This is a genomic window from Nostoc sp. (assembly GCF_036917095.1).
Lineage (GTDB): Bacteria > Cyanobacteriota > Cyanobacteriia > Cyanobacteriales > Nostocaceae > Nostoc.
The window spans coordinates 1-57,671 of the sequence record NZ_JBALFH010000001.1 but is presented as its reverse complement, the minus strand read 5'-3'; the positions used below and the strand labels follow the sequence as shown (position 1 = coordinate 57,671).

Annotated in this window: 47 protein-coding genes, 1 tRNA gene and 1 pseudogene (1 of these 49 running past the window's edge); 23 read left to right on the top strand and 26 right to left on the bottom strand. The window is 41.8% G+C overall.

Features of this window, described 5'->3' with window-relative positions; all coding sequences use genetic code 11:
• The 5 genes from V7L01_RS00250 to V7L01_RS00230 form a co-directional block, all read right to left on the bottom strand.
• Positions 1–71, bottom strand: the 5' portion of a protein-coding gene (locus V7L01_RS00250) for a DUF58 domain-containing protein (protein ID WP_335030856.1). Its footprint begins 1,255 nt before the window's first position; 71 of the gene's 1,326 nt are visible here — the first part of the coding sequence; its start codon is at positions 69–71; the stop codon falls past the left edge of the window.
• 32 nt (positions 72–103) lie between these two features.
• Positions 104–961, bottom strand: coding sequence for a nitrate ABC transporter ATP-binding protein (locus tag V7L01_RS00245; protein WP_335030854.1), 858 nt, complete (start codon positions 959–961; stop codon positions 104–106).
• A 294-nt stretch (positions 962–1,255) separates the two neighbouring features.
• The gene (locus V7L01_RS00240; RefSeq protein ID WP_335030853.1) at positions 1,256–3,256 is read right to left on the bottom strand and encodes an ABC transporter ATP-binding/substrate-binding protein; all 2,001 of its coding nucleotides are present in this window, start codon (positions 3,254–3,256) and stop codon (positions 1,256–1,258) included.
• Positions 3,257–3,492: 236 nt separating this feature from the next.
• Positions 3,493–4,332: a nitrate ABC transporter permease gene (gene ntrB, locus V7L01_RS00235; RefSeq protein ID WP_335030851.1), complete on the bottom strand. Its 840-nt coding sequence runs from the start codon at positions 4,330–4,332 to the stop codon at positions 3,493–3,495.
• A 100-nt stretch (positions 4,333–4,432) separates the two neighbouring features.
• Positions 4,433–5,815, bottom strand: a complete 1,383-nt coding sequence (locus V7L01_RS00230; RefSeq protein ID WP_335030849.1) for a CmpA/NrtA family ABC transporter substrate-binding protein — start codon at positions 5,813–5,815, stop codon at positions 4,433–4,435.
• A gap of 592 nt (positions 5,816–6,407) precedes the next feature.
• On the opposite strand from V7L01_RS00230, the gene V7L01_RS00225 reads away from it, so the two are divergent.
• Positions 6,408–6,656, top strand: coding sequence for a hypothetical protein (locus V7L01_RS00225; protein WP_335030846.1), 249 nt, complete (start codon positions 6,408–6,410; stop codon positions 6,654–6,656).
• Here V7L01_RS00225 and argJ read toward each other — a convergent pair.
• Both argJ and gatB read right to left on the bottom strand, forming a co-directional pair.
• The gene (argJ, locus tag V7L01_RS00220; RefSeq protein ID WP_335030843.1) at positions 6,623–7,885 is read right to left on the bottom strand and encodes a bifunctional ornithine acetyltransferase/N-acetylglutamate synthase; all 1,263 of its coding nucleotides are present in this window, start codon (positions 7,883–7,885) and stop codon (positions 6,623–6,625) included. The genes V7L01_RS00225 and argJ overlap by 34 nt on opposite strands.
• 719 nt (positions 7,886–8,604) lie before the next feature.
• On the bottom strand, positions 8,605–10,080 hold the full coding sequence (gene gatB, locus V7L01_RS00215; protein WP_335030841.1) for an Asp-tRNA(Asn)/Glu-tRNA(Gln) amidotransferase subunit GatB: 1,476 nt from the start codon (positions 10,078–10,080) through the stop codon (positions 8,605–8,607).
• A gap of 129 nt (positions 10,081–10,209) precedes the next feature.
• Between gatB and V7L01_RS00210 the strand changes: the two genes are divergently transcribed.
• Entirely contained in the window at positions 10,210–10,737 is a 528-nt protein-coding gene (locus V7L01_RS00210; RefSeq protein WP_335030839.1) for a DNA topology modulation protein, read from the top strand.
• Positions 10,738–11,154: 417 nt separating this feature from the next.
• The gene (locus V7L01_RS00205; RefSeq protein WP_335030837.1) at positions 11,155–11,505 is read left to right on the top strand and encodes a hypothetical protein; all 351 of its coding nucleotides are present in this window, start codon (positions 11,155–11,157) and stop codon (positions 11,503–11,505) included.
• A gap of 225 nt (positions 11,506–11,730) precedes the next feature.
• Here the strand turns inward: V7L01_RS00205 and V7L01_RS00200 are convergent, their stop codons facing one another.
• Positions 11,731–12,741 carry a cyanophycin synthetase gene (locus V7L01_RS00200; RefSeq protein ID WP_335030865.1) on the bottom strand — a complete coding sequence of 337 codons (1,011 nt, stop codon included), beginning with the start codon at positions 12,739–12,741 and terminating at the stop codon, positions 11,731–11,733.
• A gap of 587 nt (positions 12,742–13,328) precedes the next feature.
• Between V7L01_RS00200 and V7L01_RS00195 the strand changes: the two genes are divergently transcribed.
• The 3 genes from V7L01_RS00195 (at position 13,329) to V7L01_RS00185 (ending at position 19,810) form a co-directional block, all read left to right on the top strand.
• Positions 13,329–13,565 carry a hypothetical protein gene (locus V7L01_RS00195; protein ID WP_335030835.1) on the top strand — a complete coding sequence of 79 codons (237 nt, stop codon included), beginning with the start codon at positions 13,329–13,331 and terminating at the stop codon, positions 13,563–13,565.
• A 1,098-nt stretch (positions 13,566–14,663) separates the two neighbouring features.
• A complete protein-coding gene (locus V7L01_RS00190) occupies positions 14,664–18,845 on the top strand; it encodes a PAS domain-containing hybrid sensor histidine kinase/response regulator (RefSeq protein ID WP_335030833.1) in 4,182 nt (1,393 codons plus the stop codon).
• Positions 18,842–19,810, top strand: a complete 969-nt coding sequence (locus V7L01_RS00185; protein ID WP_335030830.1) for a PleD family two-component system response regulator — start codon at positions 18,842–18,844, stop codon at positions 19,808–19,810. Before V7L01_RS00190 ends, V7L01_RS00185 begins: the two co-directional genes overlap by 4 nt.
• Positions 19,811–19,955: 145 nt before the next feature.
• Here V7L01_RS00185 and V7L01_RS00180 read toward each other — a convergent pair whose 3' ends face one another.
• On the bottom strand, positions 19,956–21,092 hold the full coding sequence (locus V7L01_RS00180; protein ID WP_335030828.1) for a cob(I)yrinic acid a,c-diamide adenosyltransferase: 1,137 nt from the start codon (positions 21,090–21,092) through the stop codon (positions 19,956–19,958).
• A 237-nt stretch (positions 21,093–21,329) separates the two neighbouring features.
• On the opposite strand from V7L01_RS00180, the gene fraC reads away from it, so the two are divergent.
• Genes fraC through V7L01_RS00165 form a run of 3 tightly spaced genes read left to right on the top strand, consistent with a single transcriptional unit; the run spans position 21,330 to position 23,061 of the window.
• Positions 21,330–21,884, top strand: coding sequence for a filament integrity protein FraC (fraC, locus tag V7L01_RS00175; protein WP_335030826.1), 555 nt, complete (start codon positions 21,330–21,332; stop codon positions 21,882–21,884).
• Positions 21,885–21,944: 60 nt separating this feature from the next.
• Positions 21,945–22,952: a septal junction protein FraD gene (gene fraD / locus V7L01_RS00170; RefSeq protein WP_335030824.1), complete on the top strand. Its 1,008-nt coding sequence runs from the start codon at positions 21,945–21,947 to the stop codon at positions 22,950–22,952.
• Positions 22,927–23,061 carry a hypothetical protein gene (locus V7L01_RS00165; RefSeq protein ID WP_335030822.1) on the top strand — a complete coding sequence of 45 codons (135 nt, stop codon included), beginning with the start codon at positions 22,927–22,929 and terminating at the stop codon, positions 23,059–23,061. Before fraD ends, V7L01_RS00165 begins: the two co-directional genes overlap by 26 nt.
• A 35-nt stretch (positions 23,062–23,096) precedes the next feature.
• Here V7L01_RS00165 and V7L01_RS00160 read toward each other — a convergent pair whose 3' ends face one another.
• Complete coding sequence (locus V7L01_RS00160) at positions 23,097–23,219, bottom strand: hypothetical protein (RefSeq protein WP_335030821.1); 123 nt, start codon at positions 23,217–23,219, stop codon at positions 23,097–23,099.
• Here V7L01_RS00160 and V7L01_RS00155 point away from each other — a divergent pair.
• A complete protein-coding gene (locus tag V7L01_RS00155) occupies positions 23,212–23,991 on the top strand; it encodes an ABC transporter permease (RefSeq protein WP_335030819.1) in 780 nt (259 codons plus the stop codon). The two genes, V7L01_RS00160 and V7L01_RS00155, sit on opposite strands and share 8 nt — an antisense overlap.
• Before the next feature lie 285 nt (positions 23,992–24,276).
• Positions 24,277–24,933 carry a pentapeptide repeat-containing protein gene (locus tag V7L01_RS00150; RefSeq protein WP_335030817.1) on the top strand — a complete coding sequence of 219 codons (657 nt, stop codon included), beginning with the start codon at positions 24,277–24,279 and terminating at the stop codon, positions 24,931–24,933.
• A gap of 170 nt (positions 24,934–25,103) precedes the next feature.
• Here V7L01_RS00150 and V7L01_RS00145 read toward each other — a convergent pair whose 3' ends face one another.
• From V7L01_RS00145 to V7L01_RS00115, 7 genes are all read right to left on the bottom strand, one after another.
• On the bottom strand, positions 25,104–25,373 hold the full coding sequence (locus V7L01_RS00145) for a hypothetical protein (protein ID WP_335030815.1): 270 nt from the start codon (positions 25,371–25,373) through the stop codon (positions 25,104–25,106).
• A gap of 472 nt (positions 25,374–25,845) precedes the next feature.
• Positions 25,846–26,442: a dephospho-CoA kinase gene (gene coaE, locus V7L01_RS00140; protein WP_335030813.1), complete on the bottom strand. Its 597-nt coding sequence runs from the start codon at positions 26,440–26,442 to the stop codon at positions 25,846–25,848.
• Positions 26,443–26,600: 158 nt separating this feature from the next.
• A complete protein-coding gene (gene cobA, locus V7L01_RS00135) occupies positions 26,601–28,265 on the bottom strand; it encodes a uroporphyrinogen-III C-methyltransferase (protein WP_335030863.1) in 1,665 nt (554 codons plus the stop codon).
• 331 nt (positions 28,266–28,596) lie between these two features.
• Positions 28,597–29,826 (bottom strand): tetratricopeptide repeat protein, encoded by a 1,230-nt coding sequence (locus V7L01_RS00130; protein WP_335030811.1) that lies wholly within the window; start codon positions 29,824–29,826, stop codon positions 28,597–28,599.
• A 337-nt stretch (positions 29,827–30,163) separates the two neighbouring features.
• A complete protein-coding gene (locus tag V7L01_RS00125; RefSeq protein WP_335030809.1) occupies positions 30,164–32,317 on the bottom strand; it encodes an ATP-binding protein in 2,154 nt (717 codons plus the stop codon).
• Between the two features lie 266 nt (positions 32,318–32,583).
• A complete protein-coding gene (locus tag V7L01_RS00120) occupies positions 32,584–33,057 on the bottom strand; it encodes a tetratricopeptide repeat protein (RefSeq protein ID WP_335030807.1) in 474 nt (157 codons plus the stop codon).
• Positions 33,058–33,060: 3 nt separating this feature from the next.
• Positions 33,061–34,017, bottom strand: coding sequence for a homogentisate phytyltransferase (locus tag V7L01_RS00115; protein WP_335030805.1), 957 nt, complete (start codon positions 34,015–34,017; stop codon positions 33,061–33,063).
• 238 nt (positions 34,018–34,255) lie between these two features.
• Between V7L01_RS00115 and V7L01_RS00110 the strand changes: the two genes are divergently transcribed.
• Both V7L01_RS00110 and V7L01_RS00100 read left to right on the top strand, forming a co-directional pair.
• Positions 34,256–34,873 (top strand): hypothetical protein, encoded by a 618-nt coding sequence (locus V7L01_RS00110; protein WP_335030803.1) that lies wholly within the window; start codon positions 34,256–34,258, stop codon positions 34,871–34,873.
• A 351-nt stretch (positions 34,874–35,224) separates the two neighbouring features.
• Positions 35,225–35,914, top strand: a complete 690-nt coding sequence (locus V7L01_RS00100; RefSeq protein WP_335030801.1) for a SinI family restriction endonuclease — start codon at positions 35,225–35,227, stop codon at positions 35,912–35,914.
• Positions 35,915–35,917: 3 nt separating this feature from the next.
• On the opposite strand, the gene V7L01_RS00095 is transcribed toward V7L01_RS00100, so the two are convergent.
• From V7L01_RS00095 to V7L01_RS00080, 4 genes are all read right to left on the bottom strand, one after another.
• On the bottom strand, positions 35,918–37,357 hold the full coding sequence (locus V7L01_RS00095) for a DNA cytosine methyltransferase (protein WP_335030799.1): 1,440 nt from the start codon (positions 37,355–37,357) through the stop codon (positions 35,918–35,920).
• Positions 37,358–37,631: 274 nt separating this feature from the next.
• Entirely contained in the window at positions 37,632–38,411 is a 780-nt protein-coding gene (cobA, locus tag V7L01_RS00090; RefSeq protein ID WP_335030797.1) for a uroporphyrinogen-III C-methyltransferase, read from the bottom strand.
• The gene (locus tag V7L01_RS00085) at positions 38,412–39,158 is read right to left on the bottom strand and encodes a sirohydrochlorin chelatase (protein ID WP_335030795.1); all 747 of its coding nucleotides are present in this window, start codon (positions 39,156–39,158) and stop codon (positions 38,412–38,414) included.
• 189 nt (positions 39,159–39,347) lie between these two features.
• A complete protein-coding gene (locus tag V7L01_RS00080) occupies positions 39,348–39,731 on the bottom strand; it encodes a DUF4359 domain-containing protein (protein ID WP_335030793.1) in 384 nt (127 codons plus the stop codon).
• A 124-nt stretch (positions 39,732–39,855) separates the two neighbouring features.
• On the opposite strand from V7L01_RS00080, the gene V7L01_RS00075 reads away from it, so the two are divergent.
• From V7L01_RS00075 to V7L01_RS00055, 5 genes and pseudogenes are all read left to right on the top strand, one after another.
• Positions 39,856–39,928: transfer RNA gene (locus tag V7L01_RS00075), tRNA-His, on the top strand.
• 289 nt (positions 39,929–40,217) lie between these two features.
• Entirely contained in the window at positions 40,218–43,586 is a 3,369-nt protein-coding gene (locus tag V7L01_RS00070) for a PAS domain-containing hybrid sensor histidine kinase/response regulator (protein ID WP_335030791.1), read from the top strand.
• Between the two features lie 325 nt (positions 43,587–43,911).
• Entirely contained in the window at positions 43,912–46,332 is a 2,421-nt protein-coding gene (locus V7L01_RS00065; protein WP_335030862.1) for a sucrose synthase, read from the top strand.
• Positions 46,333–46,782: 450 nt separating this feature from the next.
• Positions 46,783–47,877 carry an AAA family ATPase gene (locus tag V7L01_RS00060; RefSeq protein WP_335030789.1) on the top strand — a complete coding sequence of 365 codons (1,095 nt, stop codon included), beginning with the start codon at positions 46,783–46,785 and terminating at the stop codon, positions 47,875–47,877.
• Positions 47,874–48,530 (top strand): annotated as a pseudogene (locus V7L01_RS00055) (DUF4276 family protein). The gene V7L01_RS00060 and the pseudogene V7L01_RS00055 overlap by 4 nt, the downstream one beginning before the upstream one ends.
• A gap of 199 nt (positions 48,531–48,729) precedes the next feature.
• On the opposite strand, the gene V7L01_RS00050 reads toward V7L01_RS00055, so the two are convergent.
• Both V7L01_RS00050 and V7L01_RS00045 read right to left on the bottom strand, forming a co-directional pair.
• A complete protein-coding gene (locus tag V7L01_RS00050) occupies positions 48,730–49,284 on the bottom strand; it encodes a peptidoglycan-binding domain-containing protein (protein ID WP_335030787.1) in 555 nt (184 codons plus the stop codon).
• A gap of 878 nt (positions 49,285–50,162) precedes the next feature.
• Positions 50,163–50,879 (bottom strand): ROK family protein, encoded by a 717-nt coding sequence (locus tag V7L01_RS00045; RefSeq protein ID WP_335030785.1) that lies wholly within the window; start codon positions 50,877–50,879, stop codon positions 50,163–50,165.
• Positions 50,880–51,153: 274 nt separating this feature from the next.
• Here V7L01_RS00045 and V7L01_RS00040 point away from each other — a divergent pair, with 274 nt between their 5' ends.
• Together V7L01_RS00040 and V7L01_RS00035 are read left to right on the top strand one after the other, a co-directional pair.
• On the top strand, positions 51,154–51,957 hold the full coding sequence (locus tag V7L01_RS00040; RefSeq protein WP_335030783.1) for a creatininase family protein: 804 nt from the start codon (positions 51,154–51,156) through the stop codon (positions 51,955–51,957).
• Between the two features lie 160 nt (positions 51,958–52,117).
• The gene (locus V7L01_RS00035; protein WP_335030781.1) at positions 52,118–52,621 is read left to right on the top strand and encodes a 2TM domain-containing protein; all 504 of its coding nucleotides are present in this window, start codon (positions 52,118–52,120) and stop codon (positions 52,619–52,621) included.
• 141 nt (positions 52,622–52,762) lie between these two features.
• On the opposite strand, the gene V7L01_RS00030 is transcribed toward V7L01_RS00035, so the two are convergent.
• From V7L01_RS00030 to V7L01_RS00020, 3 genes are all read right to left on the bottom strand, one after another.
• Positions 52,763–53,818 carry a 3-deoxy-7-phosphoheptulonate synthase gene (locus V7L01_RS00030; protein ID WP_335030779.1) on the bottom strand — a complete coding sequence of 352 codons (1,056 nt, stop codon included), beginning with the start codon at positions 53,816–53,818 and terminating at the stop codon, positions 52,763–52,765.
• A 198-nt stretch (positions 53,819–54,016) separates the two neighbouring features.
• A complete protein-coding gene (locus tag V7L01_RS00025) occupies positions 54,017–55,675 on the bottom strand; it encodes an alpha-amylase family glycosyl hydrolase (protein ID WP_335030778.1) in 1,659 nt (552 codons plus the stop codon).
• Positions 55,676–56,039: 364 nt separating this feature from the next.
• Complete coding sequence (locus tag V7L01_RS00020) at positions 56,040–56,417, bottom strand: DUF1823 family protein (protein ID WP_335030776.1); 378 nt, start codon at positions 56,415–56,417, stop codon at positions 56,040–56,042.
• 224 nt (positions 56,418–56,641) lie between these two features.
• On the opposite strand from V7L01_RS00020, the gene V7L01_RS00015 reads away from it, so the two are divergent.
• The 3 genes from V7L01_RS00015 (at position 56,642) to V7L01_RS00005 (ending at position 57,522) form a co-directional block, all read left to right on the top strand.
• Positions 56,642–56,920, top strand: coding sequence for a polyribonucleotide nucleotidyltransferase (locus tag V7L01_RS00015; protein ID WP_335030774.1), 279 nt, complete (start codon positions 56,642–56,644; stop codon positions 56,918–56,920).
• Positions 56,921–56,998: 78 nt separating this feature from the next.
• Positions 56,999–57,301 carry an acylphosphatase gene (locus V7L01_RS00010; protein WP_335030772.1) on the top strand — a complete coding sequence of 101 codons (303 nt, stop codon included), beginning with the start codon at positions 56,999–57,001 and terminating at the stop codon, positions 57,299–57,301.
• A gap of 32 nt (positions 57,302–57,333) precedes the next feature.
• Positions 57,334–57,522, top strand: a complete 189-nt coding sequence (locus tag V7L01_RS00005; RefSeq protein WP_335030770.1) for a hypothetical protein — start codon at positions 57,334–57,336, stop codon at positions 57,520–57,522.
• Positions 57,523–57,671: the final 149 nt, after the last annotated feature.

The window sequence follows — 57,671 nt, the reverse complement described above, 5'->3', positions numbered from 1 at the left end:
AAAAGGCATAGGATCGGGGCGATCGCTATACCTAAAAACAGCAATAAATAAACTCGTTTGGAAGGAACCATTTTTGAGAGTGAGAAATTAGGAGAAGATTAGCTTAACCTACATCATCATGGGCAAAACGGTTAAAGAGGAAGTCTAGGGCATAATTACGTAGTTGATAGTATTGTGGATCTTCCATGATGCGGCTGCGATCGCGCGGACGAGAAAAGGGAATTTCCATAACTTCGCCAATTTTCGCATGGGGGCCGTTGGTCATCATTACCAATTTATCTGCTAAAAATAGTGCCTCGTCGATATCATGGGTAATCATCAGCACTGTACAACGGTTATCGCCCCAAATTTTCAGCAATTCTTCTTGTAATTCTTCTTTGGTGATGGCATCCAGCGCCCCAAAAGGTTCATCTAAAATTAAAACTTTCGGGCGAATCGCCAAGGCACGGGCGATAGAAACCCGTTGTCTCATCCCGCCTGACATTTGCATTGGTTTCTTTTCCATCGCATCAGCTAGTCCCACCATTGCTAGATGATCTCGGACAATCGCTCTTTTTTCAGCTTGTGGTTTGTTGGGATAAACGGCGTTAACAGCTAAGTAGATGTTTTCAAAAGCAGTCCGCCAAGGTAGCAAGGCATAGTTTTGGAAGACAACCATCCTGTCTGGGCCTGGCTTGGTGATTGGTTCTCCTTCGAGTAACACTTGGCCGGAGGTGGGAAAGTTAAAACCGGATACCATATTTAACAGCGTTGATTTGCCACAGCCAGAGTGGCCGATGAGGCAAATAAATTCCCCCTGTTCTACGTTGAGGTTAACGCCGTCGAGTACAGTGAAGGGGCCTTGCTTTGTCGGGTAGACTTTGGTAACGTCTTTAATTTCTAGGAAAGGTCTGCGACTGGTGGTTGCAGTGGCGAATGATTTTTCTAGTAGGTTTGTAGCTGTTGAGTTGCGGTTTTGCATGGTATTTGGTTATTAAAAAGTGCAAATCGATATTCTGACCTCTCTCCAAACCTCTCCCCTTCTAGGGGAGAGGCTTTGAATTTTCCCCCTTCCCTACAAGGGAAGGGGGTAGGGGGTTAGGTCTTTTATTGGTTTTTCCACATGACGTGAAAAGTTAGATCCTTAATGGAGTTCAAACACTCGTTGACGGAGATAAAAGGTGGATTCATCCAGTTCAAAGCCTCGTTAACAGAGTTCAAAGACTTGCGGGTGATGTGTTATTTCTCCCACTTCCTCTTTCTGTCACCATTTTTTTTATGACGCGAGTCTTCTTCTCGGTGCATCAAGAACAACTTCCGCGACTGAAAAATCACGTTTAATTTTCAAGCTGTTGAGATAAGCGATCGGATCGTCGGCGTTAAAGGGAGTACCATCGAACAGTTTGATCGGTTGGCGAATATAGCTAATATCCAAACCTAATTCACGTGCGGCGGTGCTAAAAACTCGCACTCGACACACCCGTTCCACAACTTCTACCCAATTTCTGGGGAAGGGAGTGTCACCCCAACGCGCCAATTGACTCATAATCCAAATTTGTTCGGTGCGGCTGGGGCGGTTAATGGCAGACTCAGAATAAAACTGGTGATGGGCATAGTCTTGCAACGGATGGTCTAAGTCACAGGTGAGATTATCTGGATCTTCGAGTTGAATGTATTCTAAATCAGTGCTGACGTACTCTCGCCCTGCTAAAATTTGGCGAATTTCTTGGGTATTTTCGGGATTTGCACAATACTGGCAAGCTTCTAACAAAGCTTTAGTTAAAGCAATGTGCGTATTTGGATAATTTTCTGCCCAATCTTCCCGCACACCAAGAACTTTACCGGGGTGTCCCAGCCAAACTTCTAAGTCAGTAGCGATGGTAAAACCGACATTTTCCACAGCCGCGCGGTAGTTCCAAGGTTCGCCGACGCAGTACCCATCAATGCTTCCGGCTTTTAAGTCGGCTACCATCTGCGCTGGGGGAATGGTCTTCATGTCCACATCGCTATCGGGGTCAATTCCACCAGCAGCTAGCCAGTAACGCAGCAGCAAGTTGTGCATAGAAGCAGGATGCACTACCCCCATTGTGTGCCTTTGTTCGTGGGTAAGAATCAGGTGATTTCTAAAGTCTGATAAGGTTTGCACGCCTTGGTCGTAAAAGCGTTTTGCCAAGGTGATGGCATTACCGTTGCGAGTCATGGTAAGGGCGGTGACAACGGGCAGAGCTTGGTTATTATGTCCTCCCAAAGTTAACCACATTGGCATTCCTGAAGGCATTTGAGCCGCATCTAAGTAACCACCACTTATGCCATCTTCTATACCCCGCCAGCTACTCTCCCGCACGAGGTTAACTTCATCTAAACCATGTTTGAGAAAGAAGCCTTTTTCTTTAGCAACTGCTAAGGGGGCGCAAGCTGTCAGAGGTAAAAAGCCAATTTCTAAGTTAACTTTTTCCAATCCATGACGGGCAATGTCGGCAGTTTTCCGCGCCCGAATTTTCTTGATGCGTTTCTGCTGATTGAGGAAGTAAATCATCTCACTCCGCAAGCTGTAGTAGCTGGGATGTTCTACCACTTCCATCCGCTTGCGGGGTCTGGGAATATCCACTTCTAAAATGTCACCAATTTTAGATTCGGGGCCGTTGGTTAGCATCACAATTCTGTCAGATAATAGCACCGCTTCATCCACATCATGTGTCACCATCACGGCGGTAACTTGATTTTCTTCGCAGATTTGCATCAGTTGTTCTTGCAAATTGCCGCGTGTGAGTGCATCTAATGCACCAAAGGGTTCATCTAGCAGCAGTAATTTGGGACGAATCGCTAAGGCGCGGGCGATCGCAACTCGCTGCTTTTGTCCACCTGATAACATTCCCGGTTGTTTATCAGCGTGGGGACGCAAACCCACCATATTTATATGTTTTTCGATAATGGCGTTGCGTTCGGCTGCGGGTGAACCTTTCATTACTGAGTCCACAGCGAGGGCAATATTTTCTCTTACCGTCCGCCAAGGTAATAGCGAATAATTTTGGAACACCACCATCCTGTCCGGGCCGGGTTTGGTGATTCTTTGTCCTTCGAGAGTGACAAGACCTTCAGTTGGCAAATCCAAACCCGCAATCATATTTAATAAGGTGGATTTGCCGCAACCAGAGTGACCAATTAAAGAAACAAATTCTCCTTTTTTAATTTGGAGATCGATTCCTTTTAAGGCGATATATTTGCCACCACCAGTTAATTCAAAAACTTTTTCAATTTGATCGACAGCTACGAACATCTTATTTGTCCTTTGTTATTTCTTGTTTGTTATTTGTCCTTGGTAAGTGGTCATTAGGTTGTGTTTTCAAACCTCTCTTTAAGCACCCTAGTCTTTGAAGATCCCCCCAACTCCCCTTAAAAAGGGGGGCTTTTAGAATTTCTTTCCCCCCCTTTTTAAGGGGGGTTAGGGGGGATCTCCGAGTTTGAAAACAGTCCCTAGTCCTTAGCTTTCTACAAATGACCAATGACCAATGACTATTTTTGTTCTGCTGGTAAAATCTTGTTTTGAAGCCAACCCATCATTTTATCTAGCACCAAACCAACAATGCCGATGTAAATTAGAGCTAAAATAACTTCGCTGACGTTGTTATTTTGATAGGCATCCCAGATAAAGAAGCCGATTCCGACAATACCGGACATGACGATTTCGGCGGCGATAATCGCTAACCAAGCTAAACCGATCGCAATTCTCAAGCCGGTAAAGATGTAGGGTAATGCCGCCGGAATCAAAATATTAGTGAAATATTCTTTGCGGCTAAGTTGCAGAACTTTGGCGACGTTGTTGTAATCTTGGGGAATTTGGGTAACGCCGACAGCAGTGTTAATTAAGATGGGCCAAATGGCGGTGATGAAAATTACGAATAAGGCTGCGGGTTCGTTTTGTCGTAAAGCTGCTAAAGAAATCGGAACCCAAGCTAGAGGCGGTACAGTCCGCAGTAGTTGGAAAATGGGGTCTAGAGCTTTGGACATGGTTTTATTAACCCCAATCAAAATGCCTAAACCAATACCAACGATCGCAGCTAGGGTATAACTAATGGCGACTCGTTGTAGACTCGCGAGAATCTGCCAAAATAGACCTTTATCAATGCCACCTCGGTCATAAAATGGCCAGAAAATCAAAACCCAAGTGTCTTGGATAACTTGTATTGGCCCTGGTAATGTGGCGCCGGGAATCCAAGCGAAGAGTTGCCAGAGAACGAGGAAGATTGAGATAGCGATCGTTGGTGGTATCAGGTCAGGAAATTGCTTTTTCAGGCTGGATATAAAGCTATTATTCAATCTAGGGCTTGCAGGGCGTTTTTGGGCTATTGTCATGATTTGTGTTCCTCAGATTTTATTTGTTATTTGTCGTTTGTAAATAATCGATATCTCTAGACGCGATTCATCGCGTCTCTACAAGAGGTTAATCGCGTTTCTAAATACTGACCTTTTTGATTTTGAGACTCTTCAAATATTCTTCTGGTTTTTCGGGGTCAAATTTGATGCCATCAAAAAACTGTTCTACACCACGGGATGTATTTGTAGGAATATCAGCAGCATTAATTCCAGCTTCTTTAGCAGCTTCTTTCCAAATATCTTCGCGGTTAACTCTGTTAATAAGTTCCTTAGCTTTGGCAGCATTATTGGCAATGTAATCTTTTGGTAAAAATCCCCAACGAACGTTTTCAGTGATGAACCATAAATCATGACTCTTATAGGGATAAGAAACATTACCTTTTTCATCTTTCCAGTAGTAAGCAGCCATTGATTTATCATCAATTTTGCGACCATCACCCATGTCATACTTACCTTGGTATGGATCGGCTAGAATTTCCGGTGAAGGAAGATTGAAATAATTCCGTCCAGCGAGAATTTTAGCGGCTTCTTTGCGATTATCAAAATTATCTAACCACTGTTGGGCTTCCATAATTCCTTTTAAAATTGCTTTGGTAGCCTTGGGATTTTTATCAACCCAGTCGCCTCTCATCGCCAGGTATTCTTCAGGATGATTTTTCCAAATTTCTGCGGTTAATGCTGCTACGTAGCCAATTTTGTCTTGCACCAGGCGATAAGGCCAGGGGTCGCCTGTACTAAAGGCATCCATTGTTCCTGTTTTCATGTTGGCTACAGTTTGCGCTGCTGGTACTGTGAGCAATTTCACATCTGCATCTGGATCTAAGCCGCCTGCTGCTAACCAGTAGCGAATCCACAAATCTTGGTTGACATGGGGAAAGGTAAATGCAGCTGTGAAGGGTGTTGAGGATTTTAATTCTTTAAACAAAGACTTAGCGCTGGCGAGTTGTAAGCTAATACCTTTGCCTTGGTGCTTGTTTGCGATCGCAATTCCATTTCCATGCGTAATTAATTGACATAATACATACATGGGAATTTTTTGATTGCCTTTGGTAATTAAACCTTCTGAAATTAAATGTGGCATTGGCATCTGCCATTGACCGCCATCTATACCACCACCGGCAGAACCAATTTCTACGTTATCTCTGGCTGCACCCCAAGAAGCTTGTTTGGAAAGGTCAACATTACTCATCCCATACTTTGCAAAAAATCCCTTTTCCTTAGCAATAATTAAAGGAGCCGCTTCTACAATGGGAATATATCCTAACTTGACTGTAGTAGTTTCTGGTGTTTGTTCGGGGCTAATATTAGCAACCGTTTGAGCAGTTGGCTGTGCTTGAGTGCTTCCACCAGTCAGGTTTTCAGGAGGATTACCCAAACAGCCTTTGAGCAATACAGCACTCGCAGATACTCCGGCTGTGAAGATGAATTTGCGACGGGAAATTTGATTAAAAAATTCTGTCATAATATCTCCTGAAAACGTAAATTCTATTTTTATAGCTATGACAATTTAGGCAAAAAACGTTATGTTTATTGCACTATTAATTATTAATCAAGCTAGATTTGACAAAGCGATCGCAGCCATTTCATCAATGAAATAGCTACCGATATAAAAACTCGGCTAATTTATTAGCTCTGCTTTTCTTGTGTGATGCAGAGGTATCATTCACCTTGTTGAAATCAGTTTACAGCCTTTGAAGCTGATTTTTTAACTCGGAGTCTGGATTTATTAAACAAATATTAAATTGGATGCATAAAGAAAAACTTATCTATCTTCCTTAACTATAGGAAGATTTTCTAATATATAAACTTTTATTTATGAAGACTATTATGTTTACTTGATGATTTACTGTTTTCACTTCTTTTGTAACTTATTTTTAGTAGGAATTTGACATATATAAGTTTTTATTTATGATAACTATTATGTTCAGAACATAATCTTTTAGACGTTCCATATCGACATCCACCCGCCGCCCAGAGAACGGAATAATTCGATAATGGTACATTAGTGGGAAAGTAGCAATTGCCCCCGACAATACCCAGTTGGTTGTCTTGATATGGGTCACGAGTTCCCGGAAGACTCCAAAACCAGTGGAACCAAAGCCGTAATTACAGTAAGTCGGAAGGTTATAAAGGTTTCTGGTGGAGAACAGGTTGTCAAATTCGATGTTTGTAACCGGAACACGTTTCACAAAGACCTTGGATCTTGCAAAACATCCTTGGCTAAAGACGCGATGAATCGCGTCTCTACAAGGCAAATAATTGGGGTAGTTCATGTAGTGTATTCGGCGTTAATCCTCACGTAGTCATAACTCAAATCACAACCCCAAGCTTTACCCACACCATGACCATTGCCAACGTTAACTGAGATTAACACTGTATCCTGTTGCAGATAAGCACCTGCGGCTGCTTTTTTCAAATAAGCACTCGCCGCTGCACGGTCAAATTGCAGAGGTTGCCCGTTTTCCAACATTAAGAAATCCCCTAGCTTAATTTGCAGATTTTCTTGCTCAAAGGGCACACCTGCACGTCCAGCAGCGGCGGCGATCCGTCCCCAATTCGGATCGCGTCCAAAGATTGCAGATTTAACTAAGGATGAACCAGCGATGGTTTTGGCTATTTGTCGGGCTAAGAGTTCATCATGAGCGCCAGTCACTTCCACTTCAATTAAACAGGTTGCGCCTTCACCATCACGAGCCATCGCTTTGGCTAAATGCTGGCAAACTGCTGTTAACATCGCCTCTAATTTCTCTGCTTCTGCACCCCATTCTATAATTGCTGGGGTGCGAGATTGACCGTTTGCCAAAGCAATTAAGCTGTCGTTGGTACTGGTATCACCATCCACAGTAATGGAATTAAAGCTTCTATCAGCTGCTCTTGCTAACATCTGCTGCCACAGGTGAGGCGAAACCACAGCATCACAAGTAACAAATGCCAGCATGGTTGCCATGTTGGGGTGAATCATACCGGAACCCTTGGCAATACCACCAATTCGTACCGGGCGTTGGCGCAGCCCGCCGGAGGCATCGCTTATAGTTGTCTCTAGGGCAATGGATTTTGTTACCAAGTCTGTAGTGATAATCGCCCCGGCGGCGGCATCTGAACCTGTTTCTGATAGTGCTGCTACTACCTTGGGAATCCCGCTTCGCAAAGCATCCATCTTAATTCTTTGACCAATCACACCAGTGGAAGCCAATAACACAGATTCAGATGGGATGTTTAATGCTTGACCTACTGCCAAAGCAGATTCTAAGGTATCAAGGTAGCCTTGAGTCCCTGTAGCAGCATTTGCTTGTCCGGCGTTGCAGAGGATGGCACGAGCGCTCTGTTTAGCTTGCAATCGTTGGCGACAATATTCTACGCAGGCAGCTTTAACTTGACTGGTGGTGAACACACCAGCTGCGATCGCTTCCACCTCTGAGAATATTAAAGCTAAATCTGGCAACCCCGAAGGTTTCAACCCTGCGGTAATTCCCGCCGCCTGATATCCCCTTGGTGCTGTGATGCCACCTGTAATTTTTTGCCAATCTGCCATTATTCTTCCTTACAACTATCAGGTTGGATAGGTCAATTTGTGCTTTGGAAAAGTGCTGTTAGCGGATAGCTATGCTTGAGCCAGTACTGAGTGCTGAGTTAGGAGTTAGGAGTTATTTGTTTTCCCCCACTCTACTTTGCACTCTCTTTTATTGTGAGTTTATTTGCTGATGGCAATAATAATGCACCAGTTGGCAATTGGCATAATTGTTTTTATGTTTCGTCATAAGAAAGATAAAAGCAAAAAAGGAGAGCTACTTAGGTTGCTCTCTAGATTGCCAAGGTGCATCTACTCACTGCACTCTCTCATTTCTCTTCTCAGGGTTAATACTTATCTATTGAGATTATTTTTAATAATATTATGAGATTAACCGTAAATACCACAAAAGGAAAATAAAAAAGAGAGCTACTTAGGCAGCTCTCCAGATCATCAGGGTGCATCTACTTACCACAGCATATCATTTTAGGTATGCGGGCTGTCACCAGTTTTTGTATGAAGATTTTGTGAAGAATAACCGGGGAAATACTTACTTGGAAATTGAAAATTGGGCATTGAAAAGAGGTAGAGGGGAAAACTCTTCTGCCTTGCCCCCTACCTCTACCTCCCCTGCTAGGGGAACTCCAAAAAAGAAATTATCCAAATTTTTGGAATCAAAACCACTTTTCTTGCCCCTGCTCCCTGCCCTAAAAGCGATGGGATATTTTTTTATTTGGAAGTCACTAGGCGTTCAGTTTTTTCTCCACCAATTCGTTAGTCAGCTTCGGATCGGCACGTTTGCCTGTCTTTTTCAAAACTTGTCCAACAAAAAAGCCTTTGAGGTTGGTGTTACCGTTGCGATACTTTTCTAGTTCTTTGGGATTGGCAGCTATGACTTCATCAACGATGGGTTCCAGTACACTAGGATCGGCGATCAACTCTTGACCTGCAAAGGCTTTTTCAGGAGAAATACCACTGAGCAAATCTGGCAACTTTTCTTTAGCTTGAGCATTGCTAATTTTGCCCGTTTCAATGCGAGTGATGATATCAGCTAGATTGGTGGGAGTTAGGGCGATTTCACTAATACTAAGTTTTTGCTTATTGAGGTGGGCTGCGATATCTTGAGTAATCCAGTTTGCAGCAGCTTTGGGATTTGCTCCAGATGCGATCGCAGTTTCAAAATATTCCGCTATTGAACGATCTTCTGTCAACACTCGCGCATCGTAAGCCGAAAGCCCCAATTCACTTTCATAATGATGGCGTTTTTGGGCTGGTAATTCTGGTAATTCGCTGCGCCAGTGCTCTAATTGTTCATTTGTCACCTCAATTGGTGCTAAATCTGGTTCGGGGAAGTAGCGGTAATCGCTAGAACCTTCTTTCACCCGCATACTACTTGTGCGTTGAGCGCCTTCTTCCCACAGCCGAGTTTCTTGGATAATGCGATCGCCTGCTTCGATTGCGGCAATTTGGCGCTCAATTTCGTAGTCAATCGCGCGTTGGATGGCGCTGAACGAGTTCATGTTTTTAATTTCTACCTTGGTGCCAAATTCCTCTCGTCCCACTGGACGCACAGAAATGTTGACATCGCAACGCAGAGATCCTTCTTGCATATTGCCGTCACTCACGCCGAGATACCGCACAATCCGGCGCAACTCTTCGGCATATTCAGCAGCTTCTAATCCAGAACGCAGGTCAGGTTCCGAGACAATTTCTACTAACGGGATACCTGCACGATTGTAGTCTACCAAAGAATAGGAAGAACCGGAGAGGCGATCGCTGCCGGCATGTACCAATTTTCCAGCATCTTCCTCCATGTGCAGACGCGTGATACCAATGCGTTTGCGACTAGGATTCCCGTCAGCATCTACCAACTCAATTTCTAACCAACCATGTTCTGCGATCGGTAGATCGTATTGAGAAATTTGGTAATTTTTGGGTAAGTCAGGATAAAAATACTGTTTACGGTCAAATTTGCTATATCTAGCGATTTGACAATTTAGTGCCAAACCAGCCTTGACGGCGTATTCTAATACTTTTTCGTTGAGTACAGGTAAGACCCCAGGTAAACCCATACAAACAGGGTCAATGTTAGTATTTGGGTCAGCACCGAATGCTGTAGAGCTATTAGAGAAAATCTTGGTATTGGTACTCAGCTGACAATGGGTTTCTAGACCAATAATCGCTTCATACTCAGTTTTTACAGTTGTAGCAGTCGTCATAATATCACTATTTCGGCATAATCCTTCTTAGGGTACTATTGTAGCGGCGTATTGACTTGCCCTGAAGACGGTTATTTGGGTGAGCAATGCTTACCCTCATGAGCTTGAAAAGGGAGATGCAAATATAAGGTGAAGAAAATCTTAATTATTGGTTCTGGGGGTGCTGGTAAATCTACCCTAGCCCGCGAACTGGGAACCATCTTAGGCTTAGAAGTCATTCACTTGGATGCTTGGTATTGGAATCCTGGCTGGGTTGAGACTCCAAAAGCTGAATGGCAGAGCATAGTCCAAGACCTAACCCTACGAGAATCTTGGATTATGGATGGTAACTATAGCGGTACTCTCGACGTTCGTTTGTCGGTTGCAGATACGGTAATTTTTTTGGATTTTCCCCGGATTTTGTGTTTGTCGCGAATCATTAAACGTCGCTTCATGTATGCTGGACAATCCAGACCTGATATAGCATCAGATTGCCCTGAAAGATTAAATTGGGAATTTCTCAAATATATATGGTCATACCCAATTAATCGTCGTCCTGAAATTATCAAAAAACTTAGTCAATTAACACCAAATCAGCAAGTTTTTATTCTCACTAAACCAACAGAAGTTAAAGAGTTTTTACAAAATATTTACCACCATTCACATTTACCCAATTAATTTTTATTTAAATTACTCTAATTTCCTCTTTTTTAGAGCAAGCCTTTACAATCCGTAAGTAAATTAATTGAATAATTCTTAAAAATATATAGCAATCCTAAATCATTCGTGAAAACCCCTCTTATTCTCTCTGCGTTCTCTGCGCCTCTGCGGTTCGTTATAAAAAATTATTTTTCACAAATCAGATAGCATTGCTATATACACCCCTTAATCCATCCCTAGAACTCTTTAACAATAAATCAAACTATCAAAAATATTAGCACTCAAAGCTTGTTAGTGCTAATTTATGACTGAAATTTAATGCCTATGATATAGACCAAAACTATACTTTTTCTAGATGCTTTCGTTACTTGTCAGATAGTATATTAGAAAATACTCAAGATTTACTGCAAGTAATTTAAAACTGGGAGTGCTAGCATGAAATACACTTTTGATATTGTCGGAGTATCTCCACTTTTACAGTTTTTTAATCATCAACAGCAAAATGGGCAAAAACCACCTCACCAAGGCGTGGAATACCTGGGAATGCATACATGTACCCTAGACACCTTTCTAGAATCAGTGGAATCAGTTCCAGCAAAGTGGGATTGGAATCTAGATCAAGTGGTAGATACCGTGATTCAGTTTTGGTTGAACAACTCAGACAGTATTCGTTATTGGAAAGTACGTTTAACTGATGCTGGTAAGGATAATTTACTAGTCGCAAGATTGGCGGATATAACTGCCTTACAAGCTGAGTTTGAATCCTTACTAGATAAGGACTGGTGAAGAAATAGCTAGCAGGGCTATTTCATTCTCATCTAGCCCGCCTCAGAATTTATTCTGAGGCTAATAGCACTCATTCGTCTCAAGACGACTAATAAAGGCTTTTAGTCCACTAAGCGTGGAGTTGGGCTATTAGCCCAGAACTAAAGTTCCGGGCGGTTTATGTCTAGAACGAAATAGCCCTGAATAGCTAGAGCGGAGCAATTCCTGCTCCGCCTCCAGTCAAAATCAATGTTTTTCTCTGTGATTCTCGTTTTCAAGTGCTTTGAGAATTTTGAGATATAAATTTTCTACTCTTTTCGTTTGAACTTTACCAAATGATGCATAGTGAGTTAAACTAGGAGCGCCATTTACTTCAATAATCGTATAATCTACCATTGGTAACGTTATATCACTAGTCAGAATATCCACACCTGCTAATCTCAATTCCATATCTTTTGCAATACTTACTGCTAATTTTTGAAAATCAGGATGAATATTTTCAGTGAAGTCTATTGCCTCGCCTCCAGTTGATAAATTTGCATTGTCTAAAAGATAGACTATATTATTCTTGGGTATAACACTATTAAAAGTTAGTTTCCGTCTTCGCAAGTTTTTTTTGATTCTGTAATCTTCAAAATCTATAATTTCTTTTCTCCCATTTTTGATAAAACTTTCCTGTTTCTGTTGCATAAGTTCCAAAACATTAGATTGGCCATCTCCTATTATAAATAAGGGAATTCTTTGATATGCCGAAACTACTTCATCATCAAGTACTACAATTCTATAGTCATTGCCACTATAGAATCGCTCAACAATAAATCCTGTGGTCTTTTGTAAAATTTTCTTAGCTGCTTGATAGTATTCTTGCTTGTTGTGAACCTTTGTCACAAATATTCCTTGACTGAGATTAATCGGCTTGACAATTACGGGAAATCCCAACTCTTTAGCATAATAGAATCCTGCATCTATATTCCTGGGGTTAGCTATTTCTTCGCATAATTCTTCACTAAAAAATGTTTTTCCTTCAGTAACCTTATAGCCAAATTTATTCAGAAAAAAGCTCGAAACCCCTTTGTCTTTAGCTATTGCGGCTGAAGCAAAAGAATTAATACTAAACCTGGTAGTACGAAAAAAGGTTTTATTGCCGTTTTTAAACGTAATCAGTCCCACAAAGTTGCATTCTGGATCTACTAAAACTACTGCTCCTATTTCCTCAGCTACTTTTTGAATTATTGATGTTACGAACGGTGTTTGCATTACCATAAATATATGAGGAATAGTTTAACTATTTTATAGCAATTAGTTAACATATTATAAATTAAAAATTCCACTATAAATTATCCATACAACTCAAGTGAAAACCTTAATAAGAAACATTTTTTAAGTATTCTAAACTAACTATAAAAAAAGGTAAATATCCCCAACATAGCTTTACTGCTCGCACTTATAGGAAATTAAGAGTGTGTTCGCGCCCATTAATCTTATGCAGGTTATTGTTCATTTTATATTGACCTTTTAATAGTATTTTTTCAGACATGAATTTTTATTTTAACACTGATACGGACTTTACTTATGTGTATGCATACAAATCATGCAAACCCAATAATTGCCAAACTTTCTGGTTGAGCATTCTTGTGTCTTGGAAACAATTGCTAATTAAGGCTTTGAGATTCATAGCCACCCGAAGATTTCAACTTAGTTGGTCTAAAATATAGCGCTAAGTGTTGACAATTTATAAATAATCGAATAACAAGGTGGCAGCAGCATTAAAAAATAGCGTTAGTGCATTCCTACCTAGAAACTAATTAACGCCCTTCATGAAACTTAATACGGGTAACATAATTATGCCAGAAAATACGGATAACAAAGCTTCTAAATCAGACAATCAGGCTATAGCCTATAAAGAACGCCTCAATTCTTGGGCGATCGCTCGCCTACTTCCTAATACCCAACGCGAGATTGTTGCTCGCTTCCGCAGCCGTTCTGATGCCGATGGCTATATGCGCCACCTTCCCCAGGAAATACCAAATGCTTCCTACATGGTTGTTTTTGATTGTCAGCGCGAAGAAGCTGTAATTTAAAGTACAAGTATAGGCAATAAACCTATCTTGAAAATAGGAAACAGCATACAAGTGACAGGGAACAGGGAAGGAAATTTTTGGCGTTGCAGAACAGTGGGATGAATTGAGGCAAGCAGGGGAAGAATATTGGAAGTTGCTAAATCATCTCGCAACTATGCAACGCCAGATTTTTGTTCTGAATTATGCTCACTCTGTTCGTGGGTGTCTGTTGCAAAAGGGACTTTTGCACTCTTGTGGTGATAAGAGAAGGGTTGGGTTAAGGGGAAAAGGAAAATTCAATCCCTTTAACCCTTGCTCTTAATCCCCACTACACTTTTTTTGCGATCGCGGGCGTAGCTTGCTTAGAATGGAAGTATAGGAAGCCTGCTTTGAGTGTCTACGCACTTGTGGGAAAGTTAGGGCATGATAAAAGAATTAAAAATGAGTCACCCATAGCGTAGCGGTAGCGTCACAGCCTGTTGGAGACATAGCTTACACTCCAGATTGCAATTCGCGCTTCACTTAAAAATTCTGGATGTTGCCAACAAGCATATCAACCTTTGTATTGTACCTTTTCATATCCGAGTTTCCGACCCATCCTTGATAATTCAACAAACAGTAAGCCTTTGCGCGTCTGTTTATTCGTTTTAGGGAACTCCAAATAAAAAAATACTCAACTACTTTTTGTGGGGTGGGCGACACGATAGCCCCAAGCCTTGGGCAGACAAGATGTCCACCCCACAAGATTGGATAATTTATTTGTTGGAAGTCCCTTAATGGCACATTAGCGATCGCCTACGCCATCGGGAGTACGTTTCGTAGAGCAACCAGGTCTAGCACGGCATAAACCCACCTATCATCTCAACTAACAGACAAGTTGCTCTGAGCAACTGGTTAAAGATAGACAAACTTCCGCCGCAGTATACTAGTACAGACAATTTGCTGTTATCAGAAAAACGGTAACTAGAACCAGAAGTTATTAAGTTTTTCTACGAATATTATATATAAATATTTTAATTCAAAATAAATTCCGTAATTGCCCCCTTGCTATTGATATTTTAAATTACTTAAAAGTAAAAGTTAGCGCAATAAGCCCTGAAAGTGCTGGAGGGTTAATAAGTGGTCAAACAGCACCGAAATAACTGGTTCAAATCTGTGAAATTTTTCCGCAAACAAGAATTACTAGCGCCATTGCTAGGGATTTTCTTCTTAATCTCTGTAGTCCTACTCTGGCAGAGACTCTTAATCCAAATTCCGGGCTTATTAACACAAATAGTATTGATTACAGGGTTATTGGTTGTTGTCACGCTGACATTATTAATTTATTTTGCCCTGGCGATGAAAGCAACTAACCAACAGATAATAGCAATAAATCAGGAGTTAACTCACAGGATTTTAGAACAGAAACAGCTAGAAATTGCCCTTCGCACCAGCGAAAATCATTTGCGACAGTTGCTGGAAACTGTGAAAGTCATCCCTTGGGAATTAGACTTGAAGACTTGGCGATTTATTTACGTTGGGCCGCAAGCAGTAGACTTATTAAATTATCCGATCGCAGAGTGGTACGAGGAAAATTTTTGGGTTAATCATCTACATCCACACGATCGAGAAAAGTCTGTTCGTTTTTGCCAAGAAGCAACTACTAGGTGCGAGAATTCCGAATTGGAATACCGGATGTTAGCAGCCGACGGGCGAGTTGTTTGGCTGCGAGACGTTGTAAGTGTAGTTCAGCAAGCAGGAACCCCTACTATATTGAGGGGTTTTATGTTTGATATAACTGATTTGAAGTTAGTTGAAGAAACCTTGAGACTGAGGGAGAGGGCACTTGCTGCTACTAGTAATGGAATTATTATTGCTGATGCCAGACTCCCCTATAATCCGGTCATTTACGTCAACGCTGCCTTTGAGCAAATAACAGGCTACAGTGCTACTGATGTGATTGGGCAAAACTGTCGATTTTTGCAACGCACAGATACCCAGCAACCAGTACTCAATGAATTGTGGTCATCTATTCAAGCTGGAACAAGTTGCAAAGTTATTCTCCGCAACGATCGCAAAGATGATACCTTGTTGTGGAATGAATTGAGTATTTCTCCTATCCATGACGAAAATGGCAAGTTAAGCCACTTTATTGGAATTCTGACAGATATTAACGATGTCTATGATGAGCTTCGCCGACGCAAACAAGCCGAAGCCAGTCTGCGTCGGCAAGCCCTCACCTTTGAAAACATGCATGATGGCGTAATTATCACAGATTTAACCGGAAATATTATTGACTGGAATCCTGCTGCCGAAAGCATGTTTGGCTATACTAAAGCAGAGGTTTTAGCTAAACATCCCAGTATTTTGCATCAGCCGGAAATAGCCGCAACATTAAGCAGCAAAATTTTGGAAAGAATCAATCAGGAAGGACGCTGGTCGGGGGAAATCCACTTTATTCGCAAAGACGGCAGTGAGGGAATTTGCGAAACAACCATAGTCTCTTTACAGGATGAACAGGGGAAAACTGTTGCCACTGTTGGCGTCAATCACGACATTACCGAAAACAAACGAGCAAAAGTTGCACTGCAACGGCAATTGCATCGCACCCTACTACTCGAACAAATTACTCAGGAAATTCGTCAAAGTCTTGATACCAAAAAAATCTTTGAGACGGCTGCTACCCAAATTGGACAAGCATTTGGAGTGGAACGTTGTCTAATCCATTCTTACATTAGCGACCCCACACCCCGAATTCCTTTAGTAGCAGAGTATAATACATTGCCTGGTTATTGCTCCATGTTGAAATTGGAAGTTTCTATAACCAATAATCCTCATGCCGAGAAGATGATGGCACAAGAAATAGCGATCGCTTCTCCAGATGTGTACATCGATCCTTTACTCCAGACGGCTGAACCTATCTGTCGAGAAATTGGGCTGAAGTCTATGCTGTCAATCCGCACCTCCTATCAAGGAGAACCCAATGGTGCGATCGGCTTACATCAGTGCAGCTATTTTCGCCAATGGACACAAGACGAAATCGAATTACTAGAAGCTGTGGCGGCTCAACTGGGTATTGCTTTAGCACAGGCTCAGTTACTGGAACAAGAAACGCGCCAACGTGAAGAACTTACCTTAAAAAACTTTGCCTTGGAGCGGGCAAAACGTCAGGCGGAAGCCGCAAATCGAGCAAAAAGTGAATTTTTGGCAATGATGAGCCACGAAATTCGGACTCCAATGAATGCTGTGATTGGCATGACCGATCTACTGCTGGATACTGACCTCACGCCTCAACAGCAAGACTTTGTGGAAACAGTTCGCAGTAGCGGAGATGCTTTGCTCACCATCATCAACGATATTCTAGATTTCTCCAAAATTGAGTCGGGCAAGCTGGAATTAGAAGAACAGCCTTTTGATTTGGCAGCTTGTGTGGAGCAGGCTATTTCCCTTTTAGCTCCTAAAGCTGCCCAAAAGGATATCGAACTAGCTTACCTGATCCGCCCGCAAGTTCCCACTCACATCGTCGGTGATTTGACTCGTCTGCGCCAAGTCTTGATGAACCTCCTCAACAATGCCATTAAGTTTACTGAAAAGGGAGAAGTGGTACTCTGTGTGGAACTTGGGATTGGGAATCGGGGATTGAGCATAAGGAGTAATGAGAATTTCGATCGAGAAACTTCTTCCCAGTCCCCGATACCTGGTGGAAAAGACCAATTTCGCTACGAAATTCAATTTGCCATCAAAGATACAGGTATTGGCATTGCACCAGAGAAAATAGAGCGATTATTTCTACCCTTCACTCAAGCTGATGTCTCTATGACTCGACAATATGGCGGCACAGGGCTGGGACTGGCAATCAGCAAGCGGTTAACTAAGATGATGGGCGGCACCCTTTGGGTGGAAAGCCAGGGGTTTGTCGGTGGCAATCCTAGCCCTAGATGGGAAAATGGAAAACTATTCTCATCTCCTGACTCTTCCCAAGGTTCAACATTCTACTTCACCATTACTACCAAAGTGGCTGCTGTGGGAGAACAAGCTGAATTAAGCAGTTCGCCACAGCAGTTTGCGTCCAAGCGACTGTTGATTGTGGATGATAATCTCACCAATCGCCAAATTCTCAGCTTACAAGCAGAGTCTTGGAAAATGGAAACTTATGCTGCCAAATCTGGTAAAGAAGCTTTAGCTGAACTTGCTAAGGGAAGGCAGTTTGATATTGCTATTTTAGATATGCAGATGCCAGAAATGGATGGCATAACCCTAGCTCGTCAAATCCGCAAGCAAGCTGGTTGTCAAAATCTGCCTTTGGCGATCGTGACTTCTTTGGGTAAAGTAGAAACTTCCTCTGACTTTAATGATGTCCAATTTGCTGCCTCTTTGAGCAAACCTATCAAACAGTCTCAACTCTACGATGTTATTAACCGGGTTTTGGGTAATCAGCCGATCCAAGCCAGTATTTCTCATTTTCCTTCGATCGATCGGCATTTGGCTCATCGTCTGCCACTGCGGATTCTTCTGGCAGAGGACACGGTTGTCAATCAGAAAGTTGTTTTACTGATGCTAGAGAAAATGGGTTATGGGGCAGATGTCGTAACCAATGGGCTAGAAGTGCTCAAGGCTTTGCAAAAACAGCCCTATGACCTAGTGTTGATGGATGTCCATATGCCTGAAATGGATGGGTTAGAAGCGACTCAGAAAATCTGTCAAGAATGGGAAGTGGGTTTTCGTCCCCATATCATCGCCATAACTGCCAATGCCATGCGGGGCGATCGCGAAGTCTGTCTTGCTGCTGGTATGGATGACTACATTAGCAAACCCATTCAGCTGCAAGAGCTAGCTGAGGCACTCAGCAAATGTCCACCCCTAAGAAGTTCTGAATTCACTTCTACAGTAATGCAAGGTAAAGTGATGTCCCCAGAATTGCAAAATTCCTATATTTTACAGTCAGGGCAAAACCAGACATTAAAAACCGCCAAAATTGATGCCAAAATTCTCCAATCCTTACGGGATATGGTTAGAGGAGATCGTGTGCTATTTACTCAACTGATTGAGTGTTATCTTACAGAGACACGGAGACTCGTGCAAGATATTAGCACAGCTATCACAACTCATGATACTCAGACTTTATGGAAGAAAGCCCATCAACTCAAGTCCAGCAGTGCCTCTATTGGAGCGATCGCCTTGGCGCAGCTTTGCAAGGAGTTAGAAGCACAGGGACAGAGCAGTAAATTAGAAAACGACCTAGAATTGGTTTCACAACTATATGAGGAATACGAACAAGTTGAAACAGCGTTACAAAAAGAACTTGTGAAGGAAGTACCATGAAAGCCAATGCTCAAGAAAGTGAATCTTTAGTTCTAATTGTTGATGATGAACCTTTTATCCGCCTGATATTGCGACATTTCTTGGAGCGGGAAGGGTATCAAATAGCAGAAGCTGAAAATGGTATAGAAGCAATAAAAGTTTTCAACCAACTGCACCCTGATATAGTACTCCTTGATGCCATAATGCCGGATATGGATGGATTCGAGTGTTGCACTCAGTTACAGCCTTCAAATTGTAGCAAGCACACTCCAGTTTTAATGATTACAGGGCTTGAGGATCAAGAGTCAGTTGACCGTGCATTTGAAGTGGGGGCAATGGATTATGTTACCAAACCAATTCACTGGCCAGTTTTGCGACAACGGGTAAAACGCTTGATTCAGCAATCTCAGTTACAGCAAAAACTGGAAGCAGTTAATGGGGAATTGCAGCGATTAGTTACTATCGATGGATTAACTCAAGTAGCTAACCGCCGACGATTTGAAGAGTATTTTAACCAAGAGTGGCAGCGGATGAAACGGGATCAACAGTCTCTCTCCCTGATTCTTTGCGATGTTGATTTCTTCAAATTATATAATGATACCTATGGTCATCGGGTAGGCGATCGCTGTCTTCAAGAAATTGCTAAAGCCATCAAAGATATTATTAAACGTCCCGGAGACCTAGTTGCCCGTTATGGTGGGGAAGAATTTGCTGTGATTTTACCTAATACAGACACCGAGGGGGCGAGTTGTGTTGCCGACAAAATTTGCCATGCTGTCCGAACGCTAGCAATTCCTCATAAAAATTCCCAAGTTAGTTCTCATGTAACCATTAGTGTCGGGTTTGCGACAGAAATTCCTCAGCCAGATTCTGATTTGGAAGAAATGATTGCTGCTGCGGATCGGGCGTTGTATGAAGCAAAGGCAGCAGGACGCGATCGCTTTGTGCAAAATATTCTACAACCCAAAAGCAAAAATTCCCGCTAGTACGCCAGCTAAATTTTGGATTTTAGATTTTAGATTTTGGATTATGCAAGAGTGACTGTTAATCGCATTTAGTCTTTCATCTATCACAATCATTAGTATCAAAAGTCCATAGCTAATGACTAATGACTAATGACCAATGACTATTTTAAAAATCTACCCCTCGTTTAAGTTCTACACCTTGATTTGCATAGTGTTTGTGGCAGTAAACCTCTGAGTGGACGCTAGCCAAGTCGAAGTATGCTGGTGGATTTTGGCAGCGGCCAGTGATAATAATTTCGGTGTCGCGGGGTTTGCGAAGTAAAGCTTGGACAATGGGTTCAACGGGGAGTAATTCTAAGTCAACGGTGGGATTGAGTTCGTCGAGAATAATAGTTTTATACAGTCCAGAGGCGATCGCAACTTTCGCGATTTCCCAACCCCGTTCGGCTTCTACATAATCTAATTCTTGCCGAGAATTTCGCCAGACGATCGCATCTCCACCGCAGCGCTGATGATCCACCACTTCTGGATATGACTGCTGTAAAGCAGCGATCGCAGCATCTTCTGTGTAGCCACTACCACCTTTAAGCCACTGCATAATCAACACACGGGTAGACCCTGGATGATTGATTCCCCTACCAATTGCCTGTAAGGCTTTGCCTAAAGCACTAGTAGACTTCCCTTTTCCAGCACCAGTATAAATTTCAATCCCTTCCAGGAAGAGAGCTTTGGCTGTTGGGTGGTGATGAGGTTTCATTTCTGAGTGCAAATCTGCAATATCCAACAACTTTTGCGGTGCGGCGCGTCCGGTAGCAATGATTTCCAACTCTTGGGGTTTGGATTTTAATGTCTGCACCACTTCATCTACTGGTAGCAAACCCAAATCCAGAACGGGGTTAATTTCATCCAAGACGACAACTGAATATAAACCGCTGGCGATCGCCCCTTTGGCTACATCCCAACCCCGTCCTGCTTCATTTCGGTCAAAGATGGTAATTTCCTCATGTCCAAAAAATTCGGCTCTCCCAGTGCGAACCTGGTCAATTAAATGGGGAAAACCGCGTTGCAAAGCTGCGATCGCGCCATCTTCGTCATAATCACGTTCCGGGCCCTTTAAAAACCGCAGCAATAAAACCCGGTTAGAATTGCTAGGCGTATTTATCCCCAAGCCAATGGAGCGCAAAACCACCCCCAAAGCCGCTTGGGACTTACCTTTACCTACACCATCGTAGACGTGAATTTGACCAATGAGCCGTTCTGGGCGCACTTGCGCCGTCCGAATACCAATACCGTTCCTTATCATCTCTCGAAAAGCTATAACGTGGCAGTCTTTAATCTTACCTAACGTCTTGTACTCTCAGGTAGAGAAACTGCCCCTCCAGGGCGTCCGTACAAGGGTCAGCTTGATGTATTAGCAATATCAATAGAGTAATAGTGGCACACCAGCATAGTAAAGGACAAAAACAATGGGATAATTTCCCCCATCACCCTCACTATCCCAGTTATACTCTCTACAGTTAACCCTTACCCTTGACCATTTATGCCTGAAAATTGGATGCTTCCCAGAATTTTTCCCATTGGTGGAATTCTGTTTGACTTTTTATTTGTACTGATTGCCATCCCCATAGAAGCATATGTTTTGCACAATCGACTAAAATTTGACAAAAAAACTAGCATTTTTTATGCCATTTCTATCAATCTGTTTTCTAGTGTAATTGGTTGGTTCATATTTTTTGTATCAGAACCAATGTTGCCGATAGATGTGAAAGCAGAATTAATTAACTATATGTTTTTTAATAATTTTAAATCAGCAAATACCCAAACTGTAATTATTTTAACTGCGTGTATAATTTTCTTTGCTACTTTTTTGATGAAGTTTTTAATTTTAAGAGTATTACTAGTATCATTGAGCGAACCAGTTGCTAAAACAGATGATGAAGATGAAATTCAAACACAAACATTTCAACGGCGAAGCTCGCGGCGTAGTTTTAGCGGTATTAGATTCCAGAGTAGCAATTTAGTGGTTACTACATTAATAGCGAATTCTCTGAGTTATACTGCGATAACAATTATTTTACTATTTCGTTCAAAGTAGCAAGAATTTACTTGATTCAAAGGAAGACTATTGATTAATTAATCGGGTGGAGGAAGAAAGATGAACACGCTACTTAAAGATGTATTTGGAGTTTTTAAATTTGCTGAAGGGCTTTATGCGGGAATTAGAAAGGTATTAGTTCCCCCCAAAGCTTATTCCTGGCAGACATTTATTTATTTGAGTGTTTTCTCTTGGGTAATTTCATATTGTGCTACAGGTTATATCAAAGATATTATTGCCTTTTTCGGTTGGTTATTTTTAATTGCCGGCACATCCTGGTATACAACTGAAGATCCTTTGAGGGTTCCTGGTACTTTTATGCCAGTTGGGGCAGTAATCACTGGATTTTTAGTGAGTGTTTTTGCATTTGGAAATCAAGATGATGTAATTACACCAAGAACAATAGTTTTTTGGCCGACAATTTCAGCACTAATTACGGCGATACCAGAATTTATTGAAGGAAATGACACCGACGCTAAAGCTCGAATTCCTAAGCCACAAGACCGCCAAAGAATCATAATCTTAGTTGCTAGTAGTATGCTGCTAAGTTGTTGGATTCAGTTTTACTTTGTGATGGATAATTGGTTACGCCAATATCCCAGTTTGCAGACAGATACTTTTAAAAGTAGCACCTTTGTTGTGAGAACAGAAGAACGAGTAAAAATCCCCAGAAATGGCGTTATAATTCTAGAGAAACTTCAACCAATAGTAGTAGAACAAATAGCCCAAACACCTTGGTCGGAAGTAGAGAAATGGTTGCTAGATGCAAAACAGCAGGTAGGAACTCTGGGTAGGGGAGTAATTCAAAAGAACTTGGGTAAATATGAAGAGAAAGATTTATGGCGCGTTGAACCGCGTGTAGCTAATACTAAATCTGGATATATATTAGATTTGTTAAGTATTTGGATAGGCCCGAGTTCTAACCCACGGGGCTATTACTTGAAAAAATCTTGTCGGATTGAACCAGTTGCAGCAACCGACAATTCTGGGAGTAAGATTACAGTTGCAGAAATTGAATGCGATCGCGTCAGTAAATTTATTTATGGCTCGCCACCTCCGCAGCAGTGAGGGAGCGGGGGGAGAAGGAGGAGCAGGGGAAGCAGAGGAGGCAGAGGAGGCAGAGGGAGCAGAGGGAGCAGGGGAGCAGGGGAGGCAGAGGGAGAATAATAATTCTTGACCAATGACCAATGATCAATGACCAATGACTAATGATCAATGACCAATGACTAATGACCAATGACCAATGACTAATGACCAATGACTAATGACCAATGACCAATGACTAATGACCAATGACCAATGACCAATGACCAATGACCAATGACCAATGACCATTAACAGAATTTTTGTATTGGCAAAGAATGTGTTTCAGGAAGTGGTACGCGATCGCATCCTATATATTATTGGTTTTTATGCGCTAATACTCGCCACTGGCTTTCGCGTCCTTCCTGAATTTGCAGCTTCGACTGAAGACAAAATGTTTTTAGACTTTGGGATGGCGGCGATGAATGCCATCGGGTTAATTATTACGATATTTGTTGGTACGGGACTGGTTAATAAAGAAATTGAAAAACGCACTATCTTGATGTTAATTGCTAAACCTGTCAGCCGTAGCGAAATTATCGTCGGCAAATACTTGGGTTTATCCGCAGTACTAGCTGTACTTGTCGCCGCGATGACAGTAATTTATCTGGTATTTCTGCAATTTGGTAACATCCCTCATCCAACAACGAGCATTTTAATTGCTGCAATTTTCTTATTTTTGCAGTTATCATTAATCACCGCTGTGGCTATTACCTTCGGTGTTTTTACTGCTTCTCTGCTAGCGACTATTTTAACCTTTGCCGTATATTTAATCGGAAACATTACTCACGATTTAGTACAACTTGGGCGTCTTAGCCGCAACCCAGGTATGGAACGTCTAACTCAAGGTTTATTTCTTATCTTGCCAGATTTATCTCGATTAAATTTGAAAAATGATGCCGTTTATGGTCTACAAGCACTACCTGACACAACTGCACTGATTACAAATGCTGGCTATGGCTTACTTTATAGTGCCATGTTGTTAGCGATCGCTATTCTTATTTTTTCACAACGCGAATTTTAGTCATTCGATAAAACAGTTCTTCTTTTGCGAGTTCTGAGTGAGTAAAAAGTGAGATTTCCTACTCGTACTCAGCACTCAACTTTTTTTGTATGAATATTTCTTGACCTATGTCAGCGTTTTTTGTTTTAAAACCACTTCAAAAGCCTATTTTCAGGTAATTAGCGATTTTTTGGAAATTTATTTTTGATTTTTTTAGTGAGCTTATCTCCATTTGGGGTGTACTCTCAATATACGGTAACTACCACACTTGACCTTTGAGATAAATTACACCCAGAGGTGAATACCATGAAAAATTATGCTGATAAGCAAGAATTTATATTAAGCCAAATCACAAATCAATATTTTCAGCGCCGAGATTTCAGTGGATGTGACTTGAGTGGAATCGACCTGAAAGGGATTGATTTAAGTGGTGTTAACTTCATAGGAGCGGATTTGCGTGGTGCAAATCTGTGTGGCTGTGTCCTCACTCGTGCTAATTTAAGTGGTGCAAATTTGATCCAAGCTAGCTTACGCGAAGCATCTTTGTATGAAGCATCTTTGTGTGAAGCTAATTTGACTAATGCTGATTTAACAGGAGCAAATTTGTGCGGAACTTTTTTATGGCGGGTGAAATTCACAGGTAGTAATCTGTGGGGTGCTTCTTTGTGTGATGTAGATTTGAGAGAAGCAGACCTAAGTAAAGCCCAATTAATTGAAGCATCGCTGATTGAAGCTAACTTAAGTTTTGCAAATCTCGCAGGAGCAAAGCTATGTGGAGCAAAATTACTAGAAGCTAATTTGACTGAGGCTAACTTAACTGGTGCAGACCTGACATGGGCAAATTTAACCAAGGCAAACTTGAGTAAGGCAAACCTTTGGGAGACAAAGCTGATTTATGCAAAGTTTCGGGATACAATCATGCCCGATGGCACAATTGAGCAACCTCAGATAGTGATTTATTAGTCACGAGCCAGGAGTCAGTTTTAGTCTGACTTCTCACTTTTTCGGTGCGTTAGGACTAATTTTCATAACGCACTATCCCAGATTCAAGCTAAAGAATATTCGTCAGACTGATGCGTTACTGCAATTCCAGAATTCCACGCTTAAAACGCAAGTGGAGGCGTGGGAGTATGTCAATCAACCAGTACTTGCTTGAGTAAAGCTATCCACATATCAGATGGATCGGAGTAGTAATCAATTTCTTCAACTTGATATTGATAAGATTCATAACCTTGGAGTAAGATAATGCGATCGCTGGCTTTGATGCCTTTGCCTACTCCTGTCATATACCCGAACATTCCTTCATTGAGGCGCTCAAATACGTAGTCGCTTCCCGAAAGTTGTTGGCTGTAATCGTGTATTTTATGTTTCTGTTTTAATTCGTTTGCTGGAGAGCTGACCAAAGGTAATTTATTAAAAAAACTAAAACTTATGTTCATACCTGCTATGATTGAAGATAAGGCATTTAAAAAAATTTAAAAATAGAAATAATAATTCAAAACTCAGTTGTTTAAGACTTAATTTTGATATATTAATGTTTAATTACTACTCAATTGGATATTCGGTGAAATAAACCATTTATCTCATTAATCTGGCTATAGATAAGGTAAAAATTTACTGCTACTAATACTATTGATTACTTATTACTTTCAATCTTGAGTATCTCATACAAGACCAAAGATGATAGCAGTATTTGTTTACTCTTCACTTAAATTTACAGTAATAACAATAGCAGCTACAACTGTACAATCACCGAATTATTGGGCAATATTGGGTCAAATATAAGTGTTTTTGGGTTAACTAGACAATATTAATTTTTAAACATTTTCTGTTTTGAGAATATCGTCTATGTATATTTTTTAAGATAAATAGGATCTAGTGCGTAATTATGCTTTTTAGAGCTAAATCTACATGTTTCAGTAGTATTTCTAGGGTTGACGAGTTATCTAAAACGACATCTGCGTGAGCCACTTTTTCTTCTATAGATAGTTGGCTGTCGATCCTGGCTTGTGCCTGTTCTCTATTTAAATGGTTTCGTTGTATCAATCTTTGTAGTTGTTGCTCTTGGGAACAACACACTACCCAGATTTCTGTAACCAAATCAGTCATTCCAGCTTCAAATAATAGAGGTACCACTAACACCAGTGTTTGTGAGGAGGACTGAGCAATTGCGTTGAGGAAGCGATCGCGCACATCAGGATGAATCAAATTCTCTATCCAGTTGCGTTCATCTTGACGATTAAAGATAATTTCGCCTAGCTTTTGGCGGTTGAGGCTACCATCTGGTAATAAAATTTGTTCGCCGTAACGTTGAGCGATCGCACTCAGAATAGGCGAACCTAAAGATACTGCCTCTCTAGCATAAATATCTGCATCCAAAATTGGCAGATTATAAGCGCTAGCTAAATAATTGGTGACAGTGGTTTTGCCTGTGGCAATACCTCCAGTTAAGCCGATTATGCGTTTAGTCATTAGTCATTAGTCATTTGTCATTAGTCATTTGTCATTAGTCATTTGTCATTTGTCATTTGTCATTTGTCATTTGTTATTCTCCCCCTGCCCCCTGCCCCCTGCCCCCTGCTCCCTGCTCCCTGCCCCCTGCTCCCTGCTCCCTGCTCCCTGCCCCTCATCTAAGAATTTGTCGCCCATGTTATCAGTGCTTGGGTTAAACCATCTAAAGTATATTCTTGGGCTTCTACATCTACACGTCCGAATAAAGCATGACAAGTTTTAGAGGTTTGGGGGCCGATAGAGGCAATACAGACTCCTTCTAAAAATTGACTAGCATCAGAGTTGTTGAAAAATATGGTGTTAGTGAGTTCGCAGAAAAATTGTACAGTTTTAGAACTGGCAAAGGTAATCGCATCTACCTTGCGGTTTTGAAGAGCTAACTCTGCCACAGCTGGAATACCGCTAGGACAACAAGATTGATATGCGGCAACTTCTATCACGTTTGCTCCCTTAGCAGTTAATTCCTTAACCAAAATTTCTCTTCCGCCGCTTTCAACTCTGGGAAATAAAACCTTTTTACCATCCAGTCGATCTGGGAAATTTTCCACTAAAGAATCGGCAATAAAGTTGGGGGGAATAAAATCTGCTTGGAGAGAGCGTTGTTTGAGACTATGGGCTGTTTTCTCACCAACAACGGCAATTTTGACACCTGCTAAAGCACGGGTATCTTTACCTTGGGCGATTAGCCTTTCAAAAAAGTAGTCTATGCCATTGGTAGAAGTGAAAATTAACCAGTCGAAGTCAGATAAATGAGCGATCGCATTATCCAAAGTTTCCCAACTGGAGGGCGGGCCGATTTCTAAGGTAGGCATTTCGATGACTGTTGCACCTGATGCGATGAGGCGATCGCTAAATTGACTCGACTGCCCTACTGAACGTGTCACCAGGATTGTTTTGCCAGTAAGGGGAAGAGGAGATGAAGGGGATGAGGAAGATGAGGAAGAGGGAGGGAAGTTACTTAACATATGTTGGGGTGTGGAAGTACTCTCGTTCCCAGGTAGAACTGGGGAATGCTTTTCTCCAGGCTCCTGCCTGATAATTTCGTCTAAATATATATTCTCAGGTTCTAAGTACTTGCGTAGCCCAACAACTTCGCCAATCACAATTACTGCTGGGGAAAGGGATAATTTGGTGGTTTGTTCCACAATATTGTCCAGTTGCCCTGTCCAAATTTGTTGATGAGGAGTTCCTGCCCAACGGATGATGGCAATGGGTGTTAAGTGCGATCGCCCGTGTCGCACCAGTTGATGTACAATCTCTGGCAGATGTTGCCCTCCCATCAAAATTACCAATGTCTCTAAGCGTGAGAGCGCCTCCCAGTCTAAAACCTCTGGTTCATGAGCTGTAAATACTGCAAAACAACGGCTCAAAACCGGATCTGTGAGGGGAATTCCTGCTAACAAAGGTGCTGCAAGGGCTGAAGAAATTCCTGGTACTAGTTCAAAATCACAACTAGATGCTTTCAACGCTTCAATTTCGGAAGTACAACGCCCAAAAATCAACGGATCGCCTGATTTGAGCCGTACAACTTGTTTTCCTTGGTGGCAATGCTTTATTAGTAATTTGTTAATCTCAGCTTGGGTTGTACTGGGTTTACCACCGCGTTTCCCAACATCCAACTTCAAGCAATCAGGTGGTACGCACTGCAATAATTGAGCATCTACCAAGGCATCGTAGACTAAAATCTGAGCAGCAGCTAAGAGATTGTAAGCTTTTACGGTCAGGTATGCCACATCTCCAGGCCCAGCACCTACAAGATAGACTTTACCCCTTTCTTGAATCATGGTCATTTATCAATTGTCATTGGGCATGGGGAAGAGGCAGAGGAGATATGTTTTAGAATACAACTTGGTGTCAACATAGTTTTATGAGTCTTTGATACTCATTAATGAAGCTTAGAACTCCGTTAATGAGTCTTTGTTACTCCCGAACGAGTTTTTGTTATTCCCGAACGAGTCTTTGTTACTCCCGAACGAGTCTTTGTTACTCCCGAACGAGTTTTTGTTACTCCCGAACGAGTTTTTGTTATTCTCGAACGAGTCTTTAATATTCACCTCCCCTGCCTCCCCTGCCTCCCCTGCCTCCCCTGCCTCCCCTGCTCCCCCTGCTCTTTATTCAATTCGTTCGGGTATTAATTTGTTGAATTAGCCGATCGACTTGCTCAACCATCTCCTTATTTTCCTCAGCTTGGAATAACTCTCTGGCTTTTTTGAGATTAACGATCGCTTCTTCTAGCTGTTGTTCTCTTCCTAAAGTGATTCCCAGATTATAGTAAGTGAATGCATCGTTGGGTACAAGGCTAATGGCTTTTTTGTAATGTGCGATCGCTTCTTGAGGTTTACCTCGATCGTCCATCGCATTTCCCAAACCCGTGTAAGCTTGTGCATGTTTGGGATCGAGGCGAATCGTTTCGGTATAGTCGGCAATTGCTTCTGTTAGCTTGCCTTGAGCGTAAAAAGCGCTTGCTAAATTATAGTGAGCGTCTGCATAGTTGGGAGCGAAGCTAATGGCTTGTTTATACTGGGCGATCGCTTCTTCTAGTTTGCCTTGAGCGTACAGAGTATTTCCCAAGGCGTTATAACCTGCTGGATTTTTTGGAGCGAGGCGAATGGCTGTTGTATATTCGGCGATTGCTTCGGCTGGCTTTTCTTGAGCGTATAAGGCGTTTCCTAAGTAATAATGAGCGTCTGCATACTTGGGATCGAGGCTAATGGATTTTTTGTATTGGATAACTGCTTCTTCTAGCTCACCGCGATCGTACAGAACATTTCCCAGACGCGTGTAAGTTGGGGCATAATCTGGTTTGAGGCGAATGGCTGCTGTATATTCGGTGATTGCTTCTGGTAGCTTGCCTTGAGCGTACAGAGCATTTCCTAAGTTATAGCGAGCATCTGCATAGTTGGGTTCAAGGCTAAGAGCTTCTCTATATTGTGCGATCGCAGCTTCTAACTGATTCAGTCTTGCTAAAGTCAAACCCAAATTAAAATATGCTCCAGAGTCTTTAGGATTAAGGTTAATGGCTTTTTTGTAAAGAGCGATCGCTTCTTGTGGTTTGCCTCGATCGTCGAGAGTATTTGCCAACGCAATATAAGCTTGTGCAAAGTTGGGTTCTAGTTCAATTGCTTTCCGAAAAGCCGCCTCTGCTCCTTTGAAATCTCCTTGTTTGTAGAGATTGGTTCCTTGCTCAAAGTTAGCAACTGCGTTTTTGTTTTGAGGAACTGCGGGCTGTACGGAGTCATCAATTTTTGATAAAACAACGCCAATATCTTTACCAAAGGCACTATTTCCATTACTCAAACACAAGCAGATAATAGTTGCTACCAGTAGATTCTTGTTTTTCAGCATTTTTATTACCTTACCTGCTTGGTTTACATGTAATGTCGAGTGGGCTAATTGCCATCGTCAAAACACCCGACCCCTCAGCCCCTAAGAGCAAGCTTTTAGGGGAGTAAAAGCGTACCTTTGGCGGAGTTCTAGCAGGAATTATAAGTGATTAACCTAACTTGATACAAGTGAAATACGGTTTGGTTAAGGTTTTTTGATGAAAATTTTAGATCGTAAAGACGCTATAAATCATCACAAAGACGGCGATTCATCGCGTCTCTTGCCTTAACCGAACAGTATTGGATACAAGTGTACTTTCATATATATGTCTAGAAATAGACATATATATGAAGCTTTATTAGGTAATTGCTGACACTTTTGCTTCAACAAGTTTCGCAATGGCGACAATTAATTTTTCTGGGTTAAAAGGCTTGGATAAATGCATCTGAAACCCAGCTTTTAGTGCTTCTTGCTGGTCATCATTTCTAGCAAAAGCCGTCAAGGCAATTGCTGGAATTTGTCCACCTTGTTCTGCTGTCAAACTTCTCACTTGACGTATTAACGTATAGCCATCTATATCGGGCATACTAATATCGCTGACCAACACATCTAGCTTTACCTGTGCTAGGGTTTGTAATGCTTCCAATGCGGAAGATACCGCGATAACAAAAGCTCCATCTTGCTCTAATACAAAAGCAGCAAAATCTCGCGAATCAGCATCATCATCGACAACTAAAACCCGAATGCCAGCGAGGGATAAAGAGTTAGGAGTTAATAATGCAGCGTAGTTTTGTTCATCCGTCAGGCTTGGGCTTTCATCTGGCAGAAGCGGCAAGCTAACAGTAAATGTTGCCCCTTTGCCCTCACCGTAGCTATCTGCTTTGACGATGCCGCCATGTATCTCGATGATATTACGCACAATTGCCAATCCCAGTCCTAATCCACCAAAACTTCTCGTAGAGGTGCTATCTGCTTGCCGGAAGTAATCAAACACGAATGGCAAAAACTCAGCGCTAATTCCTTTACCTGTATCGCTAACTATGATTTGAGCATAGCCATCAGCTTGCTCTAATCGCACTTCTACCTTTCCTCCCTTGGGTGTAAATTTGACAGCGTTAGAAAGGAGATTCCAGACGACTTGCTGCAAACGAGTAGAGTCGCCCATAACTTGTCCCACATGGGGTTCAAATGCTGTACTGACCTCAATCAACTTTGCTTCTGCCGCTAAACGCATTGTCTGTAGTGCGGACAATATTGTAGACTCTAGATTAATCTTTGTAATATCCAGCGTCAGTTTGCCCTGTAAAATTCTGGAGATATCCAGCAAGTCTTCAATGAGTTGAACCTGTAAGGTCGCATTCCGCTCGATTACGGCTAGTGCTTCAGATGTCTTTGCTTGGCTAAAAGTGCGGGTTTGCAACAACTTTGACCAGCCGAGAATTGCGTTTAGTGGAGTGCGTAGTTCGTGAGAGAGAACGGCCAGAAATTCATCTTTAATTCGATTGGCTGTTTCTGCTTTAGCTCGTGCTAGTTGTTCTAATTCCAGCAGATGTGCCCGTTCTTCAAGTATTTGTTTTTGTTCGTGGATATCTGTACATGTTCCAAACCACTTCACTACAATACCTTGCTCATCTTTGAGCGGTAAACCTCGCGCTAGCTGCCAACGATAGGAGCCATCAGAAGCCCTTTTAAAGCGATATTCATTGTTATATGTAGTGCTATCTTTGACAGCATTAGACCAAACTTCATCGGCACTTTGGAGATCATCTGGATGCAATGCAGCCAACCAACCAGAACCCAAGGATTGCTCTAATGTTAGCCCAGTATATTCGCACCAATTTTGATTAAAAAACTCACATTCACCGTTAGCATTAGTTGTCCATACAAGTTGAGGAATTGCCTCAGCCAAGTAACGGTAGCGTTCTTCACTTTGGCGAAGAATTTCTAAGATGCGTTGGCGTTCAAGGATTTCTTGTTGTAATTGCTCGTTGGTTTTGGTAATTTCATTGGTGCGAACAGCAACCATTTCTTCCAGATGATTCTGGTATTTTCGCAGTTCTTTCTCTACGCGTAAACGTTCGGCTATTTGTGTTTGAAGTTCTTGATTTGCTTGTTCTAATTGAGCAGGGCTAGGAAATGCCAGTGCTTTTGGAACTAGAGACACAAGTTTTACTGCTGTAATTAAAGATATTGTGGCAGTTACTGCTTTGACAAACCCCGATAACCAATAAGTTGGATACCAAAGCGTCCAAATCTCTATTAAATGAGTGGTGCCGCAAGCTACAATAAATGCACTAAACAACAGAAAAATCCAATCAAAGGGCAAATCTTGCCGCTTACGGACAAAGTAAAATAGTGTAGCTGGAATCGAATAATAAGCTAGTGCAATGAGCGCGTCAGATAATATATGTAACCAAACTAAATTTGTTTTCCATAGATAGCAGTGTCCATGTGGAATAAACGATCCTGATGTAAAGAAATTAGTCCACAATTCTGATATCATGTCTAACATAAACACTTGATTTTTTTGAATCTATAGAATTTACTATTAAATTCCTTCATTCTCTAAACCCTAATGTGGCTATGGAACTTATAGCGCATCAGATTCAAACTTTAAGGGCTATGAAGGGAGTAGTCAAACTTGCGAATGCGGATATTATAATTACGGCAAACACTGGTAAATTGCAAAATAAAAGCCATTCTGCCCATTATGAGAGGAATGGTAAAAAAGTTAGGATACGGAACAGGAAAATTTAATCTCCGCAATTTTGACTTAACTTAAGATTGACTTAACTTCTCACTCATTTTATCTAACAGTTGAGTGATTTTTTTAGCTTTTTCAGGTTGGCGTTGTTTTTGCAATAAATCTTTAGCTTGTAGCAGGTTAGTTTTGGCTTCCTCTTCTCGCTCTTGCTGCATGAGAATATTTGCCAGACGCAAGTAAGCATCAGGATTTTTCGGACTGCGGCGAATCACTTCCCGGAATAATTCTGTTGCTTCCTCTACTTGGCCTTGCTGGTTTAAAACATCTCCCAAAAATAAACGCACCACATCATTAGTAGAGTTGAGGGAAATCACCTTACGAAACGCTGCTTCTGCGCCTTGGTAATCTTTTGCTTGAGAAAGCTCGATTCCTTTTTGAAACAAGTCTGAGGTAATCAAAGTTTTCCAAGCGAAATAGCCAAGAATTGACAGACTAAGAACAACTACAAAAGCAGCGAGAATAGAACTAGTAGGAAAGGTTTCTAGCATTGTCTAAGCCAAAAGGCAGGCGATAGGAAAAATCAGATATTCGATAAAAAATAGTTTCCAGATAAATTGGTAAAATTGAGCGATCGCACTTTTATCTTGTAAGTCTACTGTCAAACTCCGCAACCACATCCAAACTAGCAGCGCTAAATGAGTAACTACCAGAAATATGGGGTTAACTGAGGCCACATTTAGCACACCAATTAAAATTATCCCCAAATAGCAGGCAGTTATCACCCAAAGAGCTAGATTAAACACAGCTTGCGAACCGAGTTTGATAGTGAAAGTAGAGATATTATAGAGGCGATCGCCTTCTATATCTGGTATATCTTTAAATATAGCGATCGCAAAAGTAAACACCAAGATAAATAAGGTCAGCACCCACACTACAGGCGGAATTACTTGGCTTTGTTTCAGCACCCAACTATAGTGCAAATACAATCCTAAATTAACAATCGTGCCGCGTACCGAAAAAATACACAGCGCTGCCCAAAATGGAAACTGTTTTAAGCGAATTGGCGGTAAAGAATAAGCAGTACCAATGGCCAAACTAATTGCGACCATGCCAAATAAGAAGGGCCCAGTTAGCCACGCCACAACTAGCGCCAAAATCCCAGTCAAAGCAACAATAAATTGCCCCGTCTGTTGGGAAAACTCACCTGATGCCAACGGTAAATGAGGCTTATTAATCTTGTCAATATCAACATCTTCTAATTGATTCAGCCCCACAATGTAGACATTGCCACACAGACAAGCAATCCATGCGCCCAAAACCCGACTCAGTGGAATGCCAGAAAATCCAGTCGAGGAAACAGCAATGGCAATAAAATACAAACCCAACACACTCAGACTTGTACCAATAATTGTGTGAGGGCGAGAGAATTTCCAGAAGGCATATAACCAATGGAAATATGATTGAACGGCTTTGCGTGGTAAAGGGCTGTTTTGAGAACTCTGGCTCATGAGTAGCTTAGATTCAGTATTCTGGCTTATTGTTAACCATTGTTACAGAATTTGGTCATTAACAAGAGCCAAAGGTGTAGACGCACTGTATTTTCGTAGGGGAGGCAGCAGGTTGGGTATAGAAGACACTCAATCTCGAAAAAATCTCACAAACAACCATGAAAAAACCTTTTCTTTGCTCCCTATAACAGTACAATCATCAAAAAAGCAAAGCAATAGTTAAATCCAGAGTGCCTTCATGACGGCTGATTTGACATCTACAGCGACATTTGACCTGACCGTGCTATCCCAGGCTGCGGCTGCGTATCGAGGACAGAGAGGCACACGCCCTAGTGCTGAAATATTAGTAAATGCGTTGCTACAAGCAGAAAAATCTGCCAAGCAGCAACGGTTGACTTATCCGTTTGAGTCTCTTCTAGGTAAATGGCAACTTTGCTTTGCCACTGGCACTAAGAAAGTCAGAGAGCGCGGGGGAATTGTATTAGGCAAGGGTTTGTATGTACCCAAGTTTATAACAATCCATGTTTCCTTTAATGCCACTTTGGAACAGGATTCAGACAGAGGCGAAATTGCTAATCAGGTTGAATATGGCCCAGTTTTGTTGAAGCTCACGGGGCCAGTGCAATATTTCAACAAGAAAAATTTATTGGCCTTTGACTTTAACCACATGCTTATCAGTCTGTTTGGTCGTGTTGTTTACAACAGACCAACCCATTTTGGTAAAGTTAAAACAGAAGATTTCTACAACCAGCCCATAGCTAAACTACCCTTCTTTGGCTTCTTTTTAGTGACTGAAGATTTCATTGCGGCTCGTGGTCGTGGTGGAGGATTGGCTTTTTGGATTCGAGAAACTTAAAGACACTGGATTTCACGTTTCTGCCAACCATCAAACTGGACGACAATTAGACAAAATGCTGTGCATATTTACTACTTGTCCAATGACTGCGATCGCAGGCGCACTATAACCCTGTTTTGTCACTCTCGAAAAACAATAATTAAAGCAAGGTTCTGAAACTTTTATTGAGTCAAGCTTTGAGCCTTTATTTTCTAACAGTAAATGAAATTTATAGCTCAAACCTGGAAATTAAACCTCTGAAAGGCTTTCAGTGATTGGCTTTTCCCAAAGTGATAAAAGAGGGATAATCCAGTTTGCTATACCTCAACTGTATTGAAATTGACCGATAGCCTTTAATAATTTCAGGAACCTATGTCGGAATTTATATTAAATTCAGCAGAGATTGCAAAGAAAGCAATGGATAGTGTCGATCCATCACTTAGCGATAAATTTATAATGGTCATACGATTTCTTTCGGATAACCCTGCTGCGGCTTCACCGCGAAAGGGTAAAAATCAGCCTATCGTCGGGACAGAAGAATATATTATTGCTAGTGCTACAAATTTCAAAACAGGTCGTGACCCAAGAACACCCTTGCCACCTAGTACAATACCGGATGAAATGGTAAGTATCATCCTGAACAAGTATTTTGAAGTTCCGTATGAGGAATTGGGAAAAGCTGAAGAATTGCACCGCCTATCAATGGGGGCTGAGAACATTGTAGGGGATTTGCTAGAAAGGTACGTTGCGACAGTTATTGAACCGCATGGATGGATATGGTGTTCTGGTTCTATAGTTAAAGCAGTTGATTTTATATATTTTGATAACAAAAATGTCTGGCAATCGGTACAAGTAAAAAATAGAGATAATACTGAAAACTCTTCTTCTGCCGCTATCCGTAACGGAACCCCAATTAAAAAATGGTTCCGAACTTTTTCTAAAAAAAAGGGGGACAACTGGGCTAAATTCCCCTCATTGGAAGGAAAAGAAGAGCTTTCAGAACAAGGCTTCAGCTCGTATGTTGAAAAATACCTTGCTGCTTTAAGAGAGATAAAGTCCTAACTCTTATACAGTATATGCTGTTGCTGTAAAAAGCGAACTTTGGATCGGTTTTATCTCTTCTAACGACTCACTAGTTTTAGCTTCCCATAAAACATCATCGTTACCTTTATAACGTGAAAATGGGAAGTTCAAAGGGGGATGTTTTATCTTACCACTCATGTGTGCAAGGATCGCTTTGCCTATTGCTTCTCCAAAACCAACAGGTACAGCATTCCCTATCTGCCGATATTGCTCGATGAGGGAACCACATACGACCCAACTATCTGGAAATTGCTGAATACGTTTATATTCCTGAATACTTAACGGGCGCAGATGTTCTGGGTGACAGATATCCGTTGCTGGCATGGCTGGAGATGTCACTAAAGTACAGCTTGGTTTATCCCATGACAAGCGTCTAAAGAAACCAGTTTTCCCTCCACTTGAGTAATAGGATTTACCTAATGCTTCTTTCTGCAATTCTTCAGGTAGATGTTTCCAGTATTGACCCTCTTTTAACATTCTGTAATACTTTAGCCTCCCTTCTGGGAAATCGATATACTCTGCCTCGCTTTGGCTTAAATCTGCAATAGATTCACGTAGGGTTATCCACCGATCAAGACCAAAATCACCACTTTCTGAATGTGTGGGGTATAAATAAGGAACCTTTTTCTTTCCACGATGGCAGATCATGACCACTCTTTCCCTAATTTGGGGGACACCATAATTTGCCGTGTTGTATAAGTTAAAACTGATACTGTAACCACCTTTACGAAGTTCATTCACAATATATTTCAAAGCACCACCTGGCATTTCTTCTCTGGATAAGGGAACACAGCCGCTTCCTCTTTCTGAGTGAGGGCGGTGCAGTAATGGTGCTGAAAGAAAACCTCTTACATTCTCGATGACGGCGTATTTTGGGCTTATTTCTAAGATAAGTTCAATGTACTTTAAGAATATATTGCCCCTCTCATCTTTGAAACCACGCCTTGCCCCTGCTGTGGAAAAAGCTTGGCAGGGTGGCCCGCCTAACATAATATCTACATCTTCTTTGGCTAGTTTGGCATGATCCAGGATATCCTGAGCAGTGTAAGACGCTATATTCCCCAAAAGTGCAATATCTGGCTTGTTTGCAACTATGGTCTGTCGGCAGTGCTTATCCACCTCACACGCAAGGGAAATTTCGATACCTGCTTTCTCAAAACCAAGATCCAGTCCCATAGCGCCTGAGAAAAAAGAAATGGCTTTAACTGCTTGGTGATGATTTTCCTTGCTCGTCCTATCTACAGGATAATTTCCCTTGATCCGGTTAATGTAATCTTCAACTGCCTCCGGCTCCATAACCCACACTTTCCCTACCTGCTGTCCCTTGATATCCTTACTACGCAATAGAGTACGAACCCTTTGCTCAGAAATACCTATTTTTGAAGCTGCTTCCTTTGTGGACAAATAGGGATAGTTTTTCATTTCGCACTCGAAACTTTTTTAAACCACTAGTATCATTATCAAGCAATACAGTTCAGTTAAGGCTAAAACTCTTTGCTAAAGTCAATTTTTTAACGAACCGCAAAGGACGCAAAGGACGCAAAGAGAAGAAAGAAATGCTTAACTGAACCGTAGTGCATTATCAAGCGGTTATGTCAACCGCTATTAAGTATAGAGATAAGTATTCGCAAAACCGACCGTTTGCGAGAATGATTTTATGTGCAGGTCAAATGTTGGACAACCTTCAAACCAACCATCAAACTGGACGACAATTAGACAAAATACTGTGCATATTTACTACTTGTCCAATGACTGCGATCGCAGGCGCACCAAATCCAGTTTGCTCTACCTGCTCTACAATTGTTTCTAAAGTCCCAATCAATTCTTCTTGTTCTGGGCGCGTACCCCAGCGCACCAAAGCAATGGGCGTTTCTAAATTCAACCCAGCGGCACTTAATTGTTCCACAATATAAGGCAGATTGTGAATTCCCATATAAATTACAATGGTTTCGGAACCGCGAGCGATCGCATTCCAATCCACTTTCGGTCTATACTTACCCGCCGCTTCATGTCCAGTCACAAATGTCACTGAAGAACTATAGAGCCGATGAGTCAAAGGAATACCTGCATAGGCCGCGGCTGCAATTCCCGATGTAATACCTGGCACAACTTCCGTTGATATTCCAGCGTTGACTAATTCTTCCATCTCTTCGCCACCGCGACCAAAAATAAACGGATCGCCACCCTTTAACCGCACCACAATTGCACGATCCTGCGCTTTCTCAATCAGCAATTGAGTTGTTTCTTCCTGCAACAACGAATGTCTCCCCGCACGCTTACCAGCATTAATTTGCTCGGCTTGGGGATTAATCATTGCCAGAATTGCCGGACTCACCAAGGCATCATAGATAACTACATCTGCACATTCTAATAAACCTTTTGCCTTCAGGGTAATTAGCCCTGGATCTCCTGGCCCCGCACCTACTAAATAAACCTTTCCCAAATACTTGTTCTCCTGTTTTTCTGTGCGGTTCATCTATCTATCTGTTAAATCCCAAATTAGCTCGGCTAATTCTGCACTTGCTCCCAGTGGTTCTGCCAATTGGAAATTCACCGCAGAAAATTGTAATTTTAGCTCCTCTATGGAGGCCGCGATCGCATCGGTTATGCCACCAGCGAATAAAAAGTATGGCAAAATTGCAATTTCTTTATAACCAGCAGCTACCAACTCTTTCACTCGTGATTCTAAACTAGGAGGGACAGACCAATAAGCAGCCACACCTGGCAAACTCGCCGCCATTGCTTCCACAGTTTCTTGTGAACCTGGGCGACGGCTACCATGAGCTAAGAGAATCCATGCTTCTGCTTTCATCGCAGCTATTTGCTTTGCCAGCAATTTCTCTAAATTGGGGTGAGAGCCTAAGTATGGTTGCAACTCAATCATGATATTTTGACCAATAGCTTGTTGTGCTAGTGCTACTTCGGCGGGAATATCTGTCATTACATGCACTCCCGGCAGCAGAAATAGGGGTACAATTTTAAGGCGATTCTCGTTTTGAGATAGTTTGCAATCGCCAAAAACGCTCTTAGCAAATTGCTGAATCTGCTCGTGTAAAGGCTGAGGATTCATTTCCAAAGCAGCTATCCCAACCTGATGTTCGCTATTTAATCCGTTGTGGTTTTTTGGCAATTTGTTACATACCAGCTTTGCTAGTTGCTGCATAGCAATTTCTGGGCGGCGATCGCGACTTCCGTGAGATACTAGCAGATACGCAGATGACATCGGCAAAGCTTGAACTCTCAGTGACTAATTCTCATATCTTACTTAATATTAAGCTAGTAGTAACAGGTACTCTGGTGATTATTGAAACTATTATCAATTACTAAACACAAGTATTCTTAATCACTTTTATAGGGAAATCTAAAAATTAAATTGACTATCAACTTCTGCTCCCCCTGCTTCCCCTGCTCCTTACTCTTTTTCAGCAGTGTAAGTATAAAATTGATCGAAAGCTCCCACCGTTTCAAATTTGTAAGAAGGTATCCAAGAGTTTATTTTTAAATCTGTACGGTAAATGCTAAAAATAATATAATTTTGTCTTTCTGTAGTCCTGGCAAGAATTTCTTGGATTTGCGGGTTAGCCGAGTCAACCAACTTATCACAATTAAAACGGATTAAATTTTCTATAATATTAGTGGTTTTTTTGCATACATCGGTCTTTAAGTATTCTGTCAGCCGTTGCACTGCATATTCTTCATACTCAACCTGACTGGGATTGGTCTTTGCCATTGCCACACCCAAGACGGCGAGTCCTGCTGCTGCTCCAGTATATGCGATGATGGTCAATGGTTTCATGTTTGCCAAGTAAAATTCATTGTAATTGTTAGATTTCAGAGACTCTAAATCAACTAAGTCCGTTCCTTGAAGAAAAACTCTTGATCGCGGGCCAAATTATTGCTATAATTCAAATTGTTGAATGGCGAGCGTAGCCAAGTGGTTAAGGCAGTGGTTTGTGGTACCACCATTCGCGGGTTCGAGTCCCGTCGTTCGCCCTAGATAATTTCATATAAATATGTATACTCCAGTAAAAGGTAGGTTCTGTAGTGTTAACGCTCATAACCATCACTTTAACAAGGATCTGTCATTTATAGCTTTATAGACTTGAAAAGATTGTAAGGCGACTATAATTTATTAGCTTATCTGATAAAAAATGATGTATACAAGCAGCATCTGTCGTTAGGATTAAGACAAGAGGCAGAAGGCAAGAGGGTTTTAGCCTATCGAACGAGTCCTCAATCCCTACTGCTCGATTACTTTGGCGAAGCATGAGCGAGGGAATGGATGCTGAATTTTCAAACCTTATTTGAATCGATACCGGGATTGTATATCGTCTACTCACTCGACTTTGTGATTGTCGCGGGAAGTGATGCTTACTTCCGGGCAACGAAGACAAAACGAGAAGAAGTCGTTGGTCGTCATCTGTTCGAGGTTTTTCGAGACAATCCCGACGATCCGAATGCAAACGGCGTTCAGAATTTACGTGCCTCGTTGTCAAATGTAATCAAGCATCGCTTGCCTCACACGATGGCAGTGCAGAAGTATGACATTCGCCGCCCGGAATCAGAAGGGAGTGGCTTTGAAGAGCGCTACTGGATGGTAACTAACTCGCCACTCTTGGGTGAAAACGGTGAGATGACGCACATTATTCATCGAGCCGAAGATGTTACCGAGTTGGTGCGGGTGCAGCAGCAGCAAAATGAACAGCGTCAGTTGAATCGATCGCTCCAGACTCGCACCGAGCAGATGGAGATGGAAATTTCTGCCAGAGCGCAGGAGTTAAGGCAGGTCAACGAACAACTGCAAGTCAGCGAACAGCAGCTTCAACTCATCCTTAAGACCAGCAAACTCGGCTCCTGGCAATTTGATCTCAAGACAGAGGTTCTGTCTACTTCTGACCAGTGCAAAGTCAACTATGGTTTACCCATTGACGCTGATTTCTCGCACCAAGTTTTGATGGAGCGGATTCATCCAGAGGATCGGACTTGGGTGCAAGCGGCAATTCAAGACTCGATTACCAACCGCACCGATTACAATGTGGAGTATCGCACCCTTTGGAACGATCGCAGCACCCACTGGGTACTCGTTCGGGGTTGTGTAATTGAGGACGAGGCGGGCAATCCTGAGCGGATGATCGGGATTTCACTCGATATTAGCGCTCGCAAAATTGCCGAAGCTGACCTACGGGAAGCCCATGTGCAATGGGAGGCTGCTTTAGCGGCAGGAGCGATTTACACATGGCGGTGGAAGATTCCCGATAATCTGGTGACCGTGAATGCAGCCTTTGCTCACTTGTTTGGCGTTGACTCAGCGAAGGCGACGACCGGCTTACCGATTGAACTATTTATACAGGCGATGCACGAGGAAGACCGCCCACGAGTGATTGCAGCCATTAACCAAGCGATTGAAACTGGCGAAGAATACATAAGTGAGTACCGCATTTATACGGCGGTGGGCCAGGAGCGCTGGGTTGCCGCACGCGGTCGCGTTGAATATGCTGCTGATGGCACAGCGATCGCTTTTCCTGGGGCACTGGCAGACATCACTGAACGCAAACAAGCGGAATCCGCTTGGCGACAGATTTCTGTCGAACTCGAACGACAACTGCGAAAGTTTGATGCGATCGCCTCTTCCGTACCCGATTTTATTTATACATTCGATTTATCTGGACGGTTCACTTACATCAATCAGCCATTGCTTGACCTCTTACAGAAAACATCGGCCCAAGCCCTCGGCAAAAACTTTTTTGACCTGGATTATCCAACCGATTTAGCAACCCGGCTTCAAAATCAGATTCAGCAAGTCATTGAGACGGGCCAACCGCTCAAAGATGAAACGCCGTATACAAGTGCATTCGGCACGCGGGCTTATGAATACATTTTCGTCCCGCTTTTGGGGATAAATGGCGCAGTAGAAGCGGTGGCAGGTGTGACGCGAGATATTAGCGATCGCAAGCAAATCGAAGCGACTGTCAAAGCCAGCAACGAACGACTGAAGCTGCTTTCAGAAGTCGCCAACGATCTATTGCTCAACGAAGATCCCAAGGCATTTTTAGCCAGTTTGTTTGAAAAGCTTTCCACTTATTTGGGACTGGAAGTTTACTTCAATTACTTGTTTCAAGAAGACGAGCAACGCCTTGAGCTACAAGCTTATGGGGGAATTTCAGAAGACATTGCTTTATCTGTTAAATTTTTGGAGTTAGGGCAGGGGGTATGTGGTTATGTGGTGCAACATCAGAAGCCAGCGATCGTTGAAAATGCACTCTCAAAGACCGATCCACTTGCTGCTCAAGTTCAGTCAATCGGTGCCAGAGCTTATGCCTGTCATCCACTGATGGTAGGCGATGCCTCCGGCGGGCAAAGCCAACGCATCTTGGGCACTCTAGGACTGGGAACTCGTCAACGCGATCGCTTTACTCCCGACGAACTCGACCTCATGCAAACGGTTGCTAATCAAGTCGCTGCTGCTTTAGAACGATCGCGCCTAGTTGCAGAGCTACAGGCACGCGCCGAAGCTTTAGATCAAAGTAATCGCATTAAAGATGAGTTTCTGGCGGTTCTCTCCCATGAGTTGCGTACTCCCCTAAATCCAATTCTGGGATGGTCAAAACTGTTACAGCAGAAAAAGCTGGATGCTACAAAAACAACTACTGCGCTTGCCACCATTGAGCGCAACGCCCAACTCCAAGTGCAATTGATTGATGACTTGCTGGACATCTCCCGGATTCTGCAAGGCAAAATGAGCTTATCAACCTCACCCATTGACCTGAATACAGTAATCTGTGCCGCGCTGGAAACGGTTCGGCTAGCCGCAGAAGCTAAATTAATCCAAATTCAGATGACCGTCTCGCCGATTCTGGGAGTGGTAGTTGGGGATGCAGGACGATTGCAGCAGGTGGTGTGGAATCTGCTGTCGAACGCCGTTAAATTCACACAAAAAGGGGGGCAAGTCACAATTGCACTATCTGAAGTTGAAAATCACGCCCAAATTCAAATCACCGATACCGGAAAAGGGATTCGTGCCGATTTTCTGCCCTACGTGTTTGAGCATTTCCGGCAAGAAGATAGCGCAACCACCCGCAAGTTTGGCGGGCTAGGGTTGGGACTAGCGATCGTCCGCCAAATTGTCGAGATGCACGGCGGAACGGTTACAGTAGACAGTCCAGGTGTTGAGCTAGGAGCAACATTCACAGTTCAAATTCCGCTTGCACCTCAATTAACTGAAGCACCAACCTTAAATCAATCGTCCGTTCAGGAGAGTGATTTGAGCGGCATTCACATTTTAGTCGTCGATGATGAAACGGACTCGCGGGAGTTCATCGCTTTTGTTCTAGAGCAACATGGCGCGATCGTCACTGCTGTTGCATCCGGGGCTGATGCACTGCAAGCATTTACTCAATCCATTCCCAACATCATCATCAGTGACATTGGGATGCCAGAGATGGATGGTTATATGCTGATCCGGCAAATTCGCGCCCTTCCACCTCAGCAAGGGGGACAAATTCCCGCTATTGCTCTAACAGCTTATGCCGGAGAACTCGATCAACAGCAAGCGATCGCCGCCGGATTTCAACGTCACGTTACCAAACCTATCGATCCAGAAGTTTTGGTGGCGATCGCCGTCGAAATGCGGACTTGTATGCTGTTCCCTTAAATGATATTATAAAGATTACATCAAGCAGTTGAGGGCGTGACAAATTGTGCCCAAATTCTTATGCAGTTATTTAATAACATCTATCAAAAGAAATAAAAATTGTATTCCTTTAGTTAGAGCAAAAAATACTGAGTCATAGATACTTTAAGTAAAGAAGAACACGGTTTAAGTGTCTGCTGAAAAGTTGATATTTGTAGGTACACAGATAAATACAATTTATCTGTGTTATTTCGTGTTTATATTATGTGGTCTAACAAAAGGTGGAGGCTTATTTGTCTCGCCTTGAAAGTCAACAATGCAAACATCATCATCTACCGGAGTTGCCATGTCTGAATTGCTTCAAGCAGTCTTAGATAGTGAAGAAAAAAGTGATTTACGTTCCTTTCTTAGTGAATTACGCCAAGGAGAAAAGAAGTATCTCCTGCGTAACGACATACTCAATGTATATAGTGAGTATTGCTCAAAGTCCCAGAAACCAGAGAATTATTACAGTTCCTCTGAGTTAGGCAAACTTATTTACTATACTCAGGAAATTATTCAGGAGGAGTCAAACTTTTGTTTCATCATCCGTTCTAAGATTGCTAGCCAAGAAGTTTATCGGTTGACATCAGACTTGAGCGTTGAACCGATGACGGTGCAGGATTTGCTGGATTTGCGCGATCGCTTGGTGAACAAATATCATCCTAACGAGGGCGACCTGCTAGAATTGGACTTCGGCCCGTTTTATGACTACACCCCAATCATCCGCGACCCCAAAAATATTGGTAAGGGGGTGCAATTTCTCAACCGCTATCTATCCAGCAAAATCTTTCAAGACTCCAAACAATTGCTGGACAGCTTATTGAATTTCTTGCGACTGCACCACTACAACGGTGTGCAACTGTTGCTTAACGATCGCATTCAATCACAGCAGCAACTTTCCGAGCAAGTTAAGAAAGCGATCGGTTTTGTTAATAATCGCCCCGAAGATGAACCCTACGAACAATTCCGGTTCCAATTGCAGTCAATGGGTTTTGAACCTGGCTGGGGTAACACCGCAGCGCGAGTCCGGGAAACTTTAAATATTCTCGATGAATTAATTGATTCTGCCGATCCCCAGACCCTAGAAGCCTTCATTTCTCGTGTCCCGATGATTTTTAGAATCGTCTTGGTGTCAGCTCACGGTTGGTTTGGGCAAGAGGGAGTATTGGGGCGTCCCGATACTGGCGGTCAGGTAGTTTACGTCCTTGACCAAGCAAAGAGCCTAGAGAAGCAGCTACAAGAAGATGTTCTGCTTGCGGGTTTAGAAAAATTGAATGTCGAGCCAAAGGTAATTATTCTCACCCGCTTGATTCCCAATAGTGATGGAACCCTTTGTAATCAACGGCTAGAAAAAGTCCACGGGACTGAAAATGCCTGGATTTTGCGAGTTCCTTTACGGGAATTTAATCCTAATATGACTCAAAACTGGATTTCCCGGTTTGAGTTTTGGCCTTATCTAGAAACTTTCGCCATTGATTCCGAAAGAGAACTACGGGCAGAATTTCACGGCACGCCTGACTTAATAGTTGGAAACTATACTGATGGGAATTTAATAGCATTCTTGCTGGCGCGACGGCTGAAAGTTACCCAATGCAATGTTGCCCATGCTTTGGAAAAATCTAAATACTTGTTCAGTAACCTTTACTGGCAAGAATTAGAGGATAAATATCATTTTTCATTGCAATTCACAGCTGACTTGATTGCAATGAATGCTGCTAATTTTGTTGTCAGCAGCACCTACCAAGAAATTGTCGGAACACCCGATAGTGTGGGACAATACGAGTCTTATAAGTGCTTCACCATGCCGGAGTTGTACCATGTGACCAATGGCATTGAATTATTTAGTCCCAAATTTAATGTCGTACCGCCTGGAGTAAACGAAAATAATTACTTCCCCTACACCCGAACTAAAGACCGGGTAGAGAGCGATCGCCAACGCCTTGCAGAAACACTCTTTACTCTGGAAGACCCCACGCAAATCTTTGGCAAACTCGACGATCCTAACAAGCGCCCTCTCTTCTCAATGGCGCGGCTTGACCACATCAAAAACCTCACAGGTTTAGCTGAATGTTATGGTCAAAGTAAAGAATTACAAGAGCATTGCAATTTAATTTTGGTGGCGGGTAAATTGCGCGTCGAAGAATCAGGCGACAATGAAGAACGTGACGAAATTATCAAACTCTACCAAATAATTGACGAGTACAATCTCCACGGCAAGATTCGTTGGTTGGGTGTGCGCCTGACTAAAACCGATTCTGGTGAAATTTACCGAGTCATTGCCGATCGCCAGGGAATTTTTGTACAACCAGCTTTATTTGAAGCTTTTGGTTTGACAATTTTAGAATCGATGGTTTCAGGATTACCGACTTTTGCCACACAGTTTGGTGGGCCACTGGAGATTATTCAAGATAAGGTTAATGGCTTTTTGATTAACCCAACGAATTTAGATGAGACAGCCACAAAAATTGTGGAGTTTATCACAAAATGCGAACAAAATCCTAACTATTGGAATGAAATTTCCGAGCGAGGAATTGACCGAGTTTACAGCACCTATACTTGGAAAATTCACACTAGCAAGCTGTTATCATTAGCACGAATTTATGGCTTCTGGAACTTTACCTCGAAGGAGAATCGGGAAGATTTGTTACGTTATCTTGAGGCTTTGTTCTATTTAATTTACAAGCCAAGAGCGCAACAACTATTAGAGCAGCATAAGTACCGATAATAAGTTAGAAGAGATAAGCTGTTCCATATTTAACTCAATACACTTGGATTAAGGATTTTTGGTATGTAGAGAAGTTGCAATGCAACGCCTCTACATACGCCTACACCTATGTATAAGATATTGTCAACAAGCAAGATTTAATACGGGAGCATCTCACTTTCGTAAAAATATATCTAGCCCTGGCGAATAGAATTCACGGCTATACAGACAAAACCCACCTCCGTGGGTTTCCAATTTCTTGAGTCCGCGCAGGCGGACTTGGTTTGTGTAGCCGCGATTTCTAATCGCCAAGTATATTTGCAAAGGTGAGATGCTCCCATTTAATACGAATATATCAGAAATTATTGATAAAATGTGCTAACCCTAGCTAGATGAGCTAAATCACAATTACTATTGAGGTCTATTTGTGAAATAAGCAGCCCAAAAGCTTAAAAATCAGGAAACCATTCCATGAGCGATCTGACCAGTGACAGCCAACTATCAAGGATTGTTTTGAAGGGCTTTAAGTCTATTGCTGAATGTGACCTTAAGCTTTTGAAATTAAACGTACTTATTGGATGTAATGGTGCAGGTAAATCTAACTTCATAGGCTTCTTTCACATGGTTCAGCAGATGCTTGAGATGAATCTGCAAGTTTTGGTAAGCCGCCAGGGTGGCCCCGATGCGATCTTGCATTTTGGCCGTAAAACAACTGAGCAATTAGAGATTGAGCTTTATTTTGGAAAGAATGGGTATCTTGCTACGCTTGAACCAACTCAAGACAACCGTCTGATGTTTTCCAAAGAGTCTTTTTGGTGGGACATGAGGGGTGAGTATGAAATCGGTAGCGGTCATTTTGAGACTAATGCTTTACGGGGCAGTGGGACAGGAATTGACAAGTACATATTGCCCACCATGCGGCAGTGGCGGGTTTATCATTTCCATGACACAAGCGACAGCGCTTATGTGAAGCTACCACACAAGATTAATGATAATGTTTACTTGCGTTCTGACGCACGGAATCTTGCAGCTTTCCTATATTTGTTAAGTGAAAATTATTCGGAATCTTATCGGCGAATTGTCAAAACAATTCGACTTGTTGCTCCTTTCTTTGGTGATTTTTATCTACGTCCTTCTCCACAAAACAATGAGGCGATCGAGTTGGAATGGGTCGAGCAAGGTCAGGATATTCCGTTTAAAGCTCATCTTCTTTCGGATGGAACACTTCGTTTTATCTGCCTGGCTACTGTCTTTTTGCAACCTACTTCCCTTCAACCCGAAACCATTTTGGTTGATGAACCTGAGCTAGGTCTTCACCCGTATGCAATTACTGTTCTTGCATCGTTAATGCGTTCCGTCGCAAGAGAAAAACAAGTTATTGTTTCAACTCAGTCGGTTGAATTGCTCAATGAATTTAGCGCGGAAGATGTAATTGTTGTGGATCGCGATCGTGGTAAATCATCACTCCGAAGATTGAATGAGGATGATTTACACGAGTGGCTTGAAGACTACAGCTTAGGAGAACTGTGGAAGAAGAACATCCTTGGCGGGAGACCTTCACGATGATCCGAATACACGTTTTTGTAGAAGGACAGACGGAAGAAACTTTTGTAAAAGAAGTACTCTGCGAACATCTTCAGCGAAAAGATATATACCTCAACCCCATTCTTGTGCGAACTAGCTCAACAAATAAGGGTGGTGTAGTAAGCTATGCAAAGATCAAGCCGCAATTAAATCGTAAATGCCTTGAAGATGGTTCGGCATTTGTAACTACGATGTTTGATTTATATCGATTGCCAAATGATTTTCCAGGAAGCAGTTCTCTGCCTAGTACGAATGACCCATTTCAGAAAGCTGAATATCTTGAACAGCAAATGAGCGCAGACATTAAACACCAAAATTTTCTCCCCAATCTACTGGTTCATGAGTTTGAGGGACTTCTGTACAGCAATCCGCAAGCTTTTCTCGCATGGTTTGACCAAAGTATAGTAGATAGCCTACAGGCAGAGCGGAACTTATTTATTTCACCTGAACATATTAATGAAGGCCCAACAACAGCCCCATCCAAACGAATTATTAGATGTTGCCTTGGATATTAAAAGCCATTACATGGCTCTTTGATTGCAATGGATATTGGGTTGGATACAATACGTCAGCAGTGCCAGCATTTCAATCAATGGTTAACGCGTCTTGAAAATATCAGCGGCGGTAACGGTTGAAGAGAATATATTGCCCTCAAAAGAGAGTACAAATGTTACTTATGTACTCCATATTCTAGAAAAATTTCAGCATTATTACTAATTTACAAAAGTGATTTTTTCTCAGATTTTCACAAATGAATCACGAATTATGAATAATACGAAGTTTCATAACTCCTAACTCCTGTAGAGACGCGATTAATCGCGTCTCTACTCCTAACTAAATTGTCAACGCCTGCCAAGTTCGTTGACCAGCTACTCCATCCACAGCTAAATTCTGCTGATTTTGAAAGGCTTTGACAGCAGTTTCTGTCAGTGCACCATAAATCCCATCTACTTTAACGGCATAACCGTTAGCCACTAACAGCCGTTGTAAGACTCTGACAGCAACGCCAGAGCTACCGAAATAAAGAGTCGGCATGGGTTGGCTACTAAACTTCTGGAACCGTCCTGTAGCCTTTGCACGGACTTGACCTCCAGACTGAGAATATTTATTAGACTTACCTAAATTGGAAGAAGCTAGTCCCGGATTATTTTTGCTAATTTTCTTAAGTATGTGTTCTTTCTCTAGTGCGATCGCTGAGGGAGAAGCCTGAGAAATCTCATCTGTCTGCATGAATTCAGGTGGTGTGACTTGAGCCGCTATCTCTAACTGACTCTGTTGTGACTGCTTTAAGTCATTTTCCATCTGAACTAATTGCTGCTGTGGCAAATTGCCCCCAGAAGCTTGTCTTATTGCTAACACGCCCGTCATCATCAGGCCAATTTCAGTCATTGTAGTTCATTTTACTTTAACCAATATTTCTTTTAACCAACAACATTGCGGCTGTCCGGGATAGTGCATACTGACCAAATAAAAAGTCATGTACTAATTTTTTCAGACAATATTTTAACGTTCGTATTTGTTCACCTCCTATTCCATCTAATCGGACTAATATTATTAGCTTTGTGCTTTTTATATCTTTAATCAAGCCATAAAGTTGTCAGATATGGTATTTAAATCAACGGTTTAGAGAATAACATACTATAGATCGTATGGGAATGCCATCAAAGAAATTTGCCTAGTTATCTTTGGAGCGGGCTTGGTATGCTGATGCTGCTTTTCTCATGTTTATACTGCCAGCAAAAATACTACTGGGTTCCTAAAGGCACTTTTTTAAGTATTGATTAATGCAATATTTGCCAATAATGATAAATTCTTAATTCCAAAGAACTTGTCCCTTAAAGGGGGCTATAAAATCTGGCTCGATTGCTCTTATCTTGTAGGATACATACTGGTCGTCGCAGCATTATCTGGTTTTACCAACTTCACTATGTAAGTATTCAGACATAATTCCTAAATATCTGCTTTGTGATTGAATCTATATTGCTACTTCGCCATATTCTTGGAAAGTGCATACTTCGACCTCAATAAAATGAAACTGCACAAGGTTGTTGCACAGTCTTGAATTTTAACAATAATTTAGATTATTGCATGACAAGATTACACAGGAGCACTGAAAATAATATCTGTGCAATTCTCTTATCTAACCTGTGTTAATTTTTATATCATTTTTAAATATTGAGAAAGAAGCACCTTAATAAAAAGCGCGTAAACGTAGCCCGCCCTTAGACATCGCTTAGTACGCGCAGTTGTGGATACTGAAAAACTTTTTACCTTTTCTCATCTCGCCACAAAGCAATACCACCTAATAAACCAGTGATATTGGGGATGAGTTTGACATTTAACGGTAGCTGAAAATTCACTTTCACAGCCTCGCCGCCGCCAATGTAAAGATAATCATAATTGAACAGATGCTCCAAAGATGCGATCGCTTTTTCTAAGCGCCTATTCCATCTCTTCTCACCAATTTTTTCTAACTCTGCACGCCCCAACTGCTGCTCAAAAGTCTCTCCTTTGCGAAACGGATGATGCCCCATTTCCATATTTGGCACCAGCTTACCATCCACAAATAAAGCTGAACCAAACCCTGTACCCAGAGTAATCACCAATTCTACACCTTTACCTGCGATCGCACCAAACCCTTGCATGTCTGCATCATTAATCACCCGTACAGGCTTGTTTAAGTGTTTTAATAATGCTGTTTCCAAATCAAATCCAATCCAATCTGGATGTAAGTTTACCGCAGTTTCCGTAACTCCAGAGCGCACCACACCGGGAAAACCGACCGAAACGCGATGAAATTCACCTTGAGCCGCTGCTAACACAACAATTGCATTAATTACAACCTCTGGTGTTGCAGGTTGAGGTGTATCTAAACGCGCCCTTTCCGTGACAGGATTCCCCGTAATATCCAAAACCATAGCCTTAACGCCACTACCGCCAATATCAACCGATAGGGTACGAATCGATCCATTTTCTTCAACCATTGAGTTACATCCTTTTTACTGCTTAGTTACTGCTTGTTACTTCGTTATTATGCTTTGCTGCATCCGATAATATCCGGATGTTTGGAGAGTCTTTATATTGAGGGGGAGTGGGGGGTGGCAGGGGAGGTAGAGGGGGCAGAGGGGGCAGGGGAGGCAGAGGGAGCAGGGGAGGCAAGGGGAGCAGGGAGAAATAGCTAATGACTAAGACTAATGACTAATGACTAATGACTAATGACTAATACCGCTAAGATAGGAATGGCACAATTTAAGTCATATGCACGGTTTCATTCCACCAGAACGCTTTTTTGCCTACCTCAGCTGGACTGACATCCAGGCAATGTCAGATAAGGAAAATGTGGTAATCATTCAGCCAGTAGGGGCAATTGAACAACATGGCCCTCATTTGCCGTTGATTGTAGATGCTGCGATCGGTGTGGGGGTGTTGGGAAAAGCAATGGAAAAGCTGGATGACAGTATTCCTGCTTATGCTTTACCTAACCTTTATTATGGCAAATCTAACGAACACTCGCACTTTCCCGGTACGATTACCCTGAGTACGGCAACTCTGACGGCAATCATTATGGAAGTGGGAGAAAGTATTTATCGTGCTGGGTTTAGAAAACTGGTGTTAATGAACTCCCACGGCGGACAACCCCAAGTTATGCAAATGGCGGCGCGGGATTTGCACGTTAAGTATGATGACTTTTTGGTATTCCCGTTATTCACTTGGCGCGTGCCTAATATTACTAAAGATTTATTGACTCCGAAAGAAGCAGCGCTAGGAATGCACGCTGGAGATGCTGAAACTAGCATTATGTTATCGATTTTGCCAGAGCAAGTGAAGCTAGAGAAAGCGGTTGCAGAGTATCCACCAGAACAGTCAGAAAGTAGTTTACTGAGTTGGGAGGGTAAGTTACCTGTGGCTTGGGTGACGCGAGATATCAGTAAAAGTGGAGTGATTGGCGACGCCACAACCGCAACTAAAGAAAAAGGCGATCGCATCCTCGAATCTGTCGCTAACGGTTGGGTGCAAGTTATTCAAGATATTTATGCCTATCGACAACCAAAAGTGGTGTAAGGATTGACGCGTTTTACTCAAAGTTAAAAATCCAATACATTAGATGCAAGACAGCATGTAGATTTGCTAATGTAGGAATAATGGAAATAGTAAATGGCGTAGCTGCTTAAAATCTATTGGGCAGCAAATTTGTATTAAAAGTAATATAAGAGAAAGAATTATGACGGCATTTGAACCCAAGAGCCTCCGCTCTTATAGCCAAGAAGATGTCCAACAAATTCTGCACTTAGCGATCGCTCGTCAAGCTGATGACAAAGACACAGAATTTTCTTATGAGCAGATATTAGAAATTGCTGCTGAGTTAGAAATTTCACCTGAGTCTTTAAAATTAGCAGAACGCGATTGGGTAGTGCAACAGGGTCAAGTCCAACAGCGAAAAACATTTGACGCCTACCGCATCAGAAGATTCCAGAAGCGTGTAGGGAATTATGCAATTTTCAATGGCTTTTTGATACTAGTTGATTTAATCGCTGGTGGTGGAATATCTTGGTCGCTGTACATTTTGCTATTCTGCGGATTGCCTGTAGGGCTTGATGTCTGGAATACCTTTCAAGTCAAAGGTGAAGAGTATGAAATGGCATTCCAAAAGTGGAGTCGTAATCATCAGATTAAGAAAACCATCAGCACAGTTTTAAATAAGTGGTTTAAGGCATTACAGGCTTAGTAGATTTCCTAGTAAAGCCGTCCCTTACAATACAAGCAAGCTACCTGTAGCGTCTCGTAGACATCGCTAATTCAAAGAAAAACCCCTAACACTAAGCGTATTAAGGTACGGGCACACAGATGTGCGCCCCTACTATCGTATTTATTTAAGTTTTTCGTGAGCAGCCAAAATAATTTTTTCGGTTTCTTCCCAGCCAATACATTTATCAGTTACAGAAATCCCATATTTTAATTCTTCTTTCCCAGTAATTGGTTGACTACCTTCATACAAATGCGATTCCAGCATCATGCCAACAATTGATGTATTACCATCCACTATTTGCTGAATAATATTTTCTAAGACAGCACCTTGTAATTTGTAATCTTTATTGGTATTACCGTGGCTACAGTCGATAACAATTCTCGGCGGTAAATCTGCTTGTTTTAATTTCTCTTCTACCAGTTTGACATTTGCTGGATCGAAGTTGGGTTGACTACCACCCCTTAAAATTACGTGACCGTAGCCATTACCTTTAGTTTGAAAGACGCTAACCTGTCCGTTTTGATTAATTCCCAGAAAATTATGCGGGTTTCCAGCTGATTGTAGGGCATTCAAAGCTACTTGAATATTGCCATCAGTACCATTTTTAAAACCTACAGGCATCGAAAGTCCACTTGCCATTTCGCGGTGAGTTTGTGATTCGGTCGTGCGTGCTCCAATCGCAGACCACGTAATCAGTTCACTAATGTATTGAGGTATGATTGGATCTAGTGCTTCTGTTCCAGCAGGTAATCCCAATTCTGTAATTTTTAATAATAGATCCCGTGCAATTAATAAGCCATTCTCTACATGGAAAGAATCATCCATATCTGGGTCGTTGATTAACCCTTTCCAGCCTACGGTTGTTCTTGGTTTTTCAAAGTACACTCGCATAATTAGTAGCAGCTTATCCTGGACTTGCTCGGCTAATCTTTTCAACCTTTCAGAATATTCGAGCGCTGCTTTTGGGTCATGGATTGAGCATGGGCCAACTACTATAAATTTTCTGCGATCCTGAAAATCCAGAATATGTTCTATTTCCTGTCTATATCCTAAAACTCTTTGTTCCGCTAATTGTGTTAAAGGTAATTTTGATTTTACTTCATTGGGAGTTAATAAAATGCGATCGTTCTCAATGTTAGCGTTGTCGATATTACTATTAAATAGTTTGTTGTGCATGGGGATGCTCTGGCAATTTTATTTACGCACTTCAACTCAAAAGTGTAACACAAACCCATGAAATTTTAAAATAGCTTATTTTTTACTTGACAAACTTATCACTAACTTGTAAGTGAATAAGGTAATAACTGAAAAAGGGGAAAATATTCCCCTTTTTTATTTGCTATTGCACTACTTATTCAGTAGTAGTGTATATAATTACTGCCATACAAATACTTTGGCTTCGTATGGCCCCAAGTCAGTTATAATGCCATCATCACCGGCTTCGACATCATAATTGCCTGTCCACTCGTGCCATGTACCAGCGCTAGGAAAGTTAGGAACATGATAGTCACCTAGGAAGTTTTCTGAGAAATTTGCAATTACGACTACACGAGAACCTTCTTCATTCCAACGAGTATAAGCTAATACTTTTACTTCAGGATTTTCGTGGATAAAATCAATATTTTCTGTGTAGAGAGCATGATTGCTTTTACGCAGGTTTGTTAAGCCTTTATATGATTCAAATAAACCACGATTTAGATCGTTACCTAACAGCGTCCAATCGATTTTAGATGATTCAGGTTGTTTAGGTTTATACTCGCCAAATTCTTCTCCCATCCAAATCAAAGGCACACCAACAGCAGTCATTAGGATGGCTACTCCTAATTTAACCCGCCGAAAGGCTTCTTCGTCAAAAATCTCACGGTTCCCCAGTTCAACCATGACATGATTATGGTCGTGGTTGGTGAGATAATTTACTACATTGGTGGCACCCAAGAAGCCTTGGCGCTTGCAGTCAATCACATCTTTGAGACGCTCTAAATCAAATGTATCACCGCAAATATGTTCTAGAATGCAGTGATAAAAACTATCATGCCAGCAGCCATCCATTGGCCCATCTACATTGGTAATGCTGGGAGTTTCAGGAATGTGTTCGGCAACGTTGTAAAAAGGCTTCATGCTAGCAGTTTTTTTGGCTTCCTGAACAATCCAGTGCATGAAATCGTAGTTAGCAATTTGCCGCGCCGCATCATAGCGAATACCATCAAGATGATATTCTGAGATCCAAAAACGGATTGCCTCACCAGTAAATTTCCAGGCTGGCTTAATATCTAATTTTTCGTCATAATGTTCGTAATTAAACTCAGGCCCCCAGTTATTATCAGGGTCACGAGGTTCGTGATGATACCAATAATCGTGGTCAATTTGCGTTAAAGGAGCAGATGCTTCTGAGTGGTTATAAATACCATCAAGAATTACACGAATACCTTTAGCGTGACACTCATCAATCAAATTTTTTAACTCAGCAGTAGAACCATAACTAGATTCTGTTGCAAAGAAGTGACGGGGGTTATAACCCCAACTATAATCACCAGGATATTCTTTAAGTGGCATCAACTCAATAGCGTTGATTCCTAGTTCGCACAAATAATCTAACTTTTCAATGACGTGTTTGTACTTGCCTCGTGCATAAGGATCGTCCTCACCACCAGAAAAGTCTCCGACGTGCAATTCATAAATTACTAATTCGTGGTCAGCAGGTAAAGGTTTATCATCATGTTGCCAAATATAAGTATCGGTAATCCTTTGCCCATCTTTGACGCGGATAATACCATCATCTTTTCCACTTTGTTCATCTATATCAGTTGCCTGAGGGTCTGTGACATCAACCCATTGTTCTGGTTCCAAAAACCATGAATTTGACTGGATGCGAAATTTATATTTATAAACGCCGTCTTCTAGTTCAATGCTTGTACGAAAATAACCATCATCACCTTTTTCCATTGGAATTTCTTGCCAATCAGAAAAAGAACCAATTAATGCGGCTCCTTTGTTATAAGGTGCAAATAAATTAAATTCAATTGGCTTTGCCATAGAAGTGTTTGTAATATCAATAGTTGATATAAATATTCTCTGATGCTCAAATAAATTTGCAAATCGCTCTAGAGAAATAATTATATAACCACTGCCACTATCTTAAGGATGAATTTATAAACATTCTATAGTAAGTAACTATTTATAGACCATTCTCGATAGTTATAGTGCTTATTTGTTAACTAATTTATTTATGGAACAAATGCAGTTCATTTTTTTGCTGATGATACTAATAAAATCAAAATATTGTTGTATTAAGACACAAGATTACACTTAATAAGTTAATCATTTTTATTAACTTATTAAGATTATAAATATACAGTTAAAATGGTTACATGTATTGCTAAATATCTGCTGTATAAGATTACTCAATTTTGCCGTTAGTTTGTTGCAGATAACTTAACAACCAACCTGCTGCTGTTGCCCTGCGAGTTTGCCGAGGCCCAAATTCCCCAATTTTGTAACCTTTGAAACCCAGTTTTTCTTTGAGCAGTTGTTTATTTTCAACAGGAATTGAACGAGTCAACTTGACTGTTGCGGGGCGAGATTCAATAAAATTTGGTGGTTGGGGGTAATCATCTTGCCATTCTGGTGCAACTAGGCTAATGTCCCATTGTGCAGTTGAGGAATCATAGCGATAGCCTAAATAATGCCATAGCAATTGGTTGACTGTGGCATCATCAAGTTTATCGTCAATAATTGCCCAAATTGTTTCTGTATTGAGTGGTGGCAGGTTAGACATAAGCAGTAACAAAATTTTAAGTTCAAAAACTAACTACTGTTTAATTAAATTCCTAACAGTTAGGAGGTTGTGAAAAACACTTTATCACTACTCTGCTACACTCCCAAAGAGGGGGATAATTTTATTTTTATCTACACCTGCTGGAAGATTTATCCGCCACAAGCATTAGACAAACTACTAAAGTGACCCTAAATAAGGAGATTCGCCAACTCAGGAGGAAAATTATGGGAATAGGGGATATATTTAGAAATATTGCTGGTGGCAAGCAGAAACAACGCGATCAAGAATGGGATAATCGCGATCGCCAGTACAGACATCGTGGCGATGATGACGATGATGACCGGGAGTACAGGCATCGCGCCGATGATGATGACGATGATGACCGGGAGTACAGGCATCGCGGCGATGATGACGATGATGAGCGAGAATACAGATATCGCGGCGATGATGATGACCGGGAGTACAGGCATCGCGGCGATGATGATGACGAAGATCGGGATTAATTTTGCGAGTTGGAGTTAATAAACAGGTTGTGTATACACAAACTAGGTAGACTGGAATCGTAAAGATTAGACCAGTCTATGCAGAATTCCACAGCACTGCCAAAGATAATCCGCGCCCATGTATTCATTTCTGGCCGAGTCCAAGGAGTGGGCTATCGCTATTCCACTAGGGATACAGCTAGCCAGTTGGGATTAACCGGTTGGGTGCGGAATCTCCCCGATAATCGAGTAGAAGCAGTTTTTGAAGGGGCGCGAGAAGTTGTAGATGACATGATTCGCTGGTGTCACTCTGGGCCACCTGCTGCTGTAGTTAAAGATGTTGTGGTTGAGTATGAAATACCGGAAGGGTTGCGGGGATTTGAATTTAAGCGGGTTGAGTAAATAGTTAGTCATTAGCCATTTACAAATGACTAATGACTAATGACAAAGGTGTCCGCTTAATCACTTACAATATGTCATTGCGAGTGCAACGAAGTGCAACGTTCGCGCAGCGTCTCGTAGAGAAGCAACCGCAAGGATTCGGAGATTGCTTCTCTACGAGACGCTGCACAAACACTTCGTACCCTGCGGGAACGCCAAGGGCGGTACGCAATGACAACTAATCAGCCGGACATGATATTAGATGTATATTAGCAATTCTTCCAAATGCCATTCCTGATATAGGAATCATATTTGATTTCTGAAAAAAACTAAGAGATAATACTGAGGCATATATATGTCTAAGAACGAACAATGATAAACCAGCATCTAG

What these genes read in the sequence shown, in the direction of transcription:
- V7L01_RS00045 (WP_335030785.1), bottom strand. Translation starts at nt 50,879, where the DNA reads ATGGTTGAAGAAAATGGATCGATTCGTACCCTATCGGTTGATATTGGC.
- V7L01_RS00110 (WP_335030803.1), top strand. Translation starts at nt 34,256, where the DNA reads ATGACGGCTGATTTGACATCTACAGCGACATTTGACCTGACCGTGCTA.
- V7L01_RS00130 (WP_335030811.1), bottom strand. Translation starts at nt 29,826, where the DNA reads ATGCTGAAAAACAAGAATCTACTGGTAGCAACTATTATCTGCTTGTGT.
- cobA (WP_335030797.1), bottom strand. Translation starts at nt 38,411, where the DNA reads ATGAACCGCACAGAAAAACAGGAGAACAAGTATTTGGGAAAGGTTTAT.
- V7L01_RS00085 (WP_335030795.1), bottom strand. Translation starts at nt 39,158, where the DNA reads ATGTCATCTGCGTATCTGCTAGTATCTCACGGAAGTCGCGATCGCCGC.
- V7L01_RS00020 (WP_335030776.1), bottom strand. Translation starts at nt 56,417, where the DNA reads ATGTCTAACCTGCCACCACTCAATACAGAAACAATTTGGGCAATTATT.
- V7L01_RS00150 (WP_335030817.1), top strand. Translation starts at nt 24,277, where the DNA reads ATGAAAAATTATGCTGATAAGCAAGAATTTATATTAAGCCAAATCACA.
- V7L01_RS00060 (WP_335030789.1), top strand. Translation starts at nt 46,783, where the DNA reads ATGAGCGATCTGACCAGTGACAGCCAACTATCAAGGATTGTTTTGAAG.
- V7L01_RS00070 (WP_335030791.1), top strand. Translation starts at nt 40,218, where the DNA reads ATGCTGAATTTTCAAACCTTATTTGAATCGATACCGGGATTGTATATC.
- V7L01_RS00015 (WP_335030774.1), top strand. Translation starts at nt 56,642, where the DNA reads ATGGGAATAGGGGATATATTTAGAAATATTGCTGGTGGCAAGCAGAAA.
- V7L01_RS00005 (WP_335030770.1), top strand. Translation starts at nt 57,334, where the DNA reads ATGACTAATGACAAAGGTGTCCGCTTAATCACTTACAATATGTCATTG.
- V7L01_RS00010 (WP_335030772.1), top strand. Translation starts at nt 56,999, where the DNA reads ATGCAGAATTCCACAGCACTGCCAAAGATAATCCGCGCCCATGTATTC.
- V7L01_RS00050 (WP_335030787.1), bottom strand. Translation starts at nt 49,284, where the DNA reads ATGACTGAAATTGGCCTGATGATGACGGGCGTGTTAGCAATAAGACAA.
- V7L01_RS00065 (WP_335030862.1), top strand. Translation starts at nt 43,912, where the DNA reads ATGTCTGAATTGCTTCAAGCAGTCTTAGATAGTGAAGAAAAAAGTGAT.
- V7L01_RS00180 (WP_335030828.1), bottom strand. Translation starts at nt 21,092, where the DNA reads ATGATAAGGAACGGTATTGGTATTCGGACGGCGCAAGTGCGCCCAGAA.
- V7L01_RS00040 (WP_335030783.1), top strand. Translation starts at nt 51,154, where the DNA reads ATGCACGGTTTCATTCCACCAGAACGCTTTTTTGCCTACCTCAGCTGG.
- V7L01_RS00030 (WP_335030779.1), bottom strand. Translation starts at nt 53,818, where the DNA reads ATGCACAACAAACTATTTAATAGTAATATCGACAACGCTAACATTGAG.
- argJ (WP_335030843.1), bottom strand. Translation starts at nt 7,885, where the DNA reads ATGGCAGATTGGCAAAAAATTACAGGTGGCATCACAGCACCAAGGGGA.
- V7L01_RS00245 (WP_335030854.1), bottom strand. Translation starts at nt 961, where the DNA reads ATGCAAAACCGCAACTCAACAGCTACAAACCTACTAGAAAAATCATTC.
- V7L01_RS00025 (WP_335030778.1), bottom strand. Translation starts at nt 55,675, where the DNA reads ATGGCAAAGCCAATTGAATTTAATTTATTTGCACCTTATAACAAAGGA.
- V7L01_RS00205 (WP_335030837.1), top strand. Translation starts at nt 11,155, where the DNA reads ATGAAATACACTTTTGATATTGTCGGAGTATCTCCACTTTTACAGTTT.
- V7L01_RS00095 (WP_335030799.1), bottom strand. Translation starts at nt 37,357, where the DNA reads ATGAAAAACTATCCCTATTTGTCCACAAAGGAAGCAGCTTCAAAAATA.
- V7L01_RS00080 (WP_335030793.1), bottom strand. Translation starts at nt 39,731, where the DNA reads ATGAAACCATTGACCATCATCGCATATACTGGAGCAGCAGCAGGACTC.
- V7L01_RS00120 (WP_335030807.1), bottom strand. Translation starts at nt 33,057, where the DNA reads ATGCTAGAAACCTTTCCTACTAGTTCTATTCTCGCTGCTTTTGTAGTT.
- fraD (WP_335030824.1), top strand. Translation starts at nt 21,945, where the DNA reads ATGAACACGCTACTTAAAGATGTATTTGGAGTTTTTAAATTTGCTGAA.
- V7L01_RS00165 (WP_335030822.1), top strand. Translation starts at nt 22,927, where the DNA reads ATGGCTCGCCACCTCCGCAGCAGTGAGGGAGCGGGGGGAGAAGGAGGA.
- V7L01_RS00155 (WP_335030819.1), top strand. Translation starts at nt 23,212, where the DNA reads ATGACCATTAACAGAATTTTTGTATTGGCAAAGAATGTGTTTCAGGAA.
- V7L01_RS00160 (WP_335030821.1), bottom strand. Translation starts at nt 23,219, where the DNA reads ATGGTCATTGGTCATTGGTCATTGGTCATTGGTCATTGGTCATTGGTC.
- V7L01_RS00225 (WP_335030846.1), top strand. Translation starts at nt 6,408, where the DNA reads ATGGGTCACGAGTTCCCGGAAGACTCCAAAACCAGTGGAACCAAAGCC.
- gatB (WP_335030841.1), bottom strand. Translation starts at nt 10,080, where the DNA reads ATGACGACTGCTACAACTGTAAAAACTGAGTATGAAGCGATTATTGGT.
- V7L01_RS00125 (WP_335030809.1), bottom strand. Translation starts at nt 32,317, where the DNA reads ATGTTAGACATGATATCAGAATTGTGGACTAATTTCTTTACATCAGGA.
- V7L01_RS00185 (WP_335030830.1), top strand. Translation starts at nt 18,842, where the DNA reads ATGAAAGCCAATGCTCAAGAAAGTGAATCTTTAGTTCTAATTGTTGAT.
- coaE (WP_335030813.1), bottom strand. Translation starts at nt 26,442, where the DNA reads ATGACTAAACGCATAATCGGCTTAACTGGAGGTATTGCCACAGGCAAA.
- V7L01_RS00035 (WP_335030781.1), top strand. Translation starts at nt 52,118, where the DNA reads ATGACGGCATTTGAACCCAAGAGCCTCCGCTCTTATAGCCAAGAAGAT.
- V7L01_RS00230 (WP_335030849.1), bottom strand. Translation starts at nt 5,815, where the DNA reads ATGACAGAATTTTTTAATCAAATTTCCCGTCGCAAATTCATCTTCACA.
- V7L01_RS00195 (WP_335030835.1), top strand. Translation starts at nt 13,329, where the DNA reads ATGCCAGAAAATACGGATAACAAAGCTTCTAAATCAGACAATCAGGCT.
- ntrB (WP_335030851.1), bottom strand. Translation starts at nt 4,332, where the DNA reads ATGACAATAGCCCAAAAACGCCCTGCAAGCCCTAGATTGAATAATAGC.
- V7L01_RS00200 (WP_335030865.1), bottom strand. Translation starts at nt 12,741, where the DNA reads ATGCAAACACCGTTCGTAACATCAATAATTCAAAAAGTAGCTGAGGAA.
- V7L01_RS00100 (WP_335030801.1), top strand. Translation starts at nt 35,225, where the DNA reads ATGTCGGAATTTATATTAAATTCAGCAGAGATTGCAAAGAAAGCAATG.
- V7L01_RS00115 (WP_335030805.1), bottom strand. Translation starts at nt 34,017, where the DNA reads ATGAGCCAGAGTTCTCAAAACAGCCCTTTACCACGCAAAGCCGTTCAA.
- fraC (WP_335030826.1), top strand. Translation starts at nt 21,330, where the DNA reads ATGCCTGAAAATTGGATGCTTCCCAGAATTTTTCCCATTGGTGGAATT.
- V7L01_RS00240 (WP_335030853.1), bottom strand. Translation starts at nt 3,256, where the DNA reads ATGTTCGTAGCTGTCGATCAAATTGAAAAAGTTTTTGAATTAACTGGT.
- cobA (WP_335030863.1), bottom strand. Translation starts at nt 28,265, where the DNA reads ATGATTCAAGAAAGGGGTAAAGTCTATCTTGTAGGTGCTGGGCCTGGA.